Origin of the sequence: Priestia sp. YIM B13486, assembly GCF_042787865.1 — a bacterium.
GTDB lineage: Bacteria > Bacillota > Bacilli > Bacillales > Bacillaceae_H > Priestia > Priestia megaterium.
Genome location: NZ_JBHZOZ010000002.1, coordinates 288,357 through 346,027, shown reverse-complemented (window position 1 = coordinate 346,027; position 57,671 = coordinate 288,357). Strand labels below are relative to the sequence as shown.

Annotated in this window: 49 protein-coding genes and 1 pseudogene (2 of these 50 cut by a window edge); 19 read left to right on the top strand and 31 right to left on the bottom strand. The window is 34.5% G+C overall.

What is annotated here, in order from left to right:
• From ACFX4G_RS05900 to ACFX4G_RS05890, 3 genes are all read right to left on the bottom strand, one after another.
• A protein-coding gene (locus tag ACFX4G_RS05900; protein ID WP_377573336.1) for a manganese catalase family protein crosses the window boundary here: on the bottom strand, nucleotides 1–340 show its start. Its footprint begins 572 nt before the window's first position; only the first 340 of its 912 coding nucleotides appear in the window; it begins with the start codon at nucleotides 338–340; the stop codon falls past the left edge of the window.
• 181 nt (nucleotides 341–521) lie between these two features.
• Nucleotides 522–758: a YuzF family protein gene (locus ACFX4G_RS05895; RefSeq protein ID WP_221779828.1), complete on the bottom strand. Its 237-nt coding sequence runs from the start codon at nucleotides 756–758 to the stop codon at nucleotides 522–524.
• A gap of 150 nt (nucleotides 759–908) precedes the next feature.
• Nucleotides 909–2,333, bottom strand: a complete 1,425-nt coding sequence (locus ACFX4G_RS05890) for a phospholipase D-like domain-containing protein (RefSeq protein ID WP_377573332.1) — start codon at nucleotides 2,331–2,333, stop codon at nucleotides 909–911.
• A 172-nt stretch (nucleotides 2,334–2,505) separates the two neighbouring features.
• Here ACFX4G_RS05890 and ACFX4G_RS05885 point away from each other — a divergent pair, with 172 nt between their 5' ends.
• The gene (locus ACFX4G_RS05885) at nucleotides 2,506–2,772 is read left to right on the top strand and encodes a hypothetical protein (protein WP_014460351.1); all 267 of its coding nucleotides are present in this window, start codon (nucleotides 2,506–2,508) and stop codon (nucleotides 2,770–2,772) included.
• Nucleotides 2,773–2,774: 2 nt separating this feature from the next.
• Here the strand turns inward: ACFX4G_RS05885 and ACFX4G_RS05880 are convergent, their stop codons facing one another.
• The 3 genes from ACFX4G_RS05880 to ACFX4G_RS05870 all read right to left on the bottom strand — a co-directional run bounded on the left by ACFX4G_RS05880 (nucleotide 2,775) and on the right by ACFX4G_RS05870 (nucleotide 5,988).
• The gene (locus ACFX4G_RS05880) at nucleotides 2,775–3,374 is read right to left on the bottom strand and encodes a DUF3298 and DUF4163 domain-containing protein (protein WP_116738320.1); all 600 of its coding nucleotides are present in this window, start codon (nucleotides 3,372–3,374) and stop codon (nucleotides 2,775–2,777) included.
• Nucleotides 3,375–3,484: 110 nt separating this feature from the next.
• Nucleotides 3,485–4,339, bottom strand: coding sequence for a bifunctional methylenetetrahydrofolate dehydrogenase/methenyltetrahydrofolate cyclohydrolase FolD (gene folD, locus ACFX4G_RS05875; protein ID WP_028408722.1), 855 nt, complete (start codon nucleotides 4,337–4,339; stop codon nucleotides 3,485–3,487).
• Between the two features lie 248 nt (nucleotides 4,340–4,587).
• The gene (locus ACFX4G_RS05870) at nucleotides 4,588–5,988 is read right to left on the bottom strand and encodes an alpha/beta hydrolase (protein ID WP_377573327.1); all 1,401 of its coding nucleotides are present in this window, start codon (nucleotides 5,986–5,988) and stop codon (nucleotides 4,588–4,590) included.
• A gap of 202 nt (nucleotides 5,989–6,190) precedes the next feature.
• On the opposite strand from ACFX4G_RS05870, the gene ACFX4G_RS05865 reads away from it, so the two are divergent.
• Entirely contained in the window at nucleotides 6,191–6,661 is a 471-nt protein-coding gene (locus ACFX4G_RS05865) for a staygreen family protein (protein WP_377573324.1), read from the top strand.
• A 52-nt stretch (nucleotides 6,662–6,713) separates the two neighbouring features.
• Complete coding sequence (locus ACFX4G_RS05860) at nucleotides 6,714–7,193, top strand: hypothetical protein (RefSeq protein ID WP_377573321.1); 480 nt, start codon at nucleotides 6,714–6,716, stop codon at nucleotides 7,191–7,193.
• Between the two features lie 33 nt (nucleotides 7,194–7,226).
• Here the strand turns inward: ACFX4G_RS05860 and gltD are convergent, their stop codons facing one another.
• Nucleotides 7,227–8,708 (bottom strand): glutamate synthase small subunit, encoded by a 1,482-nt coding sequence (gene gltD, locus ACFX4G_RS05855; RefSeq protein ID WP_377573318.1) that lies wholly within the window; start codon nucleotides 8,706–8,708, stop codon nucleotides 7,227–7,229.
• 16 nt (nucleotides 8,709–8,724) lie between these two features.
• Nucleotides 8,725–13,278 (bottom strand): glutamate synthase large subunit, encoded by a 4,554-nt coding sequence (gltB, locus tag ACFX4G_RS05850; protein WP_377573314.1) that lies wholly within the window; start codon nucleotides 13,276–13,278, stop codon nucleotides 8,725–8,727.
• Nucleotides 13,279–13,412: 134 nt separating this feature from the next.
• On the opposite strand from gltB, the gene gltC reads away from it, so the two are divergent.
• A complete protein-coding gene (gene gltC, locus ACFX4G_RS05845; protein ID WP_013056801.1) occupies nucleotides 13,413–14,315 on the top strand; it encodes a glutamate biosynthesis transcriptional regulator GltC in 903 nt (300 codons plus the stop codon).
• Between the two features lie 160 nt (nucleotides 14,316–14,475).
• Entirely contained in the window at nucleotides 14,476–15,546 is a 1,071-nt protein-coding gene (locus ACFX4G_RS05840) for a DUF3900 domain-containing protein (RefSeq protein ID WP_025752107.1), read from the top strand.
• A gap of 272 nt (nucleotides 15,547–15,818) precedes the next feature.
• Here ACFX4G_RS05840 and ACFX4G_RS05835 read toward each other — a convergent pair whose 3' ends face one another.
• The 3 genes from ACFX4G_RS05835 to tolA all read right to left on the bottom strand — a co-directional run bounded on the left by ACFX4G_RS05835 (nucleotide 15,819) and on the right by tolA (nucleotide 20,826).
• Complete coding sequence (locus tag ACFX4G_RS05835; protein WP_377573309.1) at nucleotides 15,819–17,789, bottom strand: DUF262 domain-containing protein; 1,971 nt, start codon at nucleotides 17,787–17,789, stop codon at nucleotides 15,819–15,821.
• A 490-nt stretch (nucleotides 17,790–18,279) separates the two neighbouring features.
• On the bottom strand, nucleotides 18,280–19,254 hold the full coding sequence (locus ACFX4G_RS05830) for an HNH endonuclease signature motif containing protein (protein ID WP_377573306.1): 975 nt from the start codon (nucleotides 19,252–19,254) through the stop codon (nucleotides 18,280–18,282).
• Nucleotides 19,255–19,695: 441 nt separating this feature from the next.
• On the bottom strand, nucleotides 19,696–20,826 hold the full coding sequence (gene tolA / locus ACFX4G_RS05825; RefSeq protein WP_377573303.1) for a cell envelope integrity protein TolA: 1,131 nt from the start codon (nucleotides 20,824–20,826) through the stop codon (nucleotides 19,696–19,698).
• A gap of 595 nt (nucleotides 20,827–21,421) precedes the next feature.
• On the opposite strand from tolA, the gene ACFX4G_RS05820 reads away from it, so the two are divergent.
• Nucleotides 21,422–21,622, top strand: coding sequence for a cold-shock protein (locus ACFX4G_RS05820; RefSeq protein WP_025908891.1), 201 nt, complete (start codon nucleotides 21,422–21,424; stop codon nucleotides 21,620–21,622).
• 597 nt (nucleotides 21,623–22,219) lie between these two features.
• On the opposite strand, the gene ACFX4G_RS05815 is transcribed toward ACFX4G_RS05820, so the two are convergent.
• Nucleotides 22,220–25,462 carry an Eco57I restriction-modification methylase domain-containing protein gene (locus tag ACFX4G_RS05815; RefSeq protein WP_377573300.1) on the bottom strand — a complete coding sequence of 1,081 codons (3,243 nt, stop codon included), beginning with the start codon at nucleotides 25,460–25,462 and terminating at the stop codon, nucleotides 22,220–22,222.
• A gap of 667 nt (nucleotides 25,463–26,129) precedes the next feature.
• Between ACFX4G_RS05815 and ACFX4G_RS05810 the strand changes: the two genes are divergently transcribed.
• On the top strand, nucleotides 26,130–26,876 hold the full coding sequence (locus ACFX4G_RS05810) for a hypothetical protein (RefSeq protein ID WP_377573297.1): 747 nt from the start codon (nucleotides 26,130–26,132) through the stop codon (nucleotides 26,874–26,876).
• 277 nt (nucleotides 26,877–27,153) lie between these two features.
• Here ACFX4G_RS05810 and ACFX4G_RS05805 read toward each other — a convergent pair whose 3' ends face one another.
• Complete coding sequence (locus tag ACFX4G_RS05805) at nucleotides 27,154–29,076, bottom strand: RNA-directed DNA polymerase (protein WP_377573294.1); 1,923 nt, start codon at nucleotides 29,074–29,076, stop codon at nucleotides 27,154–27,156.
• A gap of 232 nt (nucleotides 29,077–29,308) precedes the next feature.
• Between ACFX4G_RS05805 and drt3a the strand changes: the two genes are divergently transcribed.
• A complete protein-coding gene (gene drt3a, locus ACFX4G_RS05800; protein WP_377573292.1) occupies nucleotides 29,309–30,667 on the top strand; it encodes an antiviral reverse transcriptase Drt3a in 1,359 nt (452 codons plus the stop codon).
• A gap of 673 nt (nucleotides 30,668–31,340) precedes the next feature.
• On the opposite strand, the gene ACFX4G_RS05795 is transcribed toward drt3a, so the two are convergent.
• From ACFX4G_RS05795 to ACFX4G_RS05785, 3 genes are all read right to left on the bottom strand, one after another.
• Nucleotides 31,341–32,330 (bottom strand): restriction endonuclease, encoded by a 990-nt coding sequence (locus ACFX4G_RS05795; RefSeq protein ID WP_377573287.1) that lies wholly within the window; start codon nucleotides 32,328–32,330, stop codon nucleotides 31,341–31,343.
• A 653-nt stretch (nucleotides 32,331–32,983) separates the two neighbouring features.
• The gene (locus ACFX4G_RS05790; protein WP_377573284.1) at nucleotides 32,984–34,072 is read right to left on the bottom strand and encodes a hypothetical protein; all 1,089 of its coding nucleotides are present in this window, start codon (nucleotides 34,070–34,072) and stop codon (nucleotides 32,984–32,986) included.
• A 508-nt stretch (nucleotides 34,073–34,580) separates the two neighbouring features.
• A complete protein-coding gene (locus tag ACFX4G_RS05785) occupies nucleotides 34,581–37,499 on the bottom strand; it encodes a hypothetical protein (protein ID WP_377573280.1) in 2,919 nt (972 codons plus the stop codon).
• 178 nt (nucleotides 37,500–37,677) lie between these two features.
• On the opposite strand from ACFX4G_RS05785, the gene ACFX4G_RS05780 reads away from it, so the two are divergent.
• Nucleotides 37,678–37,851 (top strand): hypothetical protein, encoded by a 174-nt coding sequence (locus ACFX4G_RS05780; RefSeq protein WP_377573277.1) that lies wholly within the window; start codon nucleotides 37,678–37,680, stop codon nucleotides 37,849–37,851.
• A gap of 84 nt (nucleotides 37,852–37,935) precedes the next feature.
• Here ACFX4G_RS05780 and ACFX4G_RS05775 read toward each other — a convergent pair whose 3' ends face one another.
• On the bottom strand, nucleotides 37,936–38,802 hold the full coding sequence (locus tag ACFX4G_RS05775) for an HNH endonuclease (protein WP_377573273.1): 867 nt from the start codon (nucleotides 38,800–38,802) through the stop codon (nucleotides 37,936–37,938).
• 196 nt (nucleotides 38,803–38,998) lie between these two features.
• On the opposite strand from ACFX4G_RS05775, the gene ACFX4G_RS05770 reads away from it, so the two are divergent.
• Both ACFX4G_RS05770 and ACFX4G_RS05765 read left to right on the top strand, forming a co-directional pair.
• Nucleotides 38,999–40,129, top strand: coding sequence for a site-specific integrase (locus ACFX4G_RS05770; RefSeq protein ID WP_377573270.1), 1,131 nt, complete (start codon nucleotides 38,999–39,001; stop codon nucleotides 40,127–40,129).
• A gap of 58 nt (nucleotides 40,130–40,187) precedes the next feature.
• Nucleotides 40,188–40,733 (top strand): annotated as a pseudogene (locus tag ACFX4G_RS05765) (DUF3898 domain-containing protein); the annotation flags it as partial.
• Nucleotides 40,734–40,802: 69 nt separating this feature from the next.
• Here the strand turns inward: ACFX4G_RS05765 and ACFX4G_RS05760 are convergent.
• Both ACFX4G_RS05760 and ACFX4G_RS05755 read right to left on the bottom strand, forming a co-directional pair.
• Entirely contained in the window at nucleotides 40,803–40,982 is a 180-nt protein-coding gene (locus ACFX4G_RS05760) for an H-type small acid-soluble spore protein (RefSeq protein ID WP_377569583.1), read from the bottom strand.
• Between the two features lie 77 nt (nucleotides 40,983–41,059).
• Nucleotides 41,060–41,419 (bottom strand): hypothetical protein, encoded by a 360-nt coding sequence (locus ACFX4G_RS05755; RefSeq protein WP_043982126.1) that lies wholly within the window; start codon nucleotides 41,417–41,419, stop codon nucleotides 41,060–41,062.
• Nucleotides 41,420–41,639: 220 nt separating this feature from the next.
• Between ACFX4G_RS05755 and ACFX4G_RS05750 the strand changes: the two genes are divergently transcribed.
• The 3 genes from ACFX4G_RS05750 to ACFX4G_RS05740 all read left to right on the top strand — a co-directional run bounded on the left by ACFX4G_RS05750 (nucleotide 41,640) and on the right by ACFX4G_RS05740 (nucleotide 42,578).
• Nucleotides 41,640–41,948 (top strand): hypothetical protein, encoded by a 309-nt coding sequence (locus tag ACFX4G_RS05750; RefSeq protein WP_043982124.1) that lies wholly within the window; start codon nucleotides 41,640–41,642, stop codon nucleotides 41,946–41,948.
• A gap of 141 nt (nucleotides 41,949–42,089) precedes the next feature.
• Entirely contained in the window at nucleotides 42,090–42,236 is a 147-nt protein-coding gene (locus ACFX4G_RS05745; RefSeq protein ID WP_013056796.1) for a hypothetical protein, read from the top strand.
• 129 nt (nucleotides 42,237–42,365) lie between these two features.
• Nucleotides 42,366–42,578, top strand: coding sequence for a hypothetical protein (locus ACFX4G_RS05740; RefSeq protein WP_043982123.1), 213 nt, complete (start codon nucleotides 42,366–42,368; stop codon nucleotides 42,576–42,578).
• A gap of 60 nt (nucleotides 42,579–42,638) precedes the next feature.
• On the opposite strand, the gene ACFX4G_RS05735 is transcribed toward ACFX4G_RS05740, so the two are convergent.
• From ACFX4G_RS05735 to ACFX4G_RS05720, 4 genes are all read right to left on the bottom strand, one after another.
• Nucleotides 42,639–43,073: a MerR family transcriptional regulator gene (locus ACFX4G_RS05735; RefSeq protein WP_013056794.1), complete on the bottom strand. Its 435-nt coding sequence runs from the start codon at nucleotides 43,071–43,073 to the stop codon at nucleotides 42,639–42,641.
• Between the two features lie 523 nt (nucleotides 43,074–43,596).
• Nucleotides 43,597–44,205, bottom strand: a complete 609-nt coding sequence (locus ACFX4G_RS05730) for a methyltransferase (protein ID WP_043982122.1) — start codon at nucleotides 44,203–44,205, stop codon at nucleotides 43,597–43,599.
• 59 nt (nucleotides 44,206–44,264) lie between these two features.
• Nucleotides 44,265–44,441 carry a hypothetical protein gene (locus ACFX4G_RS05725; RefSeq protein ID WP_013056791.1) on the bottom strand — a complete coding sequence of 59 codons (177 nt, stop codon included), beginning with the start codon at nucleotides 44,439–44,441 and terminating at the stop codon, nucleotides 44,265–44,267.
• Nucleotides 44,442–44,536: 95 nt separating this feature from the next.
• The gene (locus ACFX4G_RS05720) at nucleotides 44,537–45,151 is read right to left on the bottom strand and encodes a poly-gamma-glutamate hydrolase family protein (RefSeq protein ID WP_230183946.1); all 615 of its coding nucleotides are present in this window, start codon (nucleotides 45,149–45,151) and stop codon (nucleotides 44,537–44,539) included.
• A 391-nt stretch (nucleotides 45,152–45,542) separates the two neighbouring features.
• On the opposite strand from ACFX4G_RS05720, the gene cyoE reads away from it, so the two are divergent.
• Nucleotides 45,543–46,460: a heme o synthase gene (gene cyoE / locus ACFX4G_RS05715; protein WP_013056789.1), complete on the top strand. Its 918-nt coding sequence runs from the start codon at nucleotides 45,543–45,545 to the stop codon at nucleotides 46,458–46,460.
• Between the two features lie 24 nt (nucleotides 46,461–46,484).
• On the opposite strand, the gene ACFX4G_RS05710 is transcribed toward cyoE, so the two are convergent.
• Both ACFX4G_RS05710 and ACFX4G_RS05705 read right to left on the bottom strand, forming a co-directional pair.
• The gene (locus tag ACFX4G_RS05710) at nucleotides 46,485–47,423 is read right to left on the bottom strand and encodes a carbohydrate kinase family protein (protein ID WP_377573267.1); all 939 of its coding nucleotides are present in this window, start codon (nucleotides 47,421–47,423) and stop codon (nucleotides 46,485–46,487) included.
• Between the two features lies 1 nt (nucleotide 47,424).
• Nucleotides 47,425–47,634: a cysteine-rich CWC family protein gene (locus ACFX4G_RS05705; RefSeq protein ID WP_043982119.1), complete on the bottom strand. Its 210-nt coding sequence runs from the start codon at nucleotides 47,632–47,634 to the stop codon at nucleotides 47,425–47,427.
• 163 nt (nucleotides 47,635–47,797) lie between these two features.
• Here ACFX4G_RS05705 and ACFX4G_RS05700 point away from each other — a divergent pair, with 163 nt between their 5' ends.
• Nucleotides 47,798–49,156, top strand: coding sequence for a D-serine ammonia-lyase (locus ACFX4G_RS05700; RefSeq protein ID WP_323618731.1), 1,359 nt, complete (start codon nucleotides 47,798–47,800; stop codon nucleotides 49,154–49,156).
• A gap of 31 nt (nucleotides 49,157–49,187) precedes the next feature.
• Here ACFX4G_RS05700 and ACFX4G_RS05695 read toward each other — a convergent pair whose 3' ends face one another.
• The 3 genes from ACFX4G_RS05695 to ACFX4G_RS05685 form a co-directional block, all read right to left on the bottom strand.
• The gene (locus tag ACFX4G_RS05695) at nucleotides 49,188–50,570 is read right to left on the bottom strand and encodes a PH domain-containing protein (RefSeq protein WP_323618732.1); all 1,383 of its coding nucleotides are present in this window, start codon (nucleotides 50,568–50,570) and stop codon (nucleotides 49,188–49,190) included.
• Nucleotides 50,563–51,045 carry a PH domain-containing protein gene (locus tag ACFX4G_RS05690; RefSeq protein ID WP_377573261.1) on the bottom strand — a complete coding sequence of 161 codons (483 nt, stop codon included), beginning with the start codon at nucleotides 51,043–51,045 and terminating at the stop codon, nucleotides 50,563–50,565. Before ACFX4G_RS05690 ends, ACFX4G_RS05695 begins: the two co-directional genes overlap by 8 nt.
• 141 nt (nucleotides 51,046–51,186) lie before the next feature.
• Nucleotides 51,187–52,518 carry an NAD-dependent malic enzyme gene (locus ACFX4G_RS05685; protein WP_377573258.1) on the bottom strand — a complete coding sequence of 444 codons (1,332 nt, stop codon included), beginning with the start codon at nucleotides 52,516–52,518 and terminating at the stop codon, nucleotides 51,187–51,189.
• A 307-nt stretch (nucleotides 52,519–52,825) separates the two neighbouring features.
• On the opposite strand from ACFX4G_RS05685, the gene ACFX4G_RS05680 reads away from it, so the two are divergent.
• Entirely contained in the window at nucleotides 52,826–53,404 is a 579-nt protein-coding gene (locus ACFX4G_RS05680) for an LOG family protein (RefSeq protein ID WP_377573254.1), read from the top strand.
• 29 nt (nucleotides 53,405–53,433) lie between these two features.
• Here ACFX4G_RS05680 and ACFX4G_RS05675 read toward each other — a convergent pair whose 3' ends face one another.
• Nucleotides 53,434–54,645 carry a cytochrome P450 gene (locus ACFX4G_RS05675; RefSeq protein WP_377573251.1) on the bottom strand — a complete coding sequence of 404 codons (1,212 nt, stop codon included), beginning with the start codon at nucleotides 54,643–54,645 and terminating at the stop codon, nucleotides 53,434–53,436.
• 284 nt (nucleotides 54,646–54,929) lie between these two features.
• Here ACFX4G_RS05675 and ACFX4G_RS05670 point away from each other — a divergent pair, with 284 nt between their 5' ends.
• Together ACFX4G_RS05670 and ACFX4G_RS05665 are read left to right on the top strand one after the other, a co-directional pair.
• A complete protein-coding gene (locus ACFX4G_RS05670) occupies nucleotides 54,930–55,661 on the top strand; it encodes a ZIP family metal transporter (protein ID WP_377573248.1) in 732 nt (243 codons plus the stop codon).
• Nucleotides 55,662–55,744: 83 nt separating this feature from the next.
• Complete coding sequence (locus ACFX4G_RS05665; protein WP_014460377.1) at nucleotides 55,745–56,290, top strand: DUF4825 domain-containing protein; 546 nt, start codon at nucleotides 55,745–55,747, stop codon at nucleotides 56,288–56,290.
• A 20-nt stretch (nucleotides 56,291–56,310) separates the two neighbouring features.
• Here ACFX4G_RS05665 and ACFX4G_RS05660 read toward each other — a convergent pair whose 3' ends face one another.
• Together ACFX4G_RS05660 and ACFX4G_RS05655 are read right to left on the bottom strand one after the other, a co-directional pair.
• Nucleotides 56,311–57,213, bottom strand: a complete 903-nt coding sequence (locus tag ACFX4G_RS05660; RefSeq protein ID WP_377573244.1) for a GNAT family N-acetyltransferase — start codon at nucleotides 57,211–57,213, stop codon at nucleotides 56,311–56,313.
• Nucleotides 57,214–57,352: 139 nt separating this feature from the next.
• Nucleotides 57,353–57,671: the 3' portion of an N-acetylmuramoyl-L-alanine amidase gene (locus ACFX4G_RS05655; protein ID WP_377573241.1), read on the bottom strand. The gene runs 1,541 nt beyond the window's last position; only the last 319 of its 1,860 coding nucleotides appear in the window; the start codon falls outside the window, past its right edge — the gene reads right to left on this strand; the stop codon is at nucleotides 57,353–57,355.

The following is a 57,671-nucleotide window of genomic DNA, read 5'->3' as shown; positions in this document are numbered from 1 at the left end:
TTTCAATAAAATGAGAAGTATTTCGAAGGTTCTTCGCATTTTGTAGTGGTGCAATGTTTGGGTCCCCTGGAAATGTTGTTCCTTGCAGCATAAGATTGATTGTATTGGACACAAGTTCCACATGTCCAAATTCTTCTGCAGTAATACTTGCTACTAAATCATAAAACGGTCTTAGCTTTTTCTTGGAGCGAAAATTGAATGATTGATACATGTAATTATTCAGCGTTGACATTTCTCCAAACTTGCCGCCCAACAATTCTTGAACGGCAGCAGCCGCATTTGGATCTGGGTTTTTGGATTCGGGTAAATCGATGAGTAACTTATCTATTCGTTTGAACACGGCACATTCCCCCAACCTAGTATAATTAGATACTGACTTATTTCGATACATGTAAATAAAATTAAAACGTAAATCCGTCTATTTACTTGTATGTGTCCAAAAGGTTGTTTCATTCTCTCTATAAGAATTAAGTATGTTTTCCACATAAAAAAACAGCAGAGATAACTCTACTGTTCATTACTTATTCGGGCATAATCCACACAATTTGCTGAATTCGAACAAAAAAGGTAGAGCTTTTAGCTGCAATCACAACATGATCAATTTTCACATCTTTCACTCTGCCTCTTACACTTCCTCTTACCGTCTCAATCACGACATCCTTCCCTTGAACAGACTGCAGTGTAGCATATACATAAGGATCGACGTGTGTCACCATCGACGGCGTTTCATAGTTGCGTTCATCTTCTTCATAAGACATGAAATCACTCCTTTCACTTTAAAGATTCGCTTTAATGTATGCTTTTAACATCGCCTCCTGAACCAAAACTTCTTTCTTCTTAGGATATAATAAAAAAACAGCCAATGAATGTTCATTCATTGGCTGTTTTTTTATTATATCGTCACTCGTTTAAATAAATTCCTTAAAGAACCTCGTTACTTTTGCAAGTGTGTATAGGAAGGTTTGCTTTATAACAGGTTCTTCTTTCTTTTGAATCTCAGAAGATTTAATCCATCGCTTATGGTTAGCAATAAGGATACTTTTATCCATTTTGTTTTCCATCGCCATCGTCAGCTTTTTTGCAAATTCTTGACTATCGATAATGACCATTGATTCGTTATTCAAAAATGTAGAACGGGAATCCAAATTAAAAGAGCCTACGGCGCTGAGTCTTTGATCATAAATCACAGACTTTGCATGGATAGAATAAGGTCCTTGGTATTCGTAAAGCTTTACACCTGTCTTCACAATCGTATCACGCATACTGATATACCCGGAAAAAGCCAACACATTGGGCGTCGATGTAACTGAATTTGTGAGTAGCGTCCATTGAACGTCTGGCTTCTTTTTCATTGCTGTATACTTTCTCATCGCATTGGTGGGCACCACATAAGGACTTTGAATAAGAACAGAGCCGTTAGCTGCTTCTGCCAGGTTAATAAACGTTTTCCACATAAAAGGTCTTTTATTAAAGCGTTCAATTGGATTATGAATAAAAGAAACACGCTTTGTAGGAACGGTGGAATCATTCCAATTAATCTTAGGCGTCGCAAACGTTTCTCCTACTTGCTTAGCTTTATCATATTGCTGCAGCAGCAAAGCTTTCATCCTCTTTCCCTGATCGACCTGGTACTGTGTGAGATGATAAAAAGCTTTTTTAGTGTAAGGATGAGCCCATAATTCATTTATATAATTTTGCATTTGAGTGATGACGCTATCTTGTTTATGTTTGCTGTTTGTAATAAAGACATCACGATCATAGACGAAGTCTGGAGGAGGCTTTTTAGCCAAATATTTGTCCCCTATATTCCGTCCTCCTATTATACCCAGTCTCCCGTCTACAACCATTATTTTGTCATGCATACGATTTTGCCACGCCCAAGGTTTAAACAATTGAAATGGTTCGTAATACTTCACTTCAATATTAGGATGTGAAGCTAATGCATAGAGCACGCCCCTTCGGTTTCCCCGTAAGCCGTTAGCTATCCCATCCAAAAGAACACGAGTATGAACGCCTCGATCAGCTGCTTTAAAAAGAGCGGCTATAATTAAATCAGTTGACTCTCCTTTTCCTATTGAGTAATAAGCAATATCAATCGATTTCTCAGCTTCTTGAATCATTTGAATACGAACTCTTCCTGCCTCATAACCATCTTCAAGAAGTCTCACTCGGTCCGTAGACTCACTGTGACCAAAAAAGCTAGCCGGTTTAATTGAGGTCGTTTCCTCTCCTGTTTTTAAAGGTACATAAAAGAGAACCACCGCCGTTATAACCACATACAGAATATATAAAGATAAAATAATAAGTAATCCTTTGAATGCTATTTTTATCATCACAACTCCAGCTTTTTGTCTTTTTCTGTTATCGTTCACAAATAATGATCATTACATGCAAGAAACTGCTTCCTTGATTGCTTTGCGCTTTGTTCTTTTGACACATTTATTTTTTCTGATTCACTATTTGTATAGTATGCTAGTACATATCATAGAAAAAAGGATGATGGTGATGGAGGAATATTCTTTTCGTTTTCATATTACAGATTCTTACCCTTTGCAAAATGAAAACGATAAAATAGAAGCTGTTGTACGCACCAAAATCAAGCATGCGGAGCGAGGATGCTTGTATGAGGGGTATCTTCGTGTTCATATCACTAAAATCGGGGTATTTCCCGTGGCAAAAGATATTGCTGAAGCGATTAGCGTTCGTTCGCTTCGTCAGCAGTTAGCGGCCGAATTAAAAAGATACGTACGGCCGCACCGCAACTTTTTATAACTTTATCCAAACATTTGTCCAAGTGGACTTTCATCTGCAATAATATCTTGAATAGCATAGATAGAAATTGGAAAGTAAGGAATTCCATAGGCGTAAGGAGCCAGGTCATACAGCTGATAAAATAGCACAAGTGATTTATCCGCGATATAAAAATCTTGATCTGGTTTAATTCCTTTATATTCTCCAAGAACCATAATATCGCGCTCTTTTATTTGCTCTCCTACTATTTTAGAAAGAACACTCACGTAATTACTGTCTTTTTTAAATAAATCTTTTAGTTGATACGTTTTTCCATTCAGCACGTTAAATGTTAACGGAACTACCACGGTCAATCCGTGCGCTCCCCCAGAATAAGCAAAATTGACAAGCGTTAAGCTGAGCACATTTCGCTCGTTTGTTTTCAACTCATAATAACCCGTTTCTTCTGTATCCGGATTTTCTCCATATCCCTGCTGACGAATTAATTCATTCGTACGCTGCAAGATTTTACTGTTAATGCTGTGCTGAACAGCTTGATTAGTCAAATGAACAGCTGGATAGTAAACGTTTAACTTTTTCTTCACCATTTGTTGAGAATATACCGTTGCAGGTAACGTAACCATCGCTTCCTCCTCTTTCTATACAGATTGTTACATTCTATTCTTTTAGCTTTCATTCCATTACTGAAGCAAAAAAATCCCGTGCATATACGCACGGGATTTTTAACTTTCTATTATTTTACGTTGTTAATTGTTTTAGCAGCGTCTACCGTATTTTTTAATAGCATTGTGATGGTCATCGGACCAACGCCGCCTGGTACTGGTGTGATATAACCTGCAACTTCTAAAGCCGCTTCGTAATCAACATCACCAACGAGTTTACCATTTTCCATTGTGTTACCTACATCAATTACAATGGCACCCGGCTTAATATCATCTGCTTTGATAAGTCTAGGTTGTCCTACAGCTGACACAAGAATATCAGCTTGTTTTGTTAAAGCAGATAAATCTTTTGTGCGAGAGTGAGCAATTGTTACCGTTGCACTTTCTTGAAGTAACAGCATGGATACTGGTTTACCAACAATATTGCTTCGTCCAATTACTACCGCATGTTTACCTGAAATTTCTTCACCTGAACGTTTAATTAACTCAACGATACCGTGTGGTGTACATGGTAAATAGCACTCATCGCCAATGACCATATTCCCTACGCTTACTGGGTGGAAGCCATCTACATCTTTTTTAGGAGATACAGCATTTAATACTGCTTTTTCATCAATATGTTTTGGTAATGGAAGTTGAATAAGAATACCATGAACAGATGGATTTCCATTCAAGTGATGGATTTCGTTTAAAAGCTCTTCTTCCGTAATCGTTACGTCACGTTTGATAATTTCAGATGCAACACCGATTTCTTCACAAGCCTTTGCTTTTGCTTTTACATATGATTGGGAAGCAGGATTTTCTCCTACTAAAATTACGGTTAAACCAGGAACGATACCTTTTGTTTTTAATTGAGCTACCTCTTCTTTTAATGCGGCGCGCAGTTCTTGCGCTACTTCTTTTCCTTTAATTACTTTCGCTGTCATGATGTTTTTTGCTCCTTTCAACTGTAGCCATTTAATAAATGTACGAATTATATTTATTAATCTAACACAAAAGTTCGGTTTTGTTCAATGTTTTTATTATTTTTATTTTAAATAGATGAAAATAAATAACAAATAACGTATATTCCATTCTTATCGCACTATAATATTTTGCATTCACCAAAGCTGTTTTTATTCAAACGTTGCTTTTCCAAATTAAAAACCGCACCTTCGGCACGGTTTTCGACGATTTATTTTTCTGTTGATATGCTTTTCTTTGTAGTCAACGGCAGTACGTCTTCCTCTGTTTTTAGATCCTTTACATGCATTTCCTTGAGAGGCACACTTATTTTCTTATTTTTCGGAGGTTCTTCAAAATTCTCCACCCAATCACATAGCAGTTCAAATCCTTGATACACATAAGGCAGAAGAGGCTGAAGCTTTCGATCTGGATCAATTTGATGATTCCACACTAAGCTATCAATGTGGTTTCCATTTTCAATTACATAGTGACGATGAAGGTGCTGTTTACCAGAATCTTTTACTAGTTGTTCATAAGGATAGGCATGAATATCTGGAAAAATAAGAGCATCTAGCGACCCTGTAATGCTTATCAATGGAACGGAAATATCACCTGTATTTTCAATTTCACGGACGCGTTGCTTTACATCTTGCGGTCTTTCTCCATAATCATACTTTTCAAAAATAGAATCTAACGAACGATCCCTAACTCCGTTTTCAAAAAGCGTCAAGTATTTTTGCCACGGAATGCTTCCGGGTGCCTGACTGTCAAACTCATCTCTATATATATTAAGCGTTAAAAACCAATAATACTGGTCATGATATGGCCATAGAAACTCAGATCCTTTTGGCAATCCTGCTTGATACAACCGGTGCAAAGCTTCTTTTTGCGATTCACCTACTGTATACAGTGCTTCTTCGGCATGATTTACAACAGGTGTTAGGGAAGTAATCAAATTATCATGATCAGCTCGCCACATAACCCCTTCCCATTCAACGCCTCCATTAAAAAGCTGCGGCTCTCCATGTTTCCCGTCGTTTTCTAAAGCGTAGCGAACAACGTAACCACCATTAGAAATACCCAACGCATATGTTTTTATATCGAAATATTCTGTCACTTCTTTCTGAAGTTTATGACGATAATTTTCAAATAAAAATTTCTGCGCGATTTTTGTCACTTCGCGATATTGAATATGCCATTTTTTAATGGAGTCTTCTTCTTTGACTAACGCATTCTTTGCTTTAGCAAATGGATCATCTCTTACTTCTTCTCCCTGAGTTCCTTTATCAGAAGCAGCAAACGCAAATCCTTTTGCCAACACATAGTCGCTGAATAGTAAATCCGTTGATTTCTCATCTCGGGTAGCTGGGACTCCTGACATAACTAACTTTCCATTCCAATCATCAGGAATTCGAATGAGAAATTTACCACCGTCAACTTCACCTTCTACTTGAACGCCCGTTATTTCTTCAGGCTGATACATGTAATACCATCCATTTTTTTCTTCTTTTGTTCCCCAATAGATAGGAGCTAGCCCGATGTTTCCATAAGCAGTGGCTGCTTGAAATTGAAGAGGATTTTTAGTCGTTAACCAGTTTCCATACTTACCGTCAAACGTTATGATATTCAAGTGATAACCTCCATTCACATTTTCTTTTGAAGATAATCTGTGGGGACTGTACACGCATCATTTTAGTTAAATATTACCATCAACCTTTTAAAAAGTACATCAAAACGCCTTTCTTACAGAAACAAAATAGACATTTATCACAACTGAGCCCATAGCACCGTATAATATTGAAATTTATTCAAAAAAAGGAGTGTCAATGACTATGAGTTCGTTTAATTCTTCAAAACTTTCTACGACCCTTATTCCACCTGCTACTTCCTCCTATCCGGTTTCCGGACGAAAATATACCCTTACTCATTCCGATACAACCGGTCAGCTTTTTTTAAGCATCGGATGCTCATACAACAAGAAGGCAATAGATGAAAATATGCGGGATGAAGTACTAGCTGCTCTTCATGTAACAGACCGCCAAGCTGTTATTCAAGGCGAAGTTTTTGTTAGCGGAGGTGAATTCAGTCGGGAACAAGCACAGCTTCGTTATCAGATTTTTCGTCGTGAGCTCCCTCTTGCTTTAGAAGCAATAGTTTACGGAGACCAATCGTTCTTTCAACATTATCCAGACTTGCTAAATACACCAATTTACATTTATTTTGTATCGGCTTATCAAGAATTTAGAGGATGGTCCTATTATCAAACTCCTAAATTTTATTTAAAACAAACATGCAGCAGCTAGCACGCTAGTGCATAAACTAATGGGAAATGAACGAGGAAGGTGTGAATGTCTCATGTACAGTCAATGGGTTTACCCATATATGCCGCGCTATTACCACCCAGTGGTTCCTACTACGAATGAAAATTATTTAGAACCTTATAGATACAACGAAGACTTATTTTCTTATATCCCGCATGAAGAAAATGAAGTTAGATCTACACGCGATGTAGATCGAGTGATGAAAATTTTAAAACGACAGTATCAGTCCATCTACAGAGATGCACAAAGAGGCGGAATGGATAGTAAACTAACAGAATATTTATTTCGTTCCATTGTAAGATTTGTTGATGATAACTATAGCAATTACAGCGGGTCTATTAACGAACGCGTTGAAAAAGCCGCGCGACAGCTGAGAAAACGTGATCCATGGATATTTGAACTTTTTAACTTATACAGCGTTTCTCCCGCTTCACAAGCTCGAATTACCAACACGATTTTAACCGTTTCATTTGAAAATTTACGTAGAGGAAATGACGTACCAAATCCTAGATAAACAAAAAACCGCCACAATTGTGACGGTTTTTTGTTATGGTAATACAGTTGCTCCCATTAGATGGCTATCAACTTGTTTAGCTACTTCACGACCTTCATGAATAGCCCATACGATTAGACTTTGCCCACGACGAGCATCACCAGCAGCAAAAACACCTTCAACATTTGTTTTGTAATTTCCATACGCTGCATCTACGCGACGATTTTTCGTTTCAACACCAAACGCTGATAGAACCGGATGCTCTGGACCTTCAAACCCAATCGCAATAAAGACAAGCTGAGCTGGCCATACTTTTTCTGTTCCTGGAATTTCGGTAAAGATGTACTGTCCATTTTCACCTTTTACTTTCTCCATTTGAACCGTATGAAGTTCTTTTAGATTACCTTGCTCATCTGCCACGATTTTTTTCGTTTGAATTGAATATTCACGTGGATCGTCCCCAAATTTTGCTTGTGCTTCTTCATAAGCATATTCAAGATTAAATACATGTGGATATTCAGGCCACATATTATCTGCCGTACGCTCAGCAGGAAGCTGAGGATGTTTACCAAACTGAACAACGCTGCGGCATTTTTGACGAAGAGCAGTAGCTACACAGTCAGCTCCCGTGTCTCCGCCTCCAATAACAATAACGTCTTTTCCTTGTGCATCAATAAATTGACCATCTTTGAAGTTAGAGTCTAAAAGGCTTTTTGTTGAAGTTGTTAAGTAGTCCATTGCAAAGTGAACTCCTTTTGCTTCACGACCTTCTAATACTAGATCTCTTTGCTTCTGAGCCCCTGTACACAAAATTACAGCATCATATTGTTCTTTTAACTCTTCAGCAGTAATGTCTTTTCCAACTTCCGTATTCGTTACAAAATCAATACCTTCTTGCGTCAATAAGCGAACACGTCTTTCCACTACTTCTTTATCTAGCTTCATATTCGGGATTCCATATGTTAATAAACCGCCAGCACGATCTGCTCTTTCATATACCGTTACTGAATGACCCGCTTGGTTCAGCTGATCTGCGCTTGCTAAGCCTGCTGGTCCAGAGCCAATAACAGCAATTTTTTTGCCTGTTCTCTTCTCCGGAATACGCGGAGTAATCCACCCATTCTCAAAGCCTTTATCAATAATAGCGCGTTCGATATTCTTAATCGAAACGGCTGGATCTGAAATAGCAAGCGTACAGGAACCTTCACACGGAGCAGGACAAACTCGTCCTGTAAACTCCGGGAAGTTGTTCGTTTTCATTAAACGCTCTAAAGCTTCTTTCCAGCGTCCTTTATAAACTAAATCATTCCACTCTGGAATTAAGTTATAGATTGGACATCCAGAAGTAAAAGCATTAATATCCATTCCCATGTGGCAAAAAGGTGTGCCACAATCCATACATCGTGCCCCTTGACGGCTTAGCGCTTCATCAGATAAAGGAGCAGCATACTCTTTCCAATCACCTAAACGTTTTAACGGGTCACGTTCCTTCCCTTTTTCACGTTTGATTTCCATAAATCCTGTTGGTTTTCCCATCGTACTCTCCCCTTTCTTACTGAGCTACCGCTTCTTGTTGTTTTGCCGATGCTTTCTTTTCTTGTTTTGCATTTTCCTCAAACGCACTCATAGCTGCTTCTTCTTCCGTTAGTCCAGCTGCTTTTTGCTCTTCAATGCGATTCATCATGCGTTTATAATCATTCGGAATCACTTTTACAAATTTTGAAAGTGATTGTTCCCAATTTTCCAAGACAAATGCTGCTTTATGACTGTTCGTATATTTCAGATGATTTGAAACCATCTCTTTTACTTCTTCTGCTTCTTCGCCTTTTAAGCCCTCAAACCCAATCATGTCTTTATTGCAAAGGTTTTTGAATGCTTCTTGATCATCGGCAAATACGTAAGCAATACCGCCTGACATTCCTGCACCAAAGTTTTTACCTACATCGCCTAATACGACAACGCGTCCGCCAGTCATATATTCACAGCCATGATCGCCAATTCCTTCAACCACTACGTTCACACCGCTGTTACGAACTGCAAAACGTTCCCCTGCTAGCCCGCTAACATAAGCTTCACCGCTTGTTGCACCGTAAAATGCAACGTTCCCAACGATAACATTCTCGCCTGACACAGCTGTTGTTTCCTTAGGTGGAGCAACAATGATTTTACCTCCTGATAAACCTTTTCCGATATAATCATTTGCATCTCCAGTTAGATACATAGACATTCCTTTTGGAACAAACGCACCAAAACTTTGTCCTGCTGAGCCAGTGAATCGAAGAGTAATCGTATCTTCTGGCAGACCTTTCTCACCGTAACGTTTTGTAACTTCACTTCCCACAATTGTTCCAGCTACACGGTTAATATTAGAAATTGGAAGTTCTAACTCGACTTGATACTTATGCTCGATTGCTTGCTGTACCGCAGGCAAAATCTTTTGCATATCAAGAGATTCGTCAATTTTATGATTTTGATGTGTTTTAAAGGTACGTACACCTTCAGCTTGATATAAAAGAGTTGTTAAGTCTAAGTGCTGAGCCTTCCAGTGATTTTTTGCACGTTCGCTAACGCTTAATACGTCTGTACGTCCAACCATTTCATCCACTGTTTTAAATCCAAGTTCAGCCATAATTTCGCGCACTTCTTGTGCAACAAATTTCATATAGTTAACGATGTGGTCCGCTTCTCCCAGGAACTTTTTACGAAGCTCTGGATTTTGCGTCGCCACTCCAACTGGGCATGTATCTAAGTGACACGCACGCATCATGATACAGCCTAAAACAATTAAAGGCGCCGTAGCAAAACCAAACTCTTCTGCTCCTAGAAGTGCTGCCATGACTACATCTTTACCCGTCATTAATTTCCCATCTGTTTCAAGCACTACTTTTTCACGAAGACCGTTTAACATAAGTGTTTGATGAGCTTCTGCTAAGCCAAGTTCCCACGGTAGTCCAGTATGTTTAATACTTGTTTTTGGAGATGCTCCCGTACCTCCGTCGTAACCGCTAATGACAATAACATCCGCTACTCCTTTTGCTACTCCGGCAGCAATCGTTCCTACACCTGCTTTTGAAACGAGCTTGACGCTGATTCGTGCATCACGGTTTATATTTTTCAAGTCATGAATAAGCTGCGCTAAATCTTCAATCGAATAAATATCGTGGTGTGGAGGAGGTGAAATTAAGCCTACTCCTGGCGTTGATCCACGCACATCTGCCACCCATGGATATACTTTGTTTCCTGGAAGCTGACCGCCTTCTCCAGGTTTTGCACCTTGTGCCATTTTAATTTGAAGCTCATCTGCATTCACAAGGTAGTGACTTTTCACCCCAAAACGCCCAGAAGCGATTTGTTTAATCGCACTGCGGCGATTATCTCCATTCTCATCTAGAGTGTAGCGGCTAGGATGCTCGCCGCCTTCTCCACTGTTGCTGCGTGCTCCTAAACGGTTCATCGCAATCGCTAATGTTTCATGAGCTTCTTGACTTAAAGATCCAAACGACATAGCACCTGATTTAAAACGTTTTACAATCGAATCAACTGATTCCACTTCATCAATGGAGATAGATGAACGCGATCCATTAAACGAGAACAGATTGCGCAAGAAACCGATGCGTTCTTCATTAGCCGATTCAGAGAATTTTTTAAATAAGCTGTAATCTCCCTTACGGCAAGCCCACTGCAGCGTGTGAATTGTTTTTGGATTAAACGCATGATGCTCGCCCGTGTGTCTCCACTGGAAGTCACTTCCTGATTCTAACGTTTGCTCAATTGTTTCAACATAAGCATTGTCATGACGCGTTTTTGCTTCTTTTGCAATAACATCTAAACCGACACCGCCAAGCTGCGAGGCAGTACCTGTAAAATATTGCTCGATAACCTCTGCACTGATTCCAACCGCTTCAAAAATTTGTGCGCCCCGATAACTTTGCACCGTTGAAATACCCATTTTAGACATTACTTTTACGACACCTTCAGTAACGGCTTTTACATATTTCTCAACAGCATAATCATACGATACGTTCAACGTACCTGCGTTAATTTCATTTTGATATGTTGCAAAAGTAAGATATGGATTAATTGCGTCTGCGCCGTAACCAATCAGCGCTGCAAAATGGTGCACTTCACGCGCTTCTCCCGTTTCCACTACAATGCTCGCCTTTGTACGGTTTCCTTTTCGCACTAGGTGCTGGTGCAGCCCGCTGACAGCTAATAAAGCTGGAATAGCTACGGATTGAGCTCCCGCTTCACGGTCTGTCAGAACAAGGATGCTAGCACCTGCGTTAATTGCCGCTTCAGCTTCAGCAAATACGCGATCAAGATCTGCTTTTAAATCATTTGTAAATACAGCAGATATAACGGCACTTTTGAAATCCGGATGAATGGCAGACTTCAGCTGATCAGTTTGATCGTTTGTTAAAACCGGCGTCTCAAGCTGAATTCGATGAATGTTTTCTTTGGTTGGATGCAGTAAATTCCCTTCTGCACCAAGCAATGTCATTGTCGATGTAACCAACTGTTCACGAATAGCATCAATCGGTGGATTCGTTACTTGAGCAAATAGCTGCTTAAAGTAATTGAACAGCGATTGAGGAAGATCAGACAACACGGCTAATGGAGTATCGTTACCCATTGAACCAAGCGGATCTTTTCCTTCTGTAATAACTGGAACTAAATATTTATGAATATCTTCATACGTGTAGCCAAATGACTTCTGGCGAATGACCAAATCATCGAAGTATTCAGATTTTTCTTCCTGCACTTCTGGCAACGTTACCAGCTGTTCATCTAACCACTCTTGATAAGGCTCAGCCTGTGCCATTTCAGATTTAATTTCTTCGTCTGAAATAATTCGGCCCTCCTCTAAATCGATTAGAAGCATTTTACCTGGGCTTAAACGATCTTTATATAATACATTTTCATCTTCAACATCAATGACGCCTACTTCTGATGAAAGTATGATGTAATCATCTTTTGTAACATAGTAGCGAGCTGGACGTAGACCGTTACGGTCTAAAATAGCACCGATTTGCTTTCCATCCGTAAACGAAATAGCAGTCGGACCATCCCATGGCTCCATTAATGCGCTATGATACTCATAGAAAGCACGTTTTTCTTTTGACATGTGCGGATTCTCAGACCAAGGCTCTGGAATAAGCATCATCGCTGCATGCGCTGGCTTACGGCCGGCCAATACAAAGAACTCTAGCGCATTATCTAACATGGATGAGTCGCTTCCTTCAGCATCTAAAATTGGAAGAACCTTCGGTAAATCCTTACCAAATGCGTCCGAAACAAACTGTTGTTCACGTGCTCTCATCCAGTTTTGATTACCGCGAAGCGTATTGATTTCACCGTTATGAATTAAATAACGGTTTGGATGTGCTCTTTCCCAGCTTGGGAACGTGTTTGTGCTAAAGCGAGAATGCACTAAAGCGAACGCTGAAGTAAAATCTTCATCTTGTAGGTCAAGATAAAAAGCATCAACTTGCTCAGGCGTTAATAACCCTTTGTACACAATTGTTCTACTTGAAAGACTCGTAAAATAAAAACGGTTTTGACGCGCTTGCGCCCAATTTTCCGCTTGCTTACGAATAACATATAGCTTGCGTTCAAACGCTAAGTCATCTTGAATACTGTCATTTGCCCCAATAAATACTTGTCGTACGTACGGACAGCTTTCTTTTGCAACTTTTCCGATTTTTCCGACATTTACAGGTACAGTTCTCCAACCTAGTAACGTTTGTCCCTCTTCTTCAATTAATTTATTAATATAAGCTTCGATTTCTCGACGCTCGTCTTCGTTATTTGAGAAAAAGATCATTCCAACTCCATAACGACCTTTTTCTGGCAAGTTCAATTCAACGCATGTCTTTTTAAAGAACGCGTGTGGAATTTGTACCATTAATCCAGCTCCATCTCCTGTTAGCGGATCACTTCCCTGTCCGCCGCGATGGTCAAGCTGGCAAAGCATATTTAGTCCTTTTTTAACGATATCATGTGACGCTACGCCTTTCAATTGAGCGTATAGTCCGATTCCACATGCATCGTGCTCAAATTCAGGACGGTAGAGACCTTGAGCTTTTGGCATTTGATTGTATGTCATCTTCTTCTCCCCCGTTCGTTTTCTTTATCTTTTTAAGATCACCTGTTTACATTGTAAGTTTTCAAATCAATATAAACAATATATAATTTAGATAAAACTAATCTAATTTTGATATATATAGATGGAGGATGCCTATGGAACTGCGTCAATTACGCTATTTTATGGAAGTTGCAAAAAGAGAACACGTATCTGAGGCGGCAGAATATCTGCATGTAGCTCAATCAGCGATCAGCCGTCAAATCGCGAACCTGGAGTCTGAGCTAGGTGTTAGTTTATTCAAACGCGAAGGAAGAAATGTCAAGTTAACAGCAATAGGAAAAGTCTTTCTTGAGCATACGGAAACGGCTATGAAAGCTATTGACTATGCAAAAGAACAAATTGATGAATACCTCGATCCCGAAAGAGGAACGATTAAAATCGGATTTCCCACAAGCCTTGCTAGTCACCTTCTTCCTACTATTATATCAGCCTTTAAAGAAGAACACCCAAATGTTGCTTTTCATCTTAGACAAGGTTCGTATAAATTTTTAATTGAATCGGTTAAAAAAAGAGATATTAATATTGCTTTTTTAGGTCCTGTACCTGTAGAGGACCAGAGTATAGAAGGCCATATTCTATTCACTGAAAATCTTTTAGCCCTTGTTCCTTCTCATCATCCGCTCGCTGAACGGGATAACATTCGGCTACGGGATTTAAGAAATGAAGATTTTGTGCTATTTCCAAAAGGATTCATTTTACATAAAATGGCCTTCGACGCTTGCAAACAAGCAGGATTCATGCCCAATATTTCATCTGAAGGAGAAGATTTAGATGCGATTAAAGGTCTTGTATCCGCAGGAATCGGCGTCACGCTTCTTCCTGAAAGCACAGTGTCTGAAACGACTCCTCGTTTTACGACTAAACTCCCTATTCATACGCCGCAGCTTCAGCGTACAGTCGGGATGATTATTCCTCGAAATCGTGATTTAGCACCTTCTGATAAAATTTTTTATAAGTTTGTCAAAACCTTTTTTGAACGGTTGGAGCAGTATAAATAAGAGAGGCCCCCTGCCTCTCTTATTCTTTGCTTTATACACTATTCCTCAGCTGATCAATTGTATAAATAGCTCTTCTTCCCCTAAATCTAACAGGCATTGACGCTTACCGGACTCTTTCTTATACTGAAGTAACTGACTAAAAAGAAACAAGGTGACTGCTATGGATTTTAAAATTAATTTTTTATCATTTTACGTAATACAAGTAGAAGGAAAAGAAGAACAGGCTTCTAAACAATATAAGCATTTTCAAACGCTTGATACAGAAGAATATGACGAAAGTTCCATTAAAGATTTTTTAGACGGTGAATTTAAAAAAATTGTAAAACGCAAAGTAGAGCGACACCCCAAAGCAGAACAAGTGCCTACAAAGCTCGGGTATTTTATAGTTGAACCAGGGCACGCTCTCGACTCAAACCCTAATTATAATTTATTTCACCGCACTCGTTTTGCCACAACCAAAGAAGAATTTGAAGAAAATAGCGAACAGTTTATCAATGCATACCTTGATACTGCAGCCGTTCGAGGAGGAGCATTTTTAGTTGTATCTGCTGTTCCAAGAAAATATTTTGATCATGCTTTTGTGTTTATTTTAAAATGTGACTTCGAACCAAAAGTGGCTTCAATTTCAGATGAATCAACCCTTATTCGTCACGTAGAAATGGCGATTACTACTAAAAACATGAAATCTATTCAATACCCCTACATGCCTGAAGAAGGCATGGTGGAAGAAAGCGAACTCGTTATCCACCAAGCGTCTCACGCCCGTTATTTTGAAGACTTTTTGAAATTCATTGATTACAACGAGCCGATGCCTGAGATTATGAAAACACAAGTGATGGATATGGTGCGTGAACACGTCAGCGAAACGTTTGAAGCAGAAAGCGTAGAGCTTGAACAGTTTGAATCAGACATGGAACTGTGGGCAACAAGTGAAAAGCGTGAGCTTCAAGAACGTTTAGATACCCATCAAGTCATGGAAGCCGCTGCTCATATCGTCGAGCATACCCCTGATGCAGAGCTTAAAATGAAGCTTGGCGAAACAGAGATTAAAGGGCTGCTAGCTGATTTTGGTGAAAATATTCACTTAGCGAAAGTAAACGGACGCTACGTGGCTTTAATTGAAGCAGAATCGATTCTGTTTGAAAAAGGCGCGTCTCCGATTGAGTTTCATAAGCCAGGTGATTTGCACGGAATTATTGAGAAAATCAGCAGTAAGAAATGGGAAGAATAAATAAAAGGTTACTACTAAAGTGTGACCTCGTTATAACTAACATACAGCATAATTAAAGGTTTTGTGACCAATTTAGTGACCGCAAATGTGACCACTCTTTGTAACCAATTATTTAATAAAACATTGCCTTAAAGGCTTGTAATATAAGGTTTCCATTATTTTAAGTAGAGATTACGATTATATTTGAGAAAGAAATTTAGGAATGAGAAAAGATAACATAAAAAGCCATCATAAAAAAAAAGATGGCTTTTTATTATTCCAATATCAACATTTTATGATTCTATTTCAACCGACCATTCCTCTTTTTCTATTTCCAAAACCTCTAATATTGTGAAGCATAATCTATAAATATCCCTTGCACTAAAATCAACATTTATATAAGACTTGTTATCTAGAGTATAATGCCTTCTAAAAGCACTTTTATCTTTTGAAACTAAATTAGGAAATTTATCTAATAAAATATCAAAATAAGACTCATCTTTTTCAATAATTTTGTTTATTGTGGTAGCCCAAACATCTCTCCAAGAATTAACTTCATACCAACGACTAAAAAAGAAAATTAACCTTGGAGAAGTTCCCTTAACGTCTTTTAATTCGTACTCCTCAGAACCAAAATATCCCCAAATTTCCAAAGATTTATCCGCTAATATATTTGCTCTCTCTTTAATATTACGCTCATTCCATTCATTAATACCCGTAAAGTATTTATTCAATTCTAAATGACTGTTACTTAAACGGCTACGTTTTTTAAGGAATGTCGCATTAGACATTTCAGCATTGTAAGCAGTTAGAGTTAAATTACCTAAACTATGCAGGTAATGGTCATGAATTTCCTCCCATGTTGTACCAAGTTCCTGTTTCCAGCTATCATTCAATGTTTGTGGCATTACATGTTCAACTGATAAATTATTGAAATTAATCTTTTCCTTATGGTTATAAGAATCTTCAATAGTCTCTAATATTAACCTAATCTTTCTACTTCTTTCGCCTGCTCCATATAATTTCGTACTTACAAGGTTGTACTTAAACTCTATATCTTTAGGATAACCTTTGTTCTGTAGGGCTGATTTTATTTCTTTTACAACTTCAATACCTTTATAACCATACCCATCTATTTTTTGGCAAACTGAAAGAAAATTTTTATTAAGCTCATTTGTAGGTAATTCACAAACAAATCTTCTTATTAAATAATTTTCTAAAACATCCAGTACTTCATTTAATTCCCTACTATTTATAATGTTTTTATAATGCAAATCATATAGATTTAATAACAAAGGATAAGAAGTGGTAGCTTCTATTCTATTTAATCTAATCATGTGTTCTCTAAGAGATACATCTTTTTCAAGCTCGGGCTTTATGAATGTTTTATAATACGATGAATATGTATGTATATCTTTGATATATTTTAAAGCATCTTCATTTTCAGCGGTATCTTTAAGTGTAACGTAAACATCACTTTTCCGAACTAATTTACCATTTTTCATCAAGAAATGCCTAATAAATTCAGTCAATGATTCACCTAAGTCTTCTTGCATCGGCTTCCAATATTGATTATAAATAAAATTATGTTGTTCTTGGTTTATTCTCATAAAGAAAAAATTCCGAATTAAATCTGATTGAGTCAATGGTCTTCCTTTTGCATTTAAACTTTCAAATACCAAGTAAGGATTATCATTAGAAGCTAATACAATACTAACTAATGATAAACGATTTGTTAATGTTGTTTTAAGTCTTCTTAAATCTATATCACATTTACTAATTTGGTTTTTGAAATAATTATAAGCTTGTATTATTAAGTTATCATTATTATTCTCAATAGTATTAAGGAGTAATTTCTCAAAACTCCGTCTATCCGCTTGAGTTGGTAGTAGTTTTAGTCTGGATTCCCCTTCTTCGTACTTGTTAACTAATAAAGTTTCATGAATTTCATCTGAGAGCCTTATATCATCTTTTCTTGCAAGGTCTCTAATTACCGCTAAAATAATTACAATTGTAGTTAACCTTTGTTGTCCGTCAATTAATAAATATCTTTGTACTTCATGTGGCGCAGATGGTACAGGCATACTAACTATTGAACCAATAAAGTGACCTTTACTGTCTTCATATTCTTCTATATCAAGTATGTCTTCCCACAACTGTTTACATTCGTTTAAAGTCCAACTATAAGTTCTCTGGAACATAGGTACTAAATATTGCTTGGTTCCTTCTATTATTGGCTGTATCTTCGTTTCATGCGCTTGCATACTTTTCATCTCCTGTAATGTCCAAAATAAAATATCTAAACCAGTTCAACCTACTGCTCACATCAACGATATGTATTCAGTAAGGTTTTCTCAGTTTATAACTTATATGTATCAATAGAGAGTTTTCCTCATATACCAAATAATTCAAACCTTTATTTTTTACCCTTTTCGTACATCTTTATCACACTGTTAATATCTAGGTAAATAATAACACGCAAATTGTAAAAAAATTATGAATAAGTTGATGATTTACTGATTTATAAACCCCTCTTTTAATTGTACCGATGTATCTTTATGTCTAGTTTCTAACTAATTTTACCTTATATATTTTATTTTCCCTCTTTACTTCTTTAAGAGCTAAAGATAGGTGTTCTGATAAAAACATAGTTTATTTACCTGCTTCCTCTAGTGTAAGCTCATTTCATAACGGAATTTTGAATTATTAAACGAGCAAATAAAAGATATATGTAGTTCCATATCTATGGATTCGTTACCCTTTAAATGAAATCCAAAACTGTTTAACGTAATTTTTCTCAAGAGCCATTTGTAATTGGTCATATTCTTTAGTGGCGTTCTCCATACGTTCTAGCAAAGCTATATTCCTGTTTTCTAATCTTATAATATCTTCTTCGAATGGGAGACGATTAGATTTTTCGGAGTTTTCCTCTTTATGACAGTAAACTAAATTCCATAAATCATCTGAAAACATGTAAGACCAAGGTATAACATGGTCAACCGACAAATTGCTATCCTCTATTTCTTCACCGCAATAAAAGCATTTACGTTTACTGTCTTCAAACATTAAATCAAGATACTTATGAAACTTTTTTAACGACACACGCTTAATATTGTTTTCATCTATCGCACGTACTTTTCTTGAAATCCGTGGACTATAATTGAACCCCTCTAACATTTGTGTCCATCTGTAATTTATAAAGGTAAATAGTAAGTCACTATTTTGTTTAAGCGTTAATACGTCTTGCCTTTTAAAATATACCTTACCTTTTTTACGGTCTAATTCATATATATCGTATGTGTTAGAATTAAGAATTTTAAATCGCCAGCAAACATCTTTCTTTAGAGTTGTAATTATTCTTTTAACGGTTTCTTCGTACTTATCTATTAATTGAAGTCTGTTAAAATCTATCTTTTCAAATCTAACTGGATGAACAGAATTTTTCGCATCAAAGAAATGGGTAATTAAGGATTTAATATGATTAAGTATTTCTGGAGGTTTCTTTAAGTTAGGACTTTGTATTAAATCAAAGTAAATAGTTTGGTTCCAATAATATTTCAAGCAAAGTTTTGCAATATCGTCAAAATCAAAAATTATTATATCTTTATCAACTTCATCACTAACATTAACCGACAATTCTACTAATGCTTTGCTCCAAACCATTTTATATGTGTTATCAAAGCTGCAATTTAAAATTAAATTATGCCATTGTTTAATATAGTCATTCATTGTGTGCACCGCCTATCAAATAAATTTATTCTTAAATTATTTTATCTTGGTTTTTCGGAGAAGAAAATATGTTGGTGCTATATCTTGGTTACTTCTAATTCAATTTTAACCTTAAGGTGCAGGGCTGGTAGTACTTTAAACTAATTTGTATTACTTACGCTTATGTTTGGTGATAAATAACCGGCATCTCTCTTTTTGCACACGGCAGTTCCAGATAAAAATATATCTATTGAGAGAGCATTACCACCTCTACACACCGCAATTTTTTTAAAATGATTGTGTAGAGTTATCATCTCTAATAAAGTAAGACCTCATATGTTTATGAGGTCTTACTTTACGCTTTAAATATTTGATTTATATTATGTTTTTCCTTTTAAAGAATAGAGAATTGTCCACTGCTCTAAATAAATATTCGTTAATATAGTGTTCTTCATTTTTTTACTAATTATTTTCTTGTTTCTTCCTTAGTTCGTCAATATCTCCTGCTATAACACCAAAATATAATAACCCTTCCATATTTCTTAGTACATATGATACATCATTTAAAACATACTCATTATTAACCGTTTTTAAATCTGTATCTTCTAACCCCAATCCCAAATTATTTATTACTATATCTCCTCTTTCATCCGCAGTTAATTCAGGTTGCAAGACAGATACCAATACACCAGTGGCTAAAATAATATTAGTTGAGATGGTCGTCTGATTTCCTTCTGGCGGTACAGTTACTAAAGATATATCTTTAATTTCTTCATTTATAGGGTCTAATGTTGCTTGTAAATAAATATATTCGTTTATCTGAGATTTAAAAATAATACTATCCTTAGCTTCGAGAAATTTATCATTTGAAAAAGCATGTAAATCTTCCATTCCACTTTTAGTAGTAGCTTGTTCCCACATTGTCTTAAATTCTATAATGTTCATGCCAAATGTTTCTTTTTCAGCTTCTTCTGCTTTCTTTTTAGCCTCTGCTTCTGCTTTCTTTTTAGCTTCTGCTTCTGCTTTCTTCTTAGCCTCTGCTTCTGCTTTCTTTTTAGCCTCTGCTTCTGCTTTCTTTTTAGCTTCTGCTTCTGCTTTCTTTTTAGCTTCTGCTTCTGCTTTCTTTTTAGCTTCTGCTTCTGCTTTCTTTTTAGCCTCTGCTTCTTTTTTAGCTTCTTCCGCTTTCTTCACACCTCGATTTGATTCTTCCTTCTGAGATGAAGTTGAAGTTATTTGAGTTGCAGTATTATCGTCAAATGCCAATGTAAGAATCAAACTCAAAATAGTTACCGCGAAAACTATTCCCGATACTTTAAATATTTTCTTCGCCTTTCCATTTTTCATAAAAAGAGCAATTAACGAACTAACTAATAAAGCTGACATAGAAAGGAATGCTAAAATAAAAGTAGTATACCAAAAACCATTATCACTAGATAAAATAAGACTCGCAATAGCTAACGCAAAAACAATACCTGATGCTTTAAAAATTTTGTTAGCTTTTCTGTTTTTCATAAAAAGAAATACGATTCCAATAATTAATAAAACCAGCGTGACAAGTAACGCTAAAATATAAATAGCACCCCAGACCCCCATAATATCCCCCTAATATTTTTTATTGAAAAATAATTACAAACTAATTTTTATAAAAATTCCATTGCAAAAGTATTAGCTTTGAGTCCATTTTTAAAATACCAATATTTCCAATTTATATAAATATTTATTCCTATAACAATAGACATATGTAAACAGTTCTTTTTTGAGAAGCTTATAACCTCTTTTTTGTCGAAAAAAGCCCATAATAAATTTAATCAAATTAAAAGTACGACGGATATTTTTCGAAGCAAAAGTAACAATTTCCACACGCAAACCACATGTCTAAAGACAGGTGGTTCAATTCATTTACACGTATTCAATATTTAATATGATAGCGGGGACATAGCACCTCTAAATTATACAGACTAGCTTAAACTGTTCAGTATCCACTTGATAAAAATCTTCTTTTATTTATGAAAATATTTAACGCATCTCACCTAGTTTTTATCTTCACTTGCAATACCTGACCGTTTCTGTTACATTTAAGAAGAATTATTTTTGTTCGGCAAGGATTGACAAGTTAACAACTTTCGTCTGAAGATTTGAGCAAGAATAGTAACACAATGTGTGCATAGCACACGAGGAGGCAACAACAATGGAACAAGGTAAAGTAAAATGGTTTAATGCAGAAAAAGGTTTTGGATTTATTGAACGTGAAAATGGGGACGATGTATTCGTACATTTCTCAGCAATCCAAAGCGAAGGCTTCAAATCTTTAGACGAAGGTCAAGCTGTAACTTTTGAAGTAGAACAAGGTCAACGTGGACCTCAAGCTACTAACGTTCAAAAAGCATAATTAATACAAACATATATACACAGACTCTACTTGTAGAGTCTGTTTTTTATTTCCTTGAAAATTTTAAAACAATAATAAAAACCCTACTCACGAATGAATAGGGAATATTGAAACAAAGATAGTAACTGGTAAAGAAAATGGTAAACTCAGTATAGCATAGTATCCTTGTAATACCTAATTTTTTATTATTTAGTGTTTTTCTAAATATAATTCAATTAAAACCATCCTTTCTTGAGGTGCTTTTTACAATAACAAGAGGGTGTTCTAATCAACTATTTATTAAATGAAACATCAATTTTCTCCTTTAAATCTATAAAATAGCTTCTATCTCTGCTCCTTTACCTTCAACTCTTCCAACACACTTTAATACCATCGCACGTACTATATATTTCTAACTGTCCAAATTCGAGTGAGAGTGCAGGAGTAGTAGAGCTTATACAATATTCATCATACAAATTAGTAAAATTGGTTATAAGTCACCCCCCATACACCCTTACTTCACACGCTAGGTACAACTTAAGATTACAAGACAATGAATTAATTAGTTATTTAATTTATAAATGGTTAGTTAAGTCCAAATTTTGTAAATATCATTTTCTAACGAATTAAACGTTCTAATACGTCAATATCATTTTCATTAAGCTTATACAATTCGTAAACAAGTAAGTTCAGTTTATTACTAATTTCCTTTTCTCTCTTTTCAAGAATTGTTAATTTTTCTTTTTGCTCGTTGAATAAAATCATTAATTCAAATTTCACTGTCTCACTTAACTTAACTTTCTGTTTCTTTAGTTCGTTTATGAACTCTTCATAAGTAAGCAAGTAATAGTCGTTCAATTTCTTTGAAATCTTCTTTAGATTGTAGTTACTTTTTAAAAAAATTAAAAATTGCTCAGCTAATATATTAAAATTATTTTTTATATTGATAACCTCATCTACTAGCTCTTCAATACCTAGAGAATTTTTTGGCAGGGAAATTGGAAGTTTTTCTATATATTGAGGCTTCACCTCTATATAACCTCCATTTCTTATTACACATAAATCCTTTAGTACATACCATATTAGAGTAGAGTTTAATATTGCTAGTAGGACCTTTTTATCAGTAGGAATCATAACCGCTGGTGCATTCAAGTAATAACCATAAGTATCAAATGAAAATTTAGGACTAGACTGTAGATTAGGCCAAAATACTTTATCTTTTTTAAACAAATCTAAATAATCACAAGCTCTTAACTCCCACCAAAACTCACCTTTATCATATCTTTTCCTTGCACGTTCTTCATATTGTTTTAAATATTTTGCTATTTCCACAAAATTACTACTTATATATTTCCAAGCTTCTTCTTCTGTAACGTCTTTACCTAATTTCTCTCTTGTCCATCCTTTTGGAAATATTAGCAACCATTTGTCGGCATTCTTAGTGGTCCATTTAATTAAGTCTTTCCCCTCCAAATAAGGTACTATTAAATTTTCAGCTTCTGCATTATCACTAATAAACTTCTCTCTCGTTCTTGTGTCTACTATGAAAGCTTCGTTCAAACCCGTTATTATACCTCTATAACTTTTACCTAAGACAATTTTCAAACTAGGGTAGCTATATATTTTATTCCTTAAATCTGTCTCTTGCGTGGAAATAAAAACCCAATTTTCCCCTTCTAATGTTTCTTGTACAACTTCAAAACCTTTTTCTTTCTTTGCAGCTGACAAGTTCACTAAATCTTCACTATTAACTCGGTAATAACAAAAACTTTCTTTTGCAATGTTATTTCTTAAGATTAAAATTACTGGATAAGTAGTTGCTCCCTCAAATATTTGCAAGTCTAAAAAGTCTGTGTAATTTATAAAACTGGTTTTATTTTGTAAATAATCTCTTAATTCTTTGCTAGAACTGGTTTTAGAAAAGTTATTAGAAATAAACCCTAATATTCCATCCTTTTTGAGCAATTTAATACTTTTTTCATAAAAGTATGCGAATAAATCCGTCCCAGAGTTATAAACATTATAATTTACTTTTAAATAATCCTTAAACTTACTTATTAACTCTTGTCTAACATAAGGTGGATTTCCAATTATTACATCAAACCCTCCCTCATTAAGAACATCTTTAAATTCTTTATTCCAATTAAATGCATCCTTACTTACTAGGGATAAATCATTAATTAGAGAATTTCCACATTTGATATTATCATCTAAGGTAGTCAATGTATTATTTTTATTAGCAGTTTTTAGCCATAAAGAAAGCTTTGTAATTTCTACAGATTCTTTATTTAAGTCAACACCAAATAAATTATTTTTTAAAATATGTTTATCTAAATCAAATAATGTGACTTGTCCACCTTCTAATTCACTAATCACCTCATTTAATTTCTGTCCTTCTTGATACAAAAAGTCAAATGCTTGATTTAAAAATGCTCCAGAACCACAGGCAGGGTCAAGTACTTTGATATTTGCTAGTTTGTCCCTATACGATTCCCAGAACTCTAAGTGGCGTTTTATAGCTTTTGTACGTACAGCTTTTTCAGCGGGCTTTGCATTTTTATTATACTCAGGTATTTCAGGTAATTCCTGCTCACCTAGTTCTCTTCTTCTATCTTCTAACCATCTACCAATTGATTGCTCTACTATATATTTTGTTACATATTCAGGAGTATAAAAAATACCATCTTTCTTTCTTTTTCCTGCTTTCTTTTCAATAATTTCTCCCTTGATTTCTGCCTTGATTTCCTCAATGTCGCTGATACTTTGCTCAAAAATATGGCCAAGTATATTAACGTTTAAGTCACTATCAAAGTCATATTCTGAAATCTTTTCTAACTGTCTAAATATTTCATCTTTAATTATTAGATTATCAAGTACACTATCATCAGCAAACAATCCACCATTAAACTTATTAATATTTAGTGGAGAATTCCCTTTATCAATAGAGTGAAATAATCCTTTTAACTGATTCCATATTCTTGTTTCGGATATATCAAAAGTTTGTTTTGCTGCCTCAATCACTTTACGAAATACGCTTTCTGGTAGTAAACCTGTATCTTCACAGAAACAAATAAAAATAAATCTATCCATTAACTTCTGTGATTTTTCGAATAATACTAATTCGTTCATATCAGGATTATTACTTTTAAGGTGTTCAAACAACGCAATTCTTGATTGTTTATAGTCCTTATAAAATAATTTTGAAATACTTTTTTGTTCCTCTTCACTCTTATTATAAAGAGATTGAATTAGGGAGTCTTCATCTCGATTAATAAGATTTCCAAAGTTTAATAAAAAATAAAACTTTTTAAATTCTTCTTCTTCAACTAAATCCGTAATAGTGAATTTTTCATACTCTGATTGGTCAGAACTATGATATAGACGAATTTCCTTAAAATTTGATACAATTACCCAACTACATCTTTTTCCTGACTTTGAAGCATAGGAAAAAGCCTGTTCAATAGCAGAAAGCTTATTAGCTCTATTTTGCTTCTTATCTAAGTCTGTTTTAGCATCTTTCAACTCAATAACTACTCGAACATCATTAATTGTTGAAGTAAAAAAACCTAGCGCACCATCGGCTTTTGTACCATCTGTCTTAGTCTTTTGTTCTTGAGTTATGTTCCATACTGTATTACCGTACCGCTTCTTATACCCCAAAATCTCAGTGAAAAAATGAGTCAAAAAGTCGCCTTGTACAGATTCCTCTTTTGTTTTGTCTAAATCACTATTTCCAATACTATATTTCCATTTCTTTAAAATCTCCATCTTTGCTTCAACGTCTGGAATATCACTTATATTAAATGTTTGCAAACGAGTGTGTAATAACTTACGATTAAATATATAATTATGTAATTTCATTTTTTCAACCCCATATAATTTTCTTCAAGTAAGCTTATAAATACATTATATTATATATAACACTTAATCTCATAATTATAGTTCTAGTAATATTACTGGAATAATGATTTATTCAATGAAGAAATCATTATTAAAATTGATAAATCTTTAACCGCCTTTCGATACACATGCAGTACGGAGTTTAAAAGTATCTTTCTACAGTTATTTTAATACTCTCCAAACTAGTATGGAACTTAACGCAGTTGAAAGTTTACAAGACTACTATGCGATATATATGATGTTTTTTATAAAAAACAGAGAGCCTTCACCCTCTTTGGTAAACACTAACTTTATATAGAACAAATTTATCAGTTTATTGTAAAACAAATACTAACTAACAAGTTCATACCTAATTCTATTTAATGAAATGGTTATAGACTTTTACTGATGAATTCTATATACATATTTAAATACAATATCATTGTCATACTTTTTCATATTGATTAATATCTTTTTCATACTTGTTCTTATACCATAATTGTTATTGGAAAATAATCAGACATATTTATCCAAAAATTAAGATTTGATTAATAAAAGTCTTCTTTTATTTCCCTTCTTATCACTACTTTGTTCATAAGTTATGTTACAAAAATATAAATATCTTTATAACATAGGAGGGTTTTTAAAAATGTATATGCAAATAGTAAAAACTGATTTTTTATCTTTAGACGGCAGTTTAAACTCATTTACTCTTACTCCAAAAGAAAATATAACAGGAACAAAAAGAGTTCGTGCAGATAGAATTATAGAGTTTAAGAGAACGAGAGAACATGCCAATAAAGAATTTGGTAGCCATATTATTTATAATTTTAGCGACTGTAATTTAGAAACAGCTACCACTTCTCCAAATACGCATTTTAATGTTGACCCAAATAACGGTACTATGTTATTCCAATATAATCACATGAATATTCCCCTAGGACCTTCCAATCAAGGCTATGCAGGTAGATGGAGCTTAATTCTTCCTACAGGATGGAGATTAACTGAAATTTATTTATCTGACCCATATCATAAAGAGGAAAAAATAGAGAAAAAGAAACAGTTTAGCTATAGTGTTTATTGGGATACTATAAATAATGTTCAATTAGTAGAAATGGAATTACGTTCTAGACGCGGCTCATTTTCTTTTATTGTTAAAGGTAAAGCTTCTAAATATATAAGCCAAAGAAATTTTATCCCTTGTAGCGAAATTAATATTGGATTACGCGATAAACTTATTGATTCAAATATTGGACGTTCACAAAACGTAAACATCTTTAAAAAAATTAATAAGTTTTTAGAATTAAAACCAAATATAGGTGGCTTAGGTCTAAATTTAAATGAAATATTAAATCATTTTCTTTCAAATTCAGAGCAACGAAAAAGTAGACATTAAAGAAAAGACTTCTCAATAATCAAGGAGAAATCAAGAAAATCAAGAATTTTATACCTTATCCTTAAATTTACAAATTGAAATTAAAAAACAATACATTGGATAGGTTACTTTTGTATTATATTAAAATAGATTATTAATTAATAAGACCTCCTCAAAACATTAATTTATACACAAAAGGAAAGCAATTTTTTTTGCTTTCCTTTTTACACCCAACTAACCCTTTTATTTTAAGAATAAATTACTTAACTTTCTCCCTTTATGTATGTCACAGTACATATTAGCCTGAATTACTTGTATCTATTTTGGAAGATTTCCTCTCTAAAATTTCTATAATATCTTTAATCTCTGCATTCCAATTCATAAAAGGATTGTTAAATTCTTGTATAAAATCAATAAAAAAATTATAGAGGTTCTTTTCTTGCCAAGGGATTTTTATACCATCTACCACTTTCTTTATTTTTGATATTCTCTGCTTTGTTTCTCTGAATAAAATTTTACATGTATAAAAATCATACAATAAATAAAAATCTTTAGATAGAATTATTTTATTAATATTCTTTTTTATATCTCCATATTCACCTAGTAATTCTTCAACTGTTTTATTTATTTGTAAGTTAATAATACCCCTTACTTTTTTATATTTATATTTCCTTTCTTTTGTACTAACATAAAAAGCAATAGTAGCTAAGGTAAAATAGTCTTTATCTTCATCTAAAAATCTCAGTAACAATTTTTCAGGTAAATCTTTAGGAAAAAATGTCAAACTAAGAAGTAAATTTAAGACTTCTGTCTTTTTTTTAGAATGATATTTGAGAATCTCTAATGATTTTTTATACAGTAAATCTATCACATCTTCACTTCTACCTTTATTATTTAGAAATAAAAACAAAGTTAATTTTATATACTTTAATATGTTAGAAGTATTAACTGAGAAGATAAGTATATACTGAAATAAATCTATTAATTTAAATAATATATATGACCTTATGGAAGCATCTCTGGTATCAATGTAATTTATCATTAATTTTATTTTATTTTCAAAAAATCTCAGTACATATCCTATTATTTTATGTTGCTCATTATCATAATTTATCAATAGTAACTTTATCTCATCTGTTAATTCCTGAATCATATTACTTATAACTTTATAATTGTTACCTTTATATTGAGTTAGGGCATCATAAAATTTGATTAAATTTGCGCGAGCTTTGCTTTCCCAAAAAGTATTTTTTAAAAAAGGTCTAACTTCTAATTTACTCTTAGATTCATTAATAGATAACCTATATCTGAAGGATGCTTCTTCTATTACTTTTTTGATTTCGTTTGCCACACTATCTTCATTACAAAACACGAAAATATCATCCATAAACCTTACAATTTCATAATGGTTTTTATATATTAATTTTTTTCGTTTTAATTCTCTGTATACAATATTGTCAATATTACATAATACAAACTCTGCCATATATCTTGAAAATTCTGGACCAACTACAATACCATTCGTTTCTCCATAATTTGATGCTTGTAAAACTCTATCTATTATAGAAGATATTCTTACTCCATTTCTGGATTCTTTAGCTAGCTTTATATCTCCTAGATATGACCAATCTATAGAATGAGTATAGATATTATAAAAGCAATTTTGAAAATCAATTTTTAGCAGTTTAGAATATTTTATTTCCAATTTTTTTAAAATTGGAGAATTCAAAAAATCATTTATTCTAGTGAATTTTCTTTTCACAAAATAGCTTGCAGGAAATGAATGGGATTCATCACTTTCTTCATCTAGAAGAGCAAGCATGTTTTTAGAAAGTGTATCATTAGCTTGAATATCTTTATTATTTATTTTGGAAGGATATCTAAGTGAAAAAATAGCATTTTGTTTAAAAAAATTTATTATTTCTAAGTCATATTTTTCTATTACTTTTAGCATGTGAAGCTGGGATAAAGGATGGATTAGACTTATACTTCTTGTACTTACATCATTTTTATAAATAAGAAAGTTGAATGGTTCTGTTTCAAGTATACGGTTATTACTGAATAATTTTTCTATATGATAATCTTCCCATATTTTGCATCTAGATTTATCCATATGTTGTATATATGAATATAGATTAGTGTTAGAGAAAATTAAGGGTACTTCATACGGTAAAACATCTGTTAATATAAATCTACTTTTATTAATAATTTTCCCCTCCATCTTTTACATTTAATATGGTATTATTATACTGTATGGTTAGGCGTCAGTATAGTATAATGTGGATTGATATCCACATTATACTATTCTTAACAGCAGCAAGAACTGGCATTATAAATATCTATAACCTAACAGGTCTATAAGAAATAATAACTAGTATATATTTCTGGCTCTGTTGGCTACACACAACTTTAAGTATTCGCCTAACCTCTTCTTTACTGGAGGATGTGATTTTTTGAAATATCAATTAGATAGAAATATGTTAGAGGATTATTATTCAACCCTATACAAGGAACTTAAAACTGGTAATGACAGAATAACCCCTCAAAAGTTTTATACTATTAGAGCGGCTGAGTTTGACTTAATACTTAGAAAAGTCAATGATAAATCTTATAGTTTTACTTCTCTTAAAAAAGTTACGTTGTCAACAAATAGAGAGGTTTATATACCTACAATTAGAGATAGATTAGTTATAGAATATCTAAAAGACAAAATCAAACAGAAATATAGAGTTGTATATCCAAGTAGGAATGAGATTATTAAATCTATCGTATCAAAGTTTAACTTTGATATGGAATATTACGTAATAAGACTTGATATTAAGGATTTCTTCAATTCTTTACCCCAAAATGTTATCTTAAGCAAAATAAAAGAAAAATCACTTTTATCTGCTCACGAATATCACCTTTTAAAAGAACTTTTAAAGAAGGTTGAAAAAGGATTACCTCAAGGATTATCCGTTAGTAACGCCTTAGCTGAAATATACATGGAAAGATTTGACCAAGAGCTTAAAAGAATTCATCCTAGAATGAATTACTATTGCAGATATGTAGATGATATTTTACTCATCTTTAATGGAAACCTTGTTCCCTCTGAAATTTCTACTATAAAAAATAAAATTCACACTATTTTCAAACGTTATTCCTTAGAGATTAATAAGAAGAAAAATAAATTCAAATTCACAAAATTCCCTTTAATTAATAATAATACTAAAGAGGACTTCTATTTTACTTATTTAGGATATAAGTTTTTAATCAAAAAAAATAAATTATTAATCACTATCTCAGAGGAAAAAGTCAATAAATATAAAGATAAAATAGCATATTGTTTTCATGATTTTTTACAAAACCGTAATTTAGATTTGTTAATTAATAGACTTGACTTTCTAACTAAAAAGAATGCCGTAATAAAAAGAGAAAAGTTCTTAAATAAGATGAATCAAAAAAGTTATAGTAAAAAGAAAATATATTTTGGTATTATGGAGAATTATAAATATATACATGAGGATGAAAAAATAAATATTGCTAAGATAATAGACGATTTTTTAATTAGTGAGATTAATAAAGTAAAATATATTTTAAATTCAAACCAATATGGATTTACTAACAAAGAAAAAAAACGATTGTATAGTATCTCACTTTCACATAATATGGATAAACTTAACCCTATCTATCGTTATAAAAAAGTAGATTATATAAAAAAAATACTTGGCATCAAATATACTGAGAGTAGAAAAAGTTTAGATGACTTAACATATGATGAATTGTCTAAGGAATATTTTAAACTTTTAAGATATGATTATTTGCTTAAGTAAATTAAATGTTTCTATACTCCTGTAACCTAAGGTTGCTGCTCTTTGGTAAGGCAAGCGAATATGTATAATAGTGGCATGCTTAAGATGGAAGCTAAAGCTATGCAATGTATTTTTTATTTATAAAGAAGTTTAAAAATTATATCTATTAAAGGAGTGAAAAACCCTTTTCACTGAAAATTTTATTAAAAGTGCGTGGGTAATGGTGCTTATACATTTTCGACTATATAAACTTTGTTAAAATGGTCATATATTCCCCCCACGTGTCTTTTTGCACACGAAAGACGCACGCTAAAAATACGTCTGTTAACCTATTTTCAGTGTGATTTTCCTTTGTGTACACGTACATATAATTTTTTAGATTGTGTGGATAGATGTGCTAATAAAACGAAGCATCACACTTTTATGAGGTCTTGTTTTATATTTGAATGCTCGATTAGCATCATTCTTCCCTTATTTTGCTCTGCTTATATCTACTATTTAAAATGGAGAGAATATGCGGAAGCGGTAGAGCTATTAGAATATGTACTTTATACATAACCAGAAGCAGTTAAAATATCATATACCCTTGCATAGACATTTACACCTACAATTCTTAATAAACAGGTCCAAACGAAAAAATGAAACTTATGATAATTTACATTTTTAGTTTCACCGCTTATGAAAATACAATAGGTTAATTTGATAGGATAGATTTAACTTCCTTATATATTTTTTTTATATTTTTCCTATCAATTACATTAATCCTCCAATCTTTAACACTTGTAGAAGTAATTAAAATTTCAAAAGCTAATGATTTATCAGATTTTTCAATAAAAAAGTAACTAAAAGTAACTTCTCTACCGTCAGGGAGAAATCTTGTTCTTAACTTTATTACAAATTCCGTATCCGCTATATTACGGTCTAATTCTTGGTTATTTTTATACTTTTGTTTAATTTCTTTCTTAATTTCTTTTAAGACTGTTTGGTTTTTCTTGTGTGCTTGGTTCCTTGCAATGATATCATCTATCAGACATGATAGGTTTTCAAAAGGATAACTAATTTCCTCGTCTGAATCTAGTGAAAGGTAGCTAGTAAATATATTTATATTCTCATTATTTAAGTATCTATCTGTTTTTAACCCCTTACAAAGCTCTGTTAACTTAGTAAATGATACTCTTTCTCCACGTCCTAAGTAATCTTCTAAAGTACTCTTCGCTAATTTTTGATTTGAACTTAGGAAATATTTCTCTACTATATCGTCATGCCTTAATATTAATTCTTTTAAAAATGGACCATCTATGTAATGTATTTTAGTTGGAACAACTTTTTGTACTGCTTCTATATAATCCTTAGCATCTGGCGTTAGATGACTAGAAGTTATAATCACAAGTTTATCTGCCTGTTCCGCTGTTGCCCAGCCTACTTTATCAACAATTTGAGCAACAGGAACACCACCTGTGTAAAATTTACATTCAAAAAACCATTTTTCTGTTTTTTTTCCTATCATGGGATAATCAACAAGTAATTCTGCTTGAATATCACGCCCTCTATCAGAGCCACCATCTCTCCAATCTATATTATGAAAACCCATTGATATTAGTAAATCTTTAGTCATATTTTCGAATATGTCCCATTTTTCAAGAACAGAGAAATCAATATCTTCTGATGTAAAAGCCCTACTCATACTAAAAAGCACTCCTTTAGTTGCATCTTTTATAAACCTAACTTTAGTCCTAATCTACAATTTAACAAAAAATAAAAATAATCTCAATATTTTATTATCTAATACGTATAAAATTAATTTATTCTTATCTTTCGAGAAAAATTATTTAACTTATGAAGATAAAAACCTATGTACAAATACTTTGACCCTTGGCAATCTGTAAGAGGAGTAAATAGTAGAAATTTTCGAAGACTATAAACATTTTGTCCTATTTGAAGAAAAAATTACGTTACCTACTAATTTCATCGAAAAATTATGTGAACTAATTAAATACTGCTAACCCATGTGTAAAACTTTTAAGATGAGTGGGTAATCATCCCGTTTTATAAAAACTAACTAGATAATAAAGACCTCGTAATTTACATGAGGTCTTTATTATGCTCTGAAATACTTGATTAACATTATGTTTTCCCTATTTAATTTTGGCTTATACTCTTTGTGTTTTACGTAATGCTAATTAAAGATTTCACATTAAATATCTACTTATTTTCATCTTGTCCTCTAAGAAGGCCTAACCGTGTATATATTATTTAAATTCAAAACTCAGTTAAATTATCAGTTGGGAGTTCATTACTATATCTAGACTTAAGGTAATTCGTTAATTGATTAATTCGTTAATTGGTTAATTCGTAAAATATCAATAATATCTCCCACATAGGAACATATTCCTTTAAAACCTTGCTTTGCTTAACCCGTTCGTGGTCGCTATTATTTTTGCGTTCTTGTCTATTTTTTGCTCTTTTAACTGAATGTTCTCCATAGAGACCTTTGAAATCATTCATCAACATTGTGATATTCATTTCACTTAAACCGTAACAGAATAATAGTTCGTTATTCTCAATTAATTTGTTGAAATATCTTTCAATATCTTTGTCTGCTACTTGTACAGCAGCTCCATGTGCTTCATACACATACTTTAAACTAAGCTCACTTTGAAGACGTTTATTGTATTCTTTCCAGTATTCTTGTACTTTTGAATCATTTTGTTTCCACAAATCTTTTAAGCTAATGTCGTATTTAGTTGCTACCTCACGTTTCAATTTACCAACAGCTACAAATTCTTCATCGGTTAATGGTCTGTGGTTTTCGCTACCTACAACACAGCCATACCATTTAACACTGTGTATGATTATTTTTGCATCTGCTAGTTTTCTAAGCACAGATTTTAAATTTTCTTTTAATGTGCCAAGCTCTGTTTTAATGAAGCAGTCTAGCATAACAATATCTTTATCTATAAACATATCACTATGTTCTTCCTTCAGTGTGTCGAAACAATTCGTTTTAGCTAACGTGTTATAATATGATGTTGTTAACTTTCTGTTCACAAACCCTATCATTACTAACCATTGGCTTAATGACATTGGTTTTGGTTTGTTTTTTAGAATGAAGTCTAAAACGAGTGAATTGATTTCATATTCATAAGGTATTTTTGCTCCATTATTTTTGCGACCGTCTTTCTTGGTTTCCTTTTCCTCACGCTTTTCTGCACAAGTTATTATTCTGTCAGCTCCTTTTCCCTCAATTGTTACAGTTTTATAGTCACATTTCATTTCCTCTAATAATTGCTCTGTCTGATTTGCGTTTAGACTACCTTTCCTCTTCTTACTAGATGCTTTCTTTTTGTAGAAAGCTCTTTTAATAGCGTCATTCCCAAATTTCGTTACTGCTTCTTCTAAATTAAATTTAATCATTTCATTACTCATTTTATATTGTTCCTTTTCTTTTTTATTTTTGAACAAAAATTAATTTACTAATAAATTAATAATATTTAAAATTGATTTTTGTTCATTTTTACCTAAGTATATTTACTATGTACTTTTTATCACCATCCTTTGGAAAACTATCGTTTTCCAAAGCCTAGCCGAAAAAGTACCAAAACGGCTCGTTAAATTATAGATATCTAATTTTTCTTTTCACTTTACTGCATTAACCATTAACATCAATTTCTCTGTATATTCTTGAAAATAAAAAAACACAAATAACCTCATTAATAAAAGAGGAAAATTTGTGTTTGGTTTGTTTATTATACATTTCGTTTCATAATATTATACGTTTGTAGTTATAGTCACTTAAGGCTGACTATAATAGCATTATACCATAAATAATAAAAAAAGTCAAAAAACATACCGTATAACTATTGACATCAAAACAAGGAAGTGTTACGAAAAACAGACAGGACGAAGCCAACCGAACGAAGTGAGGTAGTGTAATCTAGCTATTAAACCTTCTTTTCATCATTTCTGTTCTTCTATCTGCTCTCCTAACTTCACGAGTTATTATAGGTTGAATGTATCTTATAAATTCCCTTGCAAACTTTTTAATTTCTTGATTATTTGTTTTTTCCCATTTTCGAATTTCTTTTTTTATTCGTTCATAGGCTTCAATAAATCCACGTTCCCCAGAGACAATCCCAGTACGCGTTACAGCACTCATTATTTCTTGCATTAATTTTCCATTTCCGCCATGCTTTTTTATAATAGTTTTGCATACTCCATGTATTTTAAATGAACCTTCGTACTCCTTAATTATCTGTATTACTTTATTAGCATCTTCTATATTCCCATTGACTATTAATTTATTTAAGTATTGTTGTAAAAGGTCATCAAAATCCGGATAAATATTCTTTATTAATTGAGACGCTTCCAATTGAAAAAGCCACTCTTCCTTATTAAACCATTTAATTATCAAAGGTAATATAGTATCTGGCTTATCTCTCAAAAATTCACCCAAATCACTAAAGTTATCTGGAACTCCATCATAGTTATCTATTAATTGATTTTCGCTTTTCTTTTGTTTTTCAATTTTAATGTTTACACGTCTTTCAAAAAAACTAATAATTTTATCAGGGGAATTTTTACATAGAGACGTTAGTAATTCTTCTTCATGAAAGTCAATTTTTGTAACCTGTTCTAAACAAGATAACATCAAATCTACATCCGTATCAGTTAAAAAATCCAGTATTGATTTTTCACTAAATCGAATGTGGTGAGTCCAATAGAATTCTCCACGCTTAGAAAGCTCTTGGATAATCTTTATGAATAAATTACTTAATTGTTGATAATATTCTTTATTAGTTAATACAGCACGCAATAGGTTGTAGAAAGCAAGTATATTATTGCTTTTTACAATACACCCATAAATGTCTTTTAACATCTTTACATTAACATTTTCTGTGAGAGTATAGATATTTGCACATTGCTCTAGATATTTCCCATTAGTTATCCAAGCTAATATTAATTGATTTACTGCTTCATCTCTATCTTTAGAAGTTAATATTCCAGCAACTATATTTGAAAGAAATTTTTCTAACCGTATTTCATTTCTAAAAAGTAACTTTGTTGCAGTATCAGGCTGTATTTTCCCTAAATCAAATAAAAAGTTTTTAAAATTTGTGAATTCCCCATCTTTTGTTGGTGAGTAGCATTGAGCAATAGATAGAATTCGTTTTTCCCAAGTGTCGTAACTTTCGAGGGATATATCTCTGAGATATTTATTTTGTTTATTTCTTCTTATCTCTTCTGCTTCACGCCATCCGATTTCCCTTCCGTATGATATATCATAACCAACTAAAGTTTTAAAAATATCATACTCAGGATTAAAATCTATCAGTAATTTTAGGTTTGCTAAATTAGTTGTTTTTTCAGTAAGCCTATAAATATTTTCATCAAGGGCTTTAATTTCTTGTAAATTAAATAATACAAAATTCTGTAAAAACCATTTAACCACATCATCTATATTTCCTAATACTAATTCTTCAATTTCTTTATCAAAGTTTACTCTTCTAGGTAGGCTTGTAACGTGGAATAAAACTTTTATAACATCTACTTTTACTTCATCTTCAGAAGAGTTTATATAAATTTCTTGTAAGATATCAATTACATTCTTTCTCAATTCTTTCAAGTGTTCATTTACTCCAATTGCTCCAAACCTTACACCTATTTGATTATAGTCAGTTAAAGAGTAATCATAAAACTCAAGATTTAGAAGATTTGAAAATAACCGCTCTAAAAATTTCCACAATCTTACTTTATTTTCTATAGACAAGCCTTTTATATTATTTAAGATTGCTAGCTGTGGATAATATCCTACTTTTTCTATAACTCTTGAATTGTACTTGCTGAGATTATTAAGTATTTCTAAAGATTTATTCTGTATCTTCTGTTCTTCATCCTGACTTAAATCCATCAAAATTTTAAAAGTCTCTTCTACATGAAAATATCTAACTTCATTTAAAATATCCAAACTAATTTCAACAACGTGATGATGTTCAAAACCAAATACACTTCCTAAGCCTGTTTTAATATCAGTTGTTTCTAAATGTTTTGATTTCTCAATGACATTAGAAATAAATTCAATTAAATTGAAATTTTCTGGAGTTTTATCTCCAAATTCAATCAAAAATTGATGTACAAGTTTCATCTTTTGATATACTTCGTTTCTTGAATTAGAAAACAAGATACTCTGCAAGAAATCTAAATCAAATATTTGTTTACCTCGCTTTAAATTTTCAAATCGTTCGTTAATAAATTCAAACCTAAAACTTGCAGGTTTAATGTGATTCTTCATTACTTCTCCGAACTCTTTCTTTAGTGCATTGACTGAGCGTTCATCAAATTCTGTAAGTTCTTTAGGGAGTTTATAAATAATATTATGAGACATTTGAGACCAAGAATGAAAAAGAACTGTGGTCAATTGAATTTCACATTTTAAATCACTAAACTTTTCATATTCCATTAATTCTAACCTTTCGGGGTTTAACTTAACTATTAAATGTAAAGCATTGTATCCATCTTCTGAATACCTTAGATTACTTTTCTCTACAGCAAACTCATTATAAATTAAACTTTCAAATTTCTGAATGTCACTTTCTAAGTAAAAAATCACTCTGCATCCAACTATATCATCTATTTCATCAAGCTTTGTTATGTTGTCAGGTAAAGAGCCACTTACTACTTTATTCTCAATAGATTCAAAAGTTTTAACCCGATTTGAAACAATTTGGTATTGAAAAGAATATTTTTTTAATAATGATGTAACTATGTAGGCAACTGTATTACAGTAGTCTTCAAAAGTGTCTTTCCCCACTTTGTAATCTTCATTAAACTCTTTAATTTTTTCTTTCATCTTCATTGGTAATCACCTCTAATTTGCAAGATTATAATAAAGTATCGATGTGAAACAATTATTTCTCTTATGCGCTCTCTTATTTTCCTAAATTTGAAAAATAATTACAAGAAAACGAGATAAAATCAGAGTTTTATCATAGGTAAAAACACATGCAAAACCTTCTCTTCATAGGAAATTTTGAATGATTTTTAGCGAAAATAATTTTACGGGTCAATGTACTATAAAGGGTGTTGAATATATAAAAATACGTTATGATTCAAACGTAATAATTGATAATACAGGAAAAGATTATGATTTTGGTGCCAGTAGGAAACGCCTATTTAGTGTGACCGATATGGATTTTTTGGACTTATAATCATAAAAAACGTTTTCTTTAATCATATTTTTTAATTTTAAAACAACGGGCGTGTATAGTGCTTGCCCGTTGTTTTTATGTTTACTAGTTTAACAACAACTCCCTTAGTCCCTTTACAGACAACCACGGTCTTTTACGGTGTAGCATACGATGGCAATTTGCACAAACAAGAGCTATATCTTCTACCTTCGTTTGTTCATTTTCTGCCATTTCGGAAACTGGTTTCGTGTGATGCCCTTCTATGTAGCCTTCACCTAAGTTGCCATAATGCTCTTTAAAATCAAATTCGCATACCTCACAAAATAACTTACCGTGTAGTTGTAAAAAACGTTCTTTTGCTAGTTTAATAACTTCTGGGGTCCGTTCCCTTACTAAGTGTTGTTTTAACTTTAGTTTACCTTCGGGAAATCCTTCGTCATCTTCTGTAAAGCCAATACGTTCAACCTCCTTAACTTTACGTATAACATCACCAACGTTACTAAAACCGTATTCTAATATTGCATTTAATTCTGTTTCTGTTATACCCTTTCCAGATACCACGCTATTTTTAAACTTAATATCTATGTCGCTTAAATACACGGGATTATCAAATGTTTGAAAGTCCGATAGTATAATACACCCTATCTCAGCTATATATGTATCCGTACCAAACATGTCATTCATTCGTTTTATAAACCTTTCCCTATCCTCATCACCGTTAGCATTACGATACTTATTCCATGCTTCGGCTACAGTTAACACCTCATATCTTTCAAATGTGGCTTTCCCTAATACCAACCTTTCGCCTTGTATACCCTTATCGTTTTTTACTAGAAAAAAGAACGGTTCCCCTTTTGTTAAAACATTAAAATTAGCGGTATTTTTACGCCAAAAGTTAATTTCGTCAATATTATCTTTCTTTGCTAAATATGCAAACCACTCTCTAGAAGTAACTCCAATATAGCCTTTCATAACTCAACCCCCTGTGTTAATTCGAAATGTAAAAAGTTTTATTTCATTTTCATCCTTTGCTTAAAAACAATTTGCCTATTTGAAGGAGCCAAAGGGCTTAGACAAGAAAATAATATCCTGAGTAAATATAACATGCTAAAATATGTTTAGGAAACCTTTTACAGCCTTTAAGACTTAAAATGGAGGTCTTAAAGCTATGAAAGGAAGTATTCGTAAAAATAATAAAACAGGTAATTGGGACTTTGTCTTCAATGTTGGAATTGACCCTCTAACTGGTAAACGTAAACAGATTCGAAGAAGAGGTTTTGAAACCAAACGTCACGCTATGGATGCTATGACGAAGATGAAAGCTGAAATTCTATCAAATGATTTTCTTGATTTAACGACAATGACCTATTCAACATATATGGATGAATGGTTCGAAGAACGACAGAATCATTTACAAAAAACTACTTTTGAAATCCATTCTATTTATTATCGAAGTGTGATAAAACCTAAACTAGGTCATTTCAAAATTCAACAAATAACTCCTCTTCATATTCAAAAATTCATTAATGAGTTAGTTAATCAAAACTCTTATTCAGAACATACTATTCATTTGATTTATCGTATCATCAGTGCATCTTTAAAAAAGGCTAAAATTATTAAGCTTTTAAAAGATAACCCTGCAAGTGGCATAACTCTACCTAAGATACGCAAAAAAGAAATGAACGTATGGTCATTAGAACAAGTTAATTATTTCATTAATGAATCCAAAAAAATAAAACGTCTAACACGTTGTTATATCGGATTCCTAATTGCTCTTCTCACCGGTATGCGTCAAGGAGAAATCATGGGTCTACGCTGGAAAGACATTGATATGGAGTCCCAAATCATCTATATCCGACAAACTTTAACCCAAGATGCAGAAATTAAGTACGGGGCGAAAAATGTTTCTAGTATTCGGTCTATTCACATTTCAAACAAGTTAATTGCCGAGTTGAAAGTACATCGAAAACGTGTGTTAGCGGAAAAACTCTCGCTTGGTCAAGACTACAATGATTTTGATTTAGTTATCTGTACGCAAAAGGGAAAGCCCATGATACCAAGAAACTTTCGTAAAGAGTTCTACAATCTAACAGAGAAAATCCGCTTACCTAAAATACGCTTCCATGACTTGAGACACACTCATGCTACAATTCTTATTCAACAAAATGTTAATGTAAAACTAATCTCTGAAAGATTAGGACATGCTGAAATAGGAACAACTCTTGACACATATAGTCATGTATTACCTAATATGCAAAAAACCGTATCGGATGAATTAGATAAAATCATTAAAATGTGACCAAACTAGTGACCATTTAAAACTTTAACGCATCAAGTCCATGTGGCTCTAAGGCTCATCTATTCAATACCCCTACATGCCTGAAGAAGGCATGGTCGAAGAAAGTGAACTCGTTATACACCAAGCGTCTCATGCCCGGTACTTTGAAGACTTCTTGAAATTTATTGACTACAACGAACCGATGCCTGAGATTATGAAAACACAAGTGATGGATATGGTGCGTGAACACGTCAGCGAAACGTTTGAAGCAGAAAGCGTAGAGCTTGAACAGTTTGAGTCCGACATGGAACTGTGGGCAACAAGTGAAAAGCGTGAGCTTCAAGAACGTTTAGATACGCATCAAGTCATGGAAGCTGCTGCTCATATCGTCGAGCATACACCTGATGCCGAGCTTAAAATGAAGCTTGGTGAAACAGAGATTAAAGGACTGTTAGCTGATTTCGGTGAAAATATTCACTTAGCGAAAGTGAACGGACGCTACGTAGCTGTAATTGAAGCCGAATCGATTCTGTTTGAAAAAGGCGCTTCTCCCATTGAGTTTCATAAACCCGATGATTTGCACGGGATTATTGAGAAAATCAGCAGTAAGAAATGGGAAGAATAAATAAAAGCTAGAGAGCTATGTAGCTCTCTAGCTTTTATTTAACTGAAAAACCAGCTCTATTTATCCACCTTAATTCTCTAATAATTGGCTCACGGAAACATTTTGTTCATTTTCCGGCTGACCTAGCGGATAAATTCTTACCGTATCATTTTCTTCGCTTACATGTTGAATATAAACGGCCGTATCGTTATACGTAACGTTAGCCATAACGGGCGAATCAGCAATTTGTTTTGCTCGCTGCTTGTCCACGTTTCTTCCCCCCTCTATGCTGATATACATATAAGGTTTGCTCAAAGAATAGATGCTATTCGCCCCCTAGAGCAGTTCTACCGTTTTTTAGCGGTGCGGTAGCCAAGGTAAAAAACGAAAGAAGTATAGGTCATGAATGCAGCTGCAGCCAGCAAGAGCATTTTGTGATGATGCCAAAGGGCCGCATATGTTTTGATGAAGATTCCCTTTGTAAGTAAAATATATTGATACACAATAAAAGCAACCACTAAAGCAAGAAACAGCACTCGAAACAAACGAATGAAATCAATGTTAGATAAAATGGAAGCAGCTTTTACCCAGGGCGATGTAGGAGGCTCCGCTTTTTTAGTGCTTCGGCTCTTCGACTTTTGTTTCTTTGCAGGCGGAGCTTTTGATTCTTCTATTTTAGGTGCTGGTTTTTGTTTTCCTTGAGCCATCGGTCACTTTCCCTCTTTCTTAAATAAAGTGTCTAAAAAAGAAGCTTTTCTATTTTGCATATTCAAGAAAGGACCGGCTATCTCCTTTTGACTTTTAAAAATACTTTCCTTTTTTAAATACAGAATGTCTTTAGGTATGTGCCTATAGCATTTTTCTTATCTTCGCATACGTTATATCGTGTTTGATTTGAAATTACTATTTAAAAGGAGCGGTGCCCTAATGAACCCTTATTATTTCAACCCTGGATACAGTCCTCAGCAAGTTGATTACTCAGTTCAACAATACTATCCCCCTTACGTACCACAGCATGAAGAATACGATGAAAGACAGCAGCTTCAAAATCTTGGAGGATTTGAACGAAGAATTCGTGCCCTTGAGAGACAAAATGAGGAGCAAGTCAGAGAAATTACTCGTTTAAATCGCGTTGTGGAGCGACATACTGATCGTATAAACAGATTAAATCAGCGCTTACGCAATGTAGAAAGAAGACTTAACATTCCATTTACAGCAAGCCAGGACGGATTTTAAACTAACCTTAAGCATTCCCGTTTCTTTTGAGCGAGAATGCTTTTTTACATGTCTTCTGTCATTTTTGATAGCACACAGGATATTTGATTAAACTTTACATAAAATAAAATTTGACTATGAAAAAGAAAAGGAGAAAATCACATGAAATCCCCTGTTGTTATTTGTCCTAACTGTCATTCTCAAAAAGAGCTTGCTACCGTTTTAACTGCTCAGTCCAATCAAAACGTTATCTATACATGCTCAGCTTGCGGCTATAAGCTGACAAACATTAAAACAAGCAAAGGATAATCAGTATCTCTCACCTCACTTAGTACCTATACTCAATACGTTCTTCTGTCCATATACAAAAATTAACGTTTACGTAAATGTTATTATTTTTGTATACTGATAGTATTATGGGAAAGGGAGTTGAAGAAGTTGAAGTTTAAAATGAAGGAACGCGGGCAGCTGCATTTGAGTCCGGAAGGAAAACAATTAATTTTAGACTTGTACGAATCAAATATGATGGAATCTGTAAATGAAGCTTTGGATGCTGAAACAAGAAGCTTTCACAATGGAAAAGCCGATGGAATACAGGCTATTTTACTTCTTTTAGGGGTACAGCTAGAAGAAAACACTTCACAATCATAAATGAATGCCCTATAAAAACCGTAAAAGCAGACGCACTCTTCTGGTGAATGCGCCTGCTTTTTATGATTCTTCCTGCTCAAATTTTACAATTGCAGTCTTAGCACGATCTCTCAATGACAGAAGGTCAGACTCTACTTTTAAGATATTTTTCTTTTTCTGTTCAATCAGTTTGAGCTGCTCTTCTACCGTATGTAACACTTGCTCTAACTTTTCTTTTTGTTGACTTGTTCCTTTCACTTGCCTATAATCCATCTTTTGTATTTCAAGAGTATCACTTAAAGCAAGAAATTCCTGTAATTCTTGAAGTGAAAAACCCATGACTTCTTTGGCATTCGTAATTTTCTTTAAAAATTCTACATGTTCTTCAGTGTACAGACGAAATCCACCTTCACTTCTTGGAGGTGCTGGCATCAGTCCAATTTGTTCATAATAACGAATCGTACGTTTTGTTAAACCGCTTTGCTTCGCTACATCATCTATTTTTAGTTCACTCATTTTTAAATCCCCTTTAATCAATTCACAATGTCAACTTTTCATACTTGTTACTATTATACACTAACGCTAGATATCTCAAAACAAATCTGAACAGCTGTGCACTTATTTAAAAATAAATAAGCAATTTCTTTACCCTTTTTTAGAGTAAAAAAATTGCTTATACAGTATATGCTGGATTCTTTTCTCTAAAACCTTATCATAAGTGCCGTTTTTGTTAATTTACGATTTAGCATACAAATTAATAAATTTGTTTTTGAGAGTTCTTATTTCTATCCACTAAATGTTTATTAACTTGTATGTAGCCTTCTCTTTCTGTACTAGCCCCGCCTGCGCTGAGTACACCGATAGCCACGCATGCTATCCAACCTAACTTCATTATAACAGAAAGCGCTTACATAATAAAGTGTTATGCTTTAATTTCTAAAAAGTTATAAATACAATCAGCAGGTCTTTTTCCACCTCCTGCTGATTTGTTAAATAGAACCGGCAAGATCCAGCATTATCAAACAGTAAATAGATCGTCTTAATAAGCTACTTTATAAATCAAAAACCGTTCATATGGGTTTTTACGATCCAACTCTGGCAGCATTACCTCTTCTTTTAAAATGAAAGAAGGATGTTTTTCGAGGTGATGAAGATAATCCTCCGAACTATAATATAAAATCAAATCAATCTCGCGTTTATTCTCTTCCCACGAAAGCAAAATATTGTTCACTACTTGGATAAAGATTTGAACTGAAAAAGGATTAAAAAAATAAAAGCAGTTGTCTAATGGATGAATCTTATATTCCTGGGCTAAACAACACTGAAAATGAATAGGATGTTTGCGGCCCTTGGCTTTTTTCAAATAGCGCCTCTGGTTATCTATGGCCTGCTCATAAAAGTGTTCATTCATTTCTATCCCCACGGCGGTGGCATTGCACAGGTAGTTCACATAAAAATTCAGCCTTCCTTTTCCACATCCGAAGTCGACAATTCTATCGCTGCTTGTTAGCTCATACTGAGTGAAAAGTGTTTCTAATGCACTATAAGGCGTGGGTTCATAACGATGGTAATGAAATGAATCATTAAATCCCTTTTGTTCTCCCGTTGTTTTTATATTTAATAAAGCGTCATAATATTGCTCGTTCATGGCCAATCTCCTGTTTATAGTTGTTGAAAAAGAGAAAGAAGGACAGATGCCCTTCTTTCTCACTCTACTTTCACACGCATTTCTGATATTTTAAGACCAATCTCTTCGATTAACTGCACAGCTTCCGCTCGCTTTTGATCATCTAGTGTGCTGATTCCCCGTACGTCTACGCTTTTTAAATATCGATAAGAGGCTTTAAGACGTTCTAAGGTATCTTCTTGGTCAAATGTTTTCATGATTATCTCCTCCAGTATATGTAGTTACTATATGTATACCACAAACATGTCCGTAATAAATCTAACCTGTTTAATAAATACTAAACGTATCTGATTTATCTAAGAGGAAATGCACTTCTAATAGCTGATATATACTCAAAAAATTCTTGGGTTTTCGAATTTTTACGTTCATTTCTCGTGTTAGTTGCAAAAAAAGCTTCTCTTTGCGCTTTACTTATCTCAATTTGCACACCCATCCGCCTAGCTGTTTTATTGGTTATATTTCTAGGGCTTGTACCGGAAAAAGGGTCTTGATCTGATAAAATTTCTGTACTAAAACCTTTGGAAACAAGCGCTTCATACACTTTGGATCTTAATGCCTTGTCAGCACCGCCGATTTTAGTGTGTTTTTCACTTTTATCATTGTATCCATGAAAAGATACGGCATAGTCTTCTTTCGATATAATAGTTAGCGCATGAGGTTCATCAAAATGAGTGGATGTGATATGAAGATCGGCATTTCCTGCTTTCTTTAACCCTTCAAATATATAGTACGAGTATTCGTTTCCTGCTAGCCCAACAGCAAGTTCGGATGTTCCAGTTTCGATACCTCCGCCGTGTATCGCAAGCATAATAATGTTAGAAGGTCTGATTTCGAATTGAATTTTGTAGTCTTGATTGTATACTTCATGAGAGGCAAGTTCAGAGAAGCTAGCATATTTATCTGGCATCATATATCCTCCTTGTGAATAAGACATAGTAAACAAACTTATTAGTTCTTTCTTTAATGTACCACATCTTTTCTTTCATCACATACTATGTGATTGCAATTACCAATAAATATGGTACGATTAAGTTCGAGTTTCTTGCTCGTTAAAAGTTCACCAGATAGTCAAAATTTTCATTTTTAAGCATTCCATTTTTATCTTATAATAAAGGATGTACTTATTTTTAATTGGTAATTCGACATTATTCTTTGTTTTTTTAAAAAGTTCAAGGAATGTTAACAAATTTTACGAGCAACCTTGATGTAATTACGATATTTTTTTGTTAAAATAGTTTAGTTGATTAATAAAGATTAGGTTTATTCATGTAGGAATAAGCTCAAAAAGGAGAATTGCTGTGAAAAATACCGAAGTTATCACAAAGGAATCACTTCCTATCAATCAGTATTTTTCCCGGGAAGTAATCAGTGCTATTATAAAAACTGGGATTATTAAATCGAACTCACTAGGAATGGTTGCTGGGCTTTGTCTCGCAATTGCTGTTAATGACTTAAGCTTTGTGACACAAATTCCTATCATTATTTTGGCTTTAATTGGGACATCCTTTGTCGTAGGAGGAGCTGGGGCAGTTAATAACTTCTATGACCGTGATATTGATGCGATCATGAAACGTACGAAAGACAGACCCACGGTAACAGGAGCGGTCAACCCTAAATTTGCTCTATGGTTAGGACTGGCTTTATTTGTTATCGGTGTAGGCATTTTATTTTTAGTTTCTAACATGGCCGCCATTATGGGTATTTTAGGATTTTTCTTTTATGTAGTGCCTTACACTATGCTCACAAAACGTACAACTATCTATAATACCGAAGTTGGAAGTATTTCTGGAGCTATGCCTCCAATCATTGGCTGGGCCGCTATTTCACCAGACTTATTTCATCCGGTAGCCATTGGATTGTTTGTATTTATGTTTTTATGGCAGCCTCCTCACTTCTACGCTATTGCCATTAGAAGACTTGAGGAATATAAAGCCGCAGGTGTACCAATGCTTCCTGTAGTAAAAGGGATCCGTCGTTCCAAAGTCCAAACGCTTGTATACCTAGTTATTTTGCTAGCGGCATCTTTCTTATTTTTATCGTTTAGTAAAATTATCGCATTTACAATGTTTGGTTTAACACTAGTGTGGATGCTTCTTGGGATTGTTGGATTTAAAAAATTAGAAGATACAAAATGGGCTACTTTAATGTTTGTGTTCTCATTGAACCATCTTACGATTATTTTTGCCCTTATGATTATACTGTCATTTTTTAAATAATAAACGTTCAAAAGCAGGTAGCTATCAGCTACCTGCTTTTATACTAGATACATCTTTTGCTTTAAGCGAAATCATTCCTCCGTACCTTGCCGAAACTGCTCCACCTAACGCGTTAGCAAACATTGTGTACTGCTTCTGTGCCTCCTCACTTTCAGGTAATCCTTTTTCGTGAACACACCATAAAATTCCTGCCATAAATGCATCACCCGCTCCCGTCGTGTCTATCACCTGCACTTTTTTTGCACTCACATGAAGCGTTTGATTTGCAGTAACGGCTGCTGCGCCATTTTCTCCCTGAGTGACCCATACGTACGGAATATGATACGCTCTCAGTTTTTCTAGGCTTTCTGTCAGGTCTGCGGAATTCATCAAAAATAGGAGCTCATCTTGAGAGATTTTCAAAATGTCTGTTTCGGACAAAAACGGTGTCACGATATTTCTACATGCTGCTTCACTTTCCCATCTTTTCATTCGAATATTTGGATCAAACGCTACAAGCATACGATGTTTTTTTGCGAGCTTCACAGCTTCTTTTGTAGTTTCCTGGGAAATCGGATGAAACAACGTACCTGATCCAAAATAAAAAATCGCTGCCTGCTCAAATAAAGCTTCCTGTAGCTCATGTTTGTACACTTGCTCATGAGGTGTAGAATCTATGTAGGAATGAAAGTAACGATCTCCTTCTTTACTTTTATGTACATACACTTCACAAATTTTTTTAGTCTCCGATATTACACAGCCGCTTTGATTCACTCCTTCAATTAAAAGGTTCTTTCTTACAAAATCACTTGTTTCATCACTGCCCAACTTGCAGATATAATATGCTTTTGCTCCTAACTTCTGAACGCCGACTGCTATATTAACGGTTGTGCCTCCTAAAAAAGGGGCAAAGCTAGTGTTAAATTCGTTTTTAGCAATATAATCAATAAATGCCTCACCGTATGAAATAATTCCTTTTTTCAAGTTAATCCTCACCTTCTTTCTTCTGTCTCCCAACGCATTTGACACATACACACGCTTTTCCTCTGCTTTCTAAAGGAATTTGTTTAAACAGATCAGGAGTAAAAACTTTCTGCATGCACCAACACTTTTCTATTTCTCTGCCTTGTACAGAAGCACAGTTATTTTTTTCTCCGCAGATAGGACATCTGCTATCATCGCCTGAAAATGGCATGAATTCCTCTCCTTTTTTTCTATGCAGTTGTATAGATTATCTTTATTAGTATACAAGAGGTGGTTAAAATGTGCGTTCTGCTTTTTGATATTTTCGTTTTCAACTTCTTCTATTCTTGGTACTATACATATAAAGGAAATAACATATTGCGAAAGGAGCTTTTATGACAACTCATTTATTTCACCAAAAACCCCTTGCTACATGGATGCATGAATATCCTTTATTAACACCTTTAATCAATAAACAGGAAATACTTTGGATAAATCCTTATATAAAACCTGCTCAAAAAGCACTTTCTTCTCTTTCTTTACATACCAAAGATATAAAAGATGCAAAAGAACGACTTTCTCGCTTTTCTTCTTTTCTTCAAATCGCTTTTCCGGAGCTGAAAGCATCAAAAGGAATCATTGAATCACCTCTTCAAGAAGTTGCATACATGAAAGACTATTTAAATCAACAAATGAATAACATGCTGCAAGGAAAATTACTGATGAAATGCGATCATGATCTTCCCATATCAGGTTCTATTAAAGCAAGAGGCGGCATTTATGAAGTATTAAAATTTGCTGAAAGTCTTGCTATCAAAGAAGGACTGCTTACCGAGGAAGACAGCTACGCTCTTCTAGCTGAAGAACGATGTAAAAAGTTATTTTCTTCTTATTCTATTGCAGTAGGATCTACCGGTAATTTAGGTTTAAGCATTGGTATTATGAGCGCTACTCTCGGCTTTAACGTCACCGTCCATATGTCAGCGGACGCTAAAAAGTGGAAAAAAGATCTGCTTCGTTCTAAAGGTGTAACCGTTATTGAATATCAGTCTGACTACGGAAAAGCCGTGGAGGAAGGACGAAAGCAAGCCGAAGCAGACCCCGCATGTCATTTTATTGACGATGAGCAGTCTAGAGATTTATTTCTCGGTTATTCCGTTGCGGCTTTACGTTTGAAAAAGCAGCTAGCCGAGCAGCGGATTCAAGTAGACGCCGAACACCCTTTATTTGTCTATTTACCTTGCGGAGTAGGCGGAGGTCCTGGCGGTATTACGTTTGGACTAAAAGCAATATACGGTGATCACGTTCACTGCTTTTTTGCTGAACCTACTCACTCTCCTTGCATGCTGCTTGGATTAATGACCAAGCTGCATGACGGCATTTCCGTTACGGATATTGGACTTGACAATGTAACAGCTGCCGATGGACTAGCTGTAGGAAGGCCATCTAGCTTTGTAGGTGAAACGATAAAATCGCTTATTAGCGGAATTTATACCGTAGAAGATGATCAGCTTTTCCGATTTATTTATGAGCTAGCCAATCGTGAAAATATGTATATAGAACCTTCAGCAGCGGCTGGTTTACAAGGACCTCTCCACCTGATGGAAAGCGGGTCTTCCTATATACAAGCGCAAGGACTAGAAAACGATATGTCAAAAGCTACTCACCTTGTATGGTCAACTGGAGGCAGTATGGTGCCAATTGAAGTGATGAACAGCTATTACGAGCAAGGAAAAAATTTAATGAATAGATAACGTCAAAAGGCATGGAGAACAATGATGTTCTTCATGCCTTTTTAGCCGAAGTAGCTTGCAGAAAGATAGGATGCCAAATCTCAAATGGAAAATATCCGGACTTATAGCTGCCGCTTGTACCCATAGTTGCAATTTTTATTTTCCTGTATCCTTTTTTCCATAAAAAAGTGCCTGCAAACACCTCAATTTCTTCTATTTTCTTCCTTCTAATAATCGTTGTTTTTCGTGTTAAAAACTGCGATCGAATACTGACAAATACATCGTTCATCATCAAGCCGCCTTGACGATAACCTAACCAGTGAATAAGTACGTATATAAGGCATAGCACAGCAATAATCCACACAAACATTGATTTCCAAAAGCTAATGCCAATCCCTGCTGCCGCAAATAACAAGACCGGTAATAGTAATGGATACCACGCATATTGAATCGCTGTATTTCTTGGACACTTTATATATTCATAGTGCGGCACATATACGTTCATTAATGTTGAAATCTCTTTTTGCTGGATAAACGGGTGTAAATAGACCTTTTCTTTTAAATCAGAGGTTACGACGTTTAACGAAACGGAAGACCATCCAAATAAGCGCCGGACCAACCCTTCCTCTATCGTAACAGCCTGTATTTTATGAAAAGGAATCGTAAGGGATTTCTTATTTAACAATCCGTATTTAATATGTAGATAATGATCGTAGCGCTCTACTGTAAAACCGCCAAATCGTATTACATATAAAACAATAGACAGCAAATAAGCAAGCACCACAATTACAGCCACTAATACAAATAAACCAAGCATCGATTGATGAATCACTTCTTCGTAAGCTGTCTTCACCCAGCGGTTGATATACGTATCAATATACTGATAGAGAAAACCAAGAGCAGCAAATATATAGCCAAAATTCCCGGAAAACGCAGCAGCTAACGCCAGCTGTTTCACCGACACTTTCATCGTACGTTCAGGACTTTTTTCCCTTATTTCCGGCTGACTCCCCGACAGCTTTAACGTATCTTTAAGATGGTGCGCTTCTTTTAGTGAAATACCAGATAAATCAATTTCAGCATCCGTACCGCTGCTGGCCGTGTCAATACGAAGCCGGGCTAAGCGAAGAATTCTAAAAACAAACGGCTGATCTAACTGAATCGATTGAATGCGATTGCGTTGAATAAATCGTTTTTCTTTTTTAAAAATCCCTTTATACAGACGCACTTCCGTTTCTGTTACCTCGTAACGAAATTCCTTCCAAGTAAAAAAAGCAAATAAAGCGACTACGCCTCCCGCTAATAGCGTTGCCCACCAATATGTAAACAATAGGTGCCGATTGACAATAAATACAAACACAAAAGGCAGGATATTATTTTTTATATGTTCAATAAATGCTATTGCAATATATAGCGGATGCAGCCGCTTACTCATCTTCATCATCTACCTCTGCTAGTCTAGCAATATACTCTCGCAGTGCTTCAGCATCTCCTTGTACAAGTGCAGGAATTTCGACGCTTCCAGCTGCTGTGATGATTTTAACAGATGCCAAGTCAAATTTTCGAAAAATCGGCCCTGTCAACGTTTCAACGTGCTGCACTTTCACAAGCGGAATTTTCGTATGATACCAGACGAATAGCCCTCTTTGTACATCAATTTGAGTATCTGTAACTTCATATGAATATACATTCATATATACATTTGGAGCTATAATTGTATATATGATAAAGCTCACGACTAATAGTCCAGCTGATATCCATCCAATAATTGACCACCAATCAAAAAAATAAACGAGTAGAAAATAACCCGCTGTTGCAAGAAGCCACAGACTATGCGTAAAAATGGATTGCCAGCGCATTGCTTTTTTAGCCTCGAGGGGCAATTTGCCTTTTAAATGTTCAAACTCCATAAAAACTCCTTTCTCTACCTTTTTTACTATTTCTATTACTATATTACGTTAAAAAAGGAAAAAAGTTTCATAGTTTGCTATTTTCTTATTATTTTTTGATAAAAACAAACAAGGCTGCCTATTTCGAGGCAGCCTTGTTTGTTATCGATAAACGCCGTCTTTCTCTCCGTGTACAACAGCCGCTCTTTCAACTGCTTCAGATACTGCTTCATGTACAGCTAGATTAAGAGGGTGAGGAACTAAATCGCCTGGACGCGTTGAATTCGCAATGGCTTCAGCTGCAGCTACAAGCATCGTATGCGTAATATCGCGCACACCTGCATTTAACACTCCTCTGAAAATACCTGGGAAGCCAAGTACATTATTCACTGACCTTCCGTCAGTAGCGTAAATAGCTCCTGCTTCAAGAGCATCTTCAGGTTCAATTTCTGGCTTTGGATTAGAAAGTGCTAGAATGATTTGCCCTTTTCGGATCCATTCTTTTTGTATTAAGTCAGGTACACCTGTTGTTGCGATAACAATATCACAGTTCTCCATAAGCTCTTCTAATGAATCCGCTACTTTTCCACCATAGCTGACTAAGCGCTCATTCGCTTCAGGAGACTTATCAGCTCCTATCACCTGTTTGACACCGTAAGCCATGAACATTCTGCAAGTAGCGATACCGGCAGCTCCTAAGCCAATCTGCCCTACTTTTGCTTCTTTCAAATTCACACCTGTGCTGCGACAAGCTGAGATAGCTGCTGCTAGCGTCACAACTGCTGTTCCGTGTTGATCATCATGCATAACTGGAATATCGAGCTCTTCTTTTAAACGTTCTTCAATTTCAAAGCAGTGAGGCGACCCTATATCTTCTAGTAAAATTCCGCCAAATCCCGGTGAAATATTTTTAACCGTTTGAATGATTTCTTCCGGCTCATTTACATTCAACAAAATGGGGATAGCGTTCACATTGGCAAGCTGATCAAATAACGCAGCTTTTCCTTCCATAACGGGCATTCCTGCAACTGGACCAATATTTCCTAACCCTAATATAGCGGTGCCATCCGTTACAATCGCAACCGTGTTTCCAATGCTCGTATAAATTTTAGCTTTGTCGGGCTGTTCCTGAATAGCACGGCAAACGTTTGCTACACCTGGTGTATACACTCTTCTTAAGTCAGCGATCGACTCAATTTTCATTTTGCTTTTCATTTGAATTTTACCGCCTTCATGCGCATGAAGAACTTCATCTGATACTGTATGTAAAGTAATGCCTTCTAAACTGCGAACCGCTTCAAGCAATTCCTCAAGCTGGTCTTCACTTTCTACTTGAACCGTAATGCTTCTCATGGTGTAGTTATGTCCTACTTTAACGGTTTCAACCTCGCCAATGTCCCCTCCAACATTTCCAATAGCTGTTGCTACTCTTCCTAAGTTTCCCGGTACAGTCGGTGTTTGTACCATTAATGTGCGTATTAAATTATTCATCATATCCCCATATCCCCCTTGTCCTAATCTTGCAAGTACGTCTGCTTACTAAATGAAGCGTTTAAAACGCTCAAATTCCCCATAAGTTCATGTTATCTACTTATCTTACAAGTAGATCTATGCGTACTGTCTTTTCCATAAAAAAAAGAAGTAGATAACGCTTTCAAAAAGCTGTTTCGCTTTGATTATAAGCAAAGTTTTTAGAATAATCAAGCGATGACATTGTGAAAATTCATAAATTATTAAGAAGGAATTTGTTCTTCATAAACAGAAAAGACTTATATAGAGAAGAAACAAAGGAGTGAAGCAATTGAAATCAATTTGTGTATTTGCAGGATCGAGCGCTGGAATAAAAACAGAATATAAAGAGGCCGCCGTCTCACTAGGACGCTACATGGCCCAAAAAAACTACCGGCTGATTTACGGAGGCTCACGAATGGGACTGATGGGAGAAGTCGCAAATGAAATGCTTCAGCATGGAGGCGAAGTCATCGGCATTATGCCCCGCGGTTTGTTTAGCGGTGAAATTGTTCATACCGCGCTGACAGAACTCATCGAAGTAGAAAGCATGCATGAGCGAAAGGCAACTATGCACGAGCTAGCTGATGGTTACATTGCACTTCCTGGAGGTTTTGGGACGTTTGAAGAATTGTTTGAAGCTCTTTGCTGGGCTCAAATTGGCATACATAAAAAACCAGTGGGGTTATTAAATGTGAACGGCTACTACAACCCGCTTATGCAAATGGTTCAGCATGCCGTAGATGAAGGGTTTTCTACGGATTCTGCTATCCGTCTCATCAACATTTCTGATACTCCCAAACAGCTTATCTCTTCAATGGACACCTACACGTCTCCTTTAGAAGAACAAAAATGGAACACTGAACACTAAAAAGCAAGCGCATCATTTGCGCTCGCTTTTTAAGCATTATTAAAAGCAATTTCATATTTTTTTACGCCAAAAACAAAAGGGCTGTCTATTGGCTTTAAAGACTGATTCTGAACTTTGGAAAATTCCCCTTTTTCTAGTAGCTTAGTAAAGGCAATTTTCCCTTCCATTCTGGCTAGCGGTGCTCCTAAGCAAAAATGGATGCCGAATCCAAAGCTCACGTGAGGATTTGTTTTACGATGCACGACAAAAGTGTCAGGACGTTCAAACTTAACTGAATCTCTATTTGCACTTGCTGCCCAGCTAATTACCTGCTGCCCTTTTTTAATTTTACACTCTCCAAGTTCTACATCTTCAGCGGCTATGCGTCCAATCGCTTGAATAGGAGGATAATAGCGAAGCGTTTCTTCCACCAGGTTCGGAACTAGCGATATGTCTTGACGAACTTCATTCTGCACGTCTAAGTCTTCTGTCATATATCGGACTCCGTTCGTAATTAAGTTTGTCGTTGTCTCATTACCTGCTACTAGCAATAAAATACAAAATCCCAGTACTTCCTCTTCTGTTAATTGCTCGCCGTCAATTTCTGCTTCTAAAAGCAGCGAAATCAGATCTTCTTGTTTCTTTCTCTGACGCTCGGCGATAATTTCTTTAAAATACCCTTGCAAAAAAAGCACGCCTTCATTACGCTTTTGCATCATTTTCGCAAAAGCTTCGTCTGAATTATTTTCGGCACCGCTCACTAAGTCATCGGAGTACTTTTTAAACAGTGCTCGGTCTTGTATTGGTACTCCTAGCAGCTCTGCTATTACAATAATCGGCAGTGGTCCAGCAAAGTCTTCTACTATATCAAACTTTTTTTTGCTGCTTACTTCATCTAATAAATAATCTGCAATCTCTTCAATATGACCCTCCAAGTGCTGAATAGCTCTTGGCGTAAAAGCTTTGTTTACTAAATTTCGTAACTTTGTATGTTTTGGAGGGTCCATCATTAGAATACTTTCTTGGCGTTCTTCCATTGCTCGTTTGGATGAAAAAAGCGACGGGTTTTTTAAAATATACTTTACTGTTTCATAATCAAATACATCCCAGCAGTTTCGGCTTTCATCGTAACGAATGGGTGCCTCTTGACGCAGACTGTTATAAACGTCAAATGGGTAAAGCTGCTGTTCGACGGATGTGATTTCTTGCATAGGAATTAAGTTAGCATAACGATTTTCTCTTTTCACTGCTTTTGGGTTCATCTCGTCTTCCTTCTTTCGTTTAAAAGTAACCTCGTTAAGTTTTTTAATCTTCTACAGATGAAAGAATTTTTTTCCATCTTTATATCTTTTGATCAGACTATCACAAGGTTTTTTCACTTTCAACGGACATAATCAGAAAATTTTGTCAATTATACAGAAGACTTATTTTATTTAAGGTCTAAATCAGTGATTCTTTTCCATTTTTTAGTTCTTTTATCTTATTTCATAATAATCACATAGATGGTTACACTACAAATAAGTACGCAAGAAAGTAGGGATCTCATGTGATAGATGCCCTTATGTGGGGTGGTGTCTCAGGCTCAGCTGTATTAATTGGAGCTATTATAGCCATTTTTGTACCTTTAAAAAAACAGTTGACTGCTTATATTATGGCTTTTGGCACGGGCGTTTTGTTAGGAGCTGCTGCTTACGAGCTCATTCAAGATTCGGTAAAAGAAGCAGGAATTATTGCTTCTTCTTTAGGATTCTTAACAGGCGCAGCACTTTTTACTCTTCTTGACATGTCCTTAGCTAAAAAAGGCGCTCACAAAAGAAAACGTTCAGACCATCTAGTCCCCGCTAGCTCAGGACTAGCCATTTTTATTGGTACCATTATGGATGCTATACCTGAGTCACTGATGATTGGCGCAAGTTTGATTGAACAGCACCACGTTAGCTGGCTGCTTGTTGTTTCTATTTTTATCAGCAATATACCGGAAGGAATCTCCGGGACAAGCGGACTACTAAAAAGCCAATACAAGCGAAAGAAAATTTTTTCATTATGGCTTTCTGTCTTCTTTATATCAGCTCTTTGTTCTTGGATTGGATATCTATTTCTTCAAGACGCTACCCCAAACATGATGGGCTTTATTGCCTCATTCGCCGGTGGTGGAATTGTGGCAATGGTTGCTTCTACAATGTTGCCAGAAGCTTTTGAAGAAGGTGGTCCTGTTATTGGTTTTATTGCTTCATTAGGGTTATTAACTTCTATTATTTTGGATTATATGTCTTTTTAATGAATAAACTTATATTTTGTATGAAACAAAATATATAGGTCTTTCGTCTTTACAAGTAGATATAAACAAAAGGAGTTACCATTATGAAAAAAATATATGCTTCTCTTACACTTTGCACAGTGCTCACTTGCCTATCAGGGTGTGCCTATGCACCTCATAATAATCTGTCTGCCGAAAGAGTCTCTGCTTCTTCTATTCAACATACTTCTTCTTCAAAACATGAGGCTTCAGTAGAGGAAATTACAAATAAGCTTCCAGGACACGTTTATTTAAAAGGTATAACCTTTCAAGATGCGCAAAAACCTTACTACTTAGCAATTAATTACGCTGCAATAAATAATCAGCATACGTTTGAAAAAAGCTGGACGTCTGTGAAAACTAAACGCATACTTTTACATAACGCAACCATCTTACTTTCTGCCGTACAAAATGCTGACAGCGTTCACTTTACTATTAATACGACTGTTCCTCAGACAATCACCATTACTCGAAAAGAGTTAACCGACTTCTACGGAAGAGATCTGGGGAATTATAACGACGCGAAACAAGTATGGAAAGAAAAATTCGAAGGACAGCAAGAAAAAATCGAGGAATTTTATGATGCACATCCAATTACGGAAATGCAGTAAAAGCGGCCCATGGCCGCTTTTTAAAGTTGTTTTTTCATAAACACCTGCTCAAGTTTGATTCTTTCATCTGTATATAAATCTTGGAAACCAAATGATTTTAACATTTTCACGAGTAAGCTATTTCTTTTTTCAGGTACATTATATGTATTGTAAGCAATTGGTCCATACATATTAAAAATGGTTGCTAATAAAAAGCCCAGAATGTCCTCTGAATTTGAGATATGTTCCTTAACGCTTCCTTGATAAAAAGTAACGGAATTCACGATGCCTATGGAAGAAAAATTCTTTTGAAATAACAGATAGCCCACTTCTTCGTTTTTTTCATTCAACGCAATAAACGATTCTCCATCACGAATACAGTCGAATTGATTTTTCCACGGAACGTCGTATGTATAAAAGGGTAGGTTCTGAATATCTTTTGCAAGTTTTCTCTTTATCGAATACGCAAGCTGATTTTTCTTTTTAAGTAAAGAAGCGGGAAAACTACCTCTATGCTTTAGAAATAAAAGCGTATCTACGATTTCATATCCGTATTTCTGATAAAGGTGAATGGCTTTTTCATTCACTTTAAATGCTTCCAGACTGGCTTCTACTACTCCTTGCTGTTGATATCTCTCAAGTGTAGCTTTTAGCAAGGCTTCTCCAATTCCCATTTTTCGGTAGGGTAAGGCTACGCTTGTACCTCCATTCCAAGCATGTTTTTTTCCTTTGACTCTTTTTATTCCATTTAACATAATTCCAGCTGGTGTTTCATTATAAAAAGCGACAAAAGAATGATCGACAGATAACTGATCCAAACCAAATCTATAAGTGAATTGATCTAGTGACAGCTCAAGGGGAAGATAATAATCTTCAAAACCTTTATTAAATGCTTGTAGCGCATCAGAAAAAGAACACTGGCTTAGAGGCTTAATTATAATCACAGGACATTCCTTCCTTTTTTAAAAAGATAATAAGCTAAAAAAGCATCAATAACATTCTGAATTTTTGTGGCTTTTGAAAGAAAAGAAAGAGACATACCGTTTAAACACCCTGTCTCTTCCTTTCTTTTAACAGTCTATTCTATTGTTTTTTAACCTCTACATCCGAAGCTTTCACAAACGCATAGCGGTGATTAAAATAAATTTGATAATATTCGTCTTTTCCAGCAATCATTTTGTGATCGTTTGGATTTGTTGTAAAAGTTGGTGCATAGTAATAGTCACTCCTTACTTTTTCTACCCCCACGTACACCTGGTCTGGAGAGATTGTGTACTGAAGTGGCACCATGTCTTTAACTGGTATATTAGAGGGATAGGCCGAAGCTTCAGGAAAAGCTCCTCCATACACTTGAATGCTTTCTTTTCCTGGTTTTGGCGTTAATAATATGCCTGTACCTTTA

Bases quoted from the DNA above. Each gene is read 5' to 3' on its own strand.
- ACFX4G_RS05735 (WP_013056794.1), bottom strand. From the start codon at position 43,073: ATGAGTGAACTAAAAATAGATGATGTAGCGAAGCAAAGCGGTTTAACA.
- gltC (WP_013056801.1), top strand. From the start codon at position 13,413: ATGGAACTGCGTCAATTACGCTATTTTATGGAAGTTGCAAAAAGAGAA.
- ACFX4G_RS05840 (WP_025752107.1), top strand. From the start codon at position 14,476: ATGGATTTTAAAATTAATTTTTTATCATTTTACGTAATACAAGTAGAA.
- tolA (WP_377573303.1), bottom strand. From the start codon at position 20,826: ATGGGGGTCTGGGGTGCTATTTATATTTTAGCGTTACTTGTCACGCTG.
- ACFX4G_RS05720 (WP_230183946.1), bottom strand. From the start codon at position 45,151: ATGCCAGATAAATATGCTAGCTTCTCTGAACTTGCCTCTCATGAAGTA.
- ACFX4G_RS05820 (WP_025908891.1), top strand. From the start codon at position 21,422: ATGGAACAAGGTAAAGTAAAATGGTTTAATGCAGAAAAAGGTTTTGGA.
- ACFX4G_RS05690 (WP_377573261.1), bottom strand. From the start codon at position 51,045: ATGGAGTTTGAACATTTAAAAGGCAAATTGCCCCTCGAGGCTAAAAAA.
- ACFX4G_RS05805 (WP_377573294.1), bottom strand. From the start codon at position 29,076: ATGGAGGGGAAAATTATTAATAAAAGTAGATTTATATTAACAGATGTT.
- ACFX4G_RS05790 (WP_377573284.1), bottom strand. From the start codon at position 34,072: ATGAGTAATGAAATGATTAAATTTAATTTAGAAGAAGCAGTAACGAAA.
- ACFX4G_RS05885 (WP_014460351.1), top strand. From the start codon at position 2,506: ATGGAGGAATATTCTTTTCGTTTTCATATTACAGATTCTTACCCTTTG.
- ACFX4G_RS05815 (WP_377573300.1), bottom strand. From the start codon at position 25,462: ATGAAATTACATAATTATATATTTAATCGTAAGTTATTACACACTCGT.
- ACFX4G_RS05755 (WP_043982126.1), bottom strand. From the start codon at position 41,419: ATGGCTCAAGGAAAACAAAAACCAGCACCTAAAATAGAAGAATCAAAA.
- gltD (WP_377573318.1), bottom strand. From the start codon at position 8,708: ATGGGAAAACCAACAGGATTTATGGAAATCAAACGTGAAAAAGGGAAG.
- ACFX4G_RS05750 (WP_043982124.1), top strand. From the start codon at position 41,640: ATGAACCCTTATTATTTCAACCCTGGATACAGTCCTCAGCAAGTTGAT.
- ACFX4G_RS05810 (WP_377573297.1), top strand. From the start codon at position 26,130: ATGTATATGCAAATAGTAAAAACTGATTTTTTATCTTTAGACGGCAGT.
- ACFX4G_RS05865 (WP_377573324.1), top strand. From the start codon at position 6,191: ATGAGTTCGTTTAATTCTTCAAAACTTTCTACGACCCTTATTCCACCT.
- ACFX4G_RS05745 (WP_013056796.1), top strand. From the start codon at position 42,090: ATGAAATCCCCTGTTGTTATTTGTCCTAACTGTCATTCTCAAAAAGAG.
- ACFX4G_RS05860 (WP_377573321.1), top strand. From the start codon at position 6,714: ATGTACAGTCAATGGGTTTACCCATATATGCCGCGCTATTACCACCCA.
- ACFX4G_RS05890 (WP_377573332.1), bottom strand. From the start codon at position 2,333: ATGATAAAAATAGCATTCAAAGGATTACTTATTATTTTATCTTTATAT.
- ACFX4G_RS05685 (WP_377573258.1), bottom strand. From the start codon at position 52,518: ATGATGAATAATTTAATACGCACATTAATGGTACAAACACCGACTGTA.
- ACFX4G_RS05775 (WP_377573273.1), bottom strand. From the start codon at position 38,802: ATGAAAGGCTATATTGGAGTTACTTCTAGAGAGTGGTTTGCATATTTA.
- ACFX4G_RS05780 (WP_377573277.1), top strand. From the start codon at position 37,678: ATGATTTTTAGCGAAAATAATTTTACGGGTCAATGTACTATAAAGGGT.
- ACFX4G_RS05665 (WP_014460377.1), top strand. From the start codon at position 55,745: ATGAAAAAAATATATGCTTCTCTTACACTTTGCACAGTGCTCACTTGC.
- folD (WP_028408722.1), bottom strand. From the start codon at position 4,339: ATGACAGCGAAAGTAATTAAAGGAAAAGAAGTAGCGCAAGAACTGCGC.
- ACFX4G_RS05785 (WP_377573280.1), bottom strand. From the start codon at position 37,499: ATGAAGATGAAAGAAAAAATTAAAGAGTTTAATGAAGATTACAAAGTG.
- ACFX4G_RS05770 (WP_377573270.1), top strand. From the start codon at position 38,999: ATGAAAGGAAGTATTCGTAAAAATAATAAAACAGGTAATTGGGACTTT.
- ACFX4G_RS05895 (WP_221779828.1), bottom strand. From the start codon at position 758: ATGTCTTATGAAGAAGATGAACGCAACTATGAAACGCCGTCGATGGTG.
- ACFX4G_RS05795 (WP_377573287.1), bottom strand. From the start codon at position 32,330: ATGAGTAGGGCTTTTACATCAGAAGATATTGATTTCTCTGTTCTTGAA.
- ACFX4G_RS05695 (WP_323618732.1), bottom strand. From the start codon at position 50,570: ATGAGTAAGCGGCTGCATCCGCTATATATTGCAATAGCATTTATTGAA.
- ACFX4G_RS05880 (WP_116738320.1), bottom strand. From the start codon at position 3,374: ATGGTTACGTTACCTGCAACGGTATATTCTCAACAAATGGTGAAGAAA.
- ACFX4G_RS05730 (WP_043982122.1), bottom strand. From the start codon at position 44,205: ATGAACGAGCAATATTATGACGCTTTATTAAATATAAAAACAACGGGA.
- ACFX4G_RS05675 (WP_377573251.1), bottom strand. From the start codon at position 54,645: ATGAACCCAAAAGCAGTGAAAAGAGAAAATCGTTATGCTAACTTAATT.
- ACFX4G_RS05725 (WP_013056791.1), bottom strand. From the start codon at position 44,441: ATGAAAACATTTGACCAAGAAGATACCTTAGAACGTCTTAAAGCCTCT.
- ACFX4G_RS05705 (WP_043982119.1), bottom strand. From the start codon at position 47,634: ATGCCATTTTCAGGCGATGATAGCAGATGTCCTATCTGCGGAGAAAAA.
- ACFX4G_RS05700 (WP_323618731.1), top strand. From the start codon at position 47,798: ATGACAACTCATTTATTTCACCAAAAACCCCTTGCTACATGGATGCAT.
- ACFX4G_RS05830 (WP_377573306.1), bottom strand. From the start codon at position 19,254: ATGAATGACTATATTAAACAATGGCATAATTTAATTTTAAATTGCAGC.
- gltB (WP_377573314.1), bottom strand. From the start codon at position 13,278: ATGACATACAATCAAATGCCAAAAGCTCAAGGTCTCTACCGTCCTGAA.
- ACFX4G_RS05835 (WP_377573309.1), bottom strand. From the start codon at position 17,789: ATGCAAGCGCATGAAACGAAGATACAGCCAATAATAGAAGGAACCAAG.